We start from the raw sequence: 57,276 nt of genomic DNA on the forward strand, positions 1-57,276 counted from the left end.
CCAGCCCGCCTGCACGGGTACCGTGCCAAGAGCGGGTAGTAGGCGCCGTGCACGAGCCAGTATTTCACGCAGTGTTCCTTCCGATGGGCGCGGGTCGAGGATACGCATACGTTCCATCGGGGTGGGGCGGTCGAGCGCCCATTTTCTGCATGTCTCGTGACCGGACAGCCAACCCTGCAGATCACCAGGTGAGAGAATCCGCCAGCGTTTGGCGAACATTGGCAGAAACCTCGTTGCGAACCGCAGCTGCTGGGGGGTCAGATCCACATTGGCCCGTCCCGAAACCGCCAGGGTATAGCCGCCGTCGCCGCGTCGGGTGACCGATAACTCTGCCGTGTGCAAAGCATCGGGCAGACCTTTGGCGCCTGGCATGACCGAGAGAATGGAGGAGCGGACCGATGCCTGCGGAAATCGGATGCCGAGCTGGCGGCAGAAGGACGAGGCCCAGGCACCGCCGGCCATCACGATCTGAGTAGTTTTGATCACCCCTTTCTCGGTAATCACCCCCGATACCCGTCCGGCTTCGGTCTCAATGCCGCGTGCAGCGCAGAACTGATGCACGGTGCCACCATGCTTGAGGATGCCCTTGGCAATCAGAGGCGCAGCCCGTGACGGATCGGCAATGCCGTCGGAGGGTGAAAACACCCCGCCTTTCCATGGCTTGCCGGTCGCTTGACCGCGCTCCGTTGCCTCGGCAGCACTCAACATGTGCGTCGTGACCCCCTGGGTGATCGCGAAATCGCGCCATCTGGCCCAGCCATCCAGCTCGGCTTGGTTGTCCGAGAGGTAGAGCAGTCCGCAACGGCGGAAACCGAGGTCCTCGCCGAGGTCGATGGTAATCTCTTCCCAGAGTTCGAGGCTCTTGGTCGCCAACGGCAGTTCGCGCGCGTCGCGGTTCTGCTGGCGGCACCAGCCCCAGTTTCGGCTGGATTGTTCGGCGCCTACGCGGCCCTTCTCGACCAAGGCGACGCTCAGACCCTGGCGCGCCATGAAATAGGCGGCACATACGCCGACGATGCCCCCGCCGATGACGACCGCATCGGCGCTTTTTGGCAGGTCAGGCGTAGACGGAATTGTGATCAACGGAGCCGGCATAGGGGTCTCCTGGCCTGGCTATCAATTGTTATACCGCTTCGGAGCGAAGAATACCGCCACGCTGCCAAAGCGGTTACCTGCGTCAATGCTCTATTTGTCCGTTCAGCTCAGTAGTTCGCCGAAACGGTCGAGCGTTACACCGGGGCGCAAGTGGTGCAATGACGGCATGACGAGCATGCATTGTTTCAGGCGAGATTGCCCTGGCACAGATATTTGGTCGCCATGTAATCATCGAGGCCGTAGCGCGAGCCTTCGCGTCCGTAGCCCGACTCCTTTATACCGCCGAAGGGGGCCGACTCGGCGGCGAGGGCGCCTTCGTTGATGCCGACGAGCCCGGTTTGCAGCCGCTCGGCGAGGCGCCAGAGGCGGGCGACATCGCGGGAGTAGAAGTAGGCGGCCAGACCGTAGGGCGTGTCGTTGGCCGCGTCCACGACTTCCTCCTCATCCCGGAAGCGGAACAGGGGGACCACCGGGCCGAAGGTCTCGTCCTGCGCCAGTTCCATTTCGTGGCTGGCATCGCCGAGGACGGTGGGGGCGTAGTAGTTCGGCCCATTGGTATCGCCGCCGCTCAGGCGCTGGCCGCCCGTCAGCAGACTGGCGCCGCGGGCCAGGGCGTCCTGCACGTGACGTTCGATCTTGTCGACGGCTCGGGCGTTGATCATCGGGCCGATCTGGCTGTCATCGCGATCGCCGGGACCGACGCGAAGCGATTGGACGCGGGCCACCAGCTTGTCGGCGAAGGCCTCGTAGACCGAGTCCTGGACATAGACCCGGTTCGGGCTGACGCAGGTCTGGCCGCCGTTGCGGAACTTGGCAGCCATCAGGCCCTCGACCGCTGCATCGAGGTCGGCATCCTCGAATACGATGAAGGGAGCATTGCCGCCGAGTTCGAGCGAGAGGCGCTTGAGCGTGGGCGCCGAATCCCGGGCGAGCAGCTTGCCGACCGCCGTCGAGCCGGTGAAGGTGATCTTGCGTACCCGGGCATCGTCCAGCCAGGCGCCCACGACCTCGGATACCTGTTCGCGCGAGGACGTGACGATATTCAGCACGCCAGCCGGCAGCCCGGCTTCCTCTGCCAGTGCGACCAGCGCGAGAGCGGTCAGGGGCGTATCCTCGGCCGGCTTGGCGACAACGGTACAGCCGGCGGCGAGTGCCGGTGCGATCTTGCGGGCGATCATCGCCAGCGGGAAGTTCCAGGGCGTAATCGCGGCCACCACCCCGACCGGCTCCTTGGTGACCAGCATTTTCTTGCTGCGCACCGGCGCGGGGATGATGTCCCCGTAGCCGCGTACCGCTTCTGCCGCGAACCAGTCCACGTAGGAGGCGCCGTAGGCCACTTCTCCGCGCGCTTCCGACATCGGCTTACCCTGCTCGCGGGAAATCAGTCGCGCGAGATCCTCGGTATGTTCCAGGATCAGTGCATGCCAGCGTTTGAGGAACTGCGCACGTACCGCTGCCGGCTGCTGACGCCAGGCGTCGAACGCCCGGTGTGCCGCGACAGTGGCTGCCTGTGCATCTGCTGCTGTGCTGTCGGCAACGGCCGCGATGGCTTCACCAATCGCCGGGTCGCAGACGGGGTAGCTTGCGCCACCGACACTGCTACACCATTGCCCGCCGATAAAGTTATTGGAGCGCAGGAGGTCGGGACGATCGAGATTGAGAGCCATGTCTGCTGCCTTGTAATGTCGGATGGAGTCGATGCTGGGCGGCGGAATGTCGCTGCCTCCGGTTTCAGCCCGGTCGTGAAGGCCGTGGCGTTGACACTATGGTAGGCATTTCCACTCGATCGGGGCTGTCGAAATGAAGTGTTTAAATCGCAGGATCGTGCGTTTTTCAGGGGGGATTCGGAAGCTTATGCCGTGACCGGGTCGGTGAGGGGGAGCCCGTCGTATCGCATATTCACTCATTGGTGCTGAGCAGGTTTTCGATCGGGTAGTACTTCTTGACGATGGGTGATTTGATCACGATAAAGCTGAAATATTTATCGATGCCGATGCGCTGCTCGAGCAGATCTTCCATGATGCTCTGGTAATGGACGACATTGCGGGTCAGGAACGTCAACTGATAATCGAAGCCGCCGCTTACCAGATGACACTCCATGACTTCGTCCACCTTGCGAATATAGGACTCGAACCGGGAGAAATCCTCGAGCCTGTGATCGGCCAGGGTAACCTGGGCGAAGACCCTCTGGATGCTGCCCAGCTTTTCGAGCTGTATATTGGCGCTATAGTCGGTGATGTACCCCGCCTTCTCGAGGCGTTTGACGCGGGTCAGACAGGGACTGGGGGAGAGGCCGACGGCATCGGCCAGGTCGACATTCGAAATTCGACCGTGGCGCTGTAAATGGCTCAGAATACGTATATCGAGGCGATCCAGTTTAGGTGCGCTGCTCATCGAGAACTCCGCTCGGTTCGGTCGATCAGACAGATAGTAACAGGTGGTAGTGCGACGCACCATTAACCGGGTGGGGGGCGTCGCTCACGACCGTTATCGCAGCGCGCGTGCGCTGTAGCAAGTGCAATACCGCAAGCGCTACGGCATCGATGATGGCATGACAGCCGGGCGATGCGGCAGACTCAGTAACCACGCTCGCGGTCCACCAAGCCGACCAGCGGCAACCCTTCGCGGTGACGGCGGATGTTATCGAGCACGGCCTCAGCGGACGTATCCGGCTGGGTCATGCTGGCGATATGAGGCGTCAACATGATGCGTGGGTGCTGCCAGATAGGATGATTCTGCGGCAACGGTTCGACGCGACAGACATCGAGAATCGCTGCCGAGAGCTGGTTGCTATCAAGGGCGTCCAGCAGGTCGGCCTCGACCAGGTGATCGCCTCGTCCGAGATTGATCAGAACGGCGCCTTGCGGAAGCTGCCGGAACAGCTGACGCGAAAGAATGCCACGGGTCTCGGCAGTCAGCGGGAGTAGGCATAGCAGGATATCGGTACGCGCAAGGAAGTCCTGCAGTCCGTCTTCGCCGGCGAAGCATTCGATGCCAGGCATGTCTTTCTCGGAGCGGCTCCAGCCTGCGCATTGGAAGCCGAAGCCGTGTAGTTTCTCGAGCACCGCTTTGCCCAGGACGCCCATGCCAAGCACCCCGACACGCCGCGAGCTCGCAGTGCGGACCTGCATCGGCTTCCAGACGCCCTCGCGTTGTTGGGCGGCATAGGTAATCCAGTCGCGATGAGCGGCTAGTACGGCCAGCGTCGCATATTCGACCATGCCGGCGACCAGACCGGCTTCGACCATGCGTACGATCGGTATATGGGCCGGTATACTGGAGAGGTCGAACTGATCGACACCGGCCCCAATCGAGAACACCAGTTCCAGATTGGGAAAGGTATCGGCAAGGTTTTCCGGCGGCTGCCAGGCGGCTAGATAGCGAACCTGGGTCGAGTCGCCGGTAGATGGCCATATATGAAAATCGATCTCCGGTGCCTGTGCCGCGAACAGTTCTGCCCAGCGGGCGCCGCGGACTGGCTCGGACTTGTAGAGAAAACTCATCTCTCATTGTTCCTTACTAAGGGACTCGTTAATAGCCTGATTGAGGATGTGGCACGCAGGCACCACCAACTAGGACGTTCTTGCTTGATGGCAGGGATTGGCCGCAATTCGGCAGGGACCTTCGCAGAAGAGGGTTGAAGCGCAGATGGTGTCGGTGTCATTCAGCTTTCCGGCACAAAATTCGGTGGGTGATAACGTGCAATCCTATCGCTCAAATCCGGCAGGCTGCTAGCCGAGGGTATGGCCCGCGAGTGCAAACGTGTAGACCCCGGTATCGTCCCGTGGACTTGGCTCACGGGACATCGTTGTCACCCTGTCAAACTCCGATAGGCCGCAATGGTTGAGGAAGTCCGTGAATCCGCCCATGGTCTGGGCCGTGTCGACCCGGAGAAAGCTTCCTGCATGAGCCGCCACATGGGGAGCGGTCAGGGCGATGGCGTCGGCGGCATCGCTCGCGACAACCGGACCTACGACATGGCCGCGGCCGAACTTGCGGCACAGCGCAAAGCCGGCCATGCCCCCGTCGCGCATCAACACCGTGCCGTTGGAGCGGTCGAGAAGCGCAGCAAGAATGGTGGTTCTGTCCGCTCCGAAGGCGGCTTTGTCGAGCTGGGCCATGTCAACCAGATCCGTTGCGGCAAGCGTGCGAATCTGCGCGCCGGCCGGCATTGGGACCTCGCCGGGCTCGACCGCCTCGCCCTGATGCTGGTGAACCACCGCAACAGGTTTGAACGCAAGGGATTCGTAGAGGCGATGGGCTGCCTGGGGCGCATTCAATTGGATGTAGCGGCCGCTGCACTCTCGCATCACATGTTCCATCAGCCAGCGTCCGGCTCCCAAGGCCTGGAGCCGCGGCGATGTGATGACCATTCCGATGGTGACGAAATCGTCCCCCATCGGAAACCACATCGCCGAGCCGACGATCCGGCCGATTTTGTCGCAACCGACATAGCCCTTTCCGAGTTGCAGCAGCAGGCGCCAATCGTCGGGTCGGTGCGGCCAGCCGACACCGACCGACAACTGATGCAGCTTGTCGATATCGGCTTCCTGAATGTCTCTTATCGTCAGCTCGTAGGTCTGCAGGCGCTTTGACATCTCGTTGGACACTGACATGACTTCCTCGACGAGTTCTTTTCTGGGACTGCCTGGCTGGCGTAGCAGCACCGGTGATCGGCTATGGTGTACGGCTGGCACTGATGGCGATGTGTAAAAGGTTCCACCGTGGGGATTTTAGTCTGGCATTGGAGACGCACCAATACTAGGACGTTCTTGCCGGGGTGGTGAGAGATAGCCGGGCAATCGATAGCCGCTGCTTTCTGTGCGGCAGTTTCTGCCGTGCGGCGGATCGAATACCAATGTTTCTGTGCTCGGGTGAGGTGAAATCGAGGCAAAGTCGCTCTCCAAGGGTGGTGTAATTGTTCCAAGAGCAGGCCTGTTCCGAGCAGGGTTCTGGCAGGAGGGCCTCTTCAGTATTCAGTCAATCCGGGCAAGCGGAGTTCGGATAAACACCAACCCATGGATAAGCGGAGTATACCGAGATGACCACTTTGAGGCCTAAATACATTAGCTTCGACTGCTACGGCACGCTGATCAATTTTCAGATGTCCCCTACGGCGCGCGAAATTTTCGCCAATCGCATCGCCGCGGCTGACATGGATCAGTTCACCCGCGATTTCGCGGCCTATCGGCTCGACGAAGTCCTCGGCGACTGGAAGCCCTACGACCAGGTGGTGTGCAACGCCGTGCAGCGTACCTGCAAGCGCTGGGGCATAGAATACCGCGACAACGAAGGCATGAAGTTCTATGACGCCATCCCGAGTTGGGGGCCGTGGCCGGATGTGCCGGACGCGCTGGCCAAGCTGGCCAAGGAGTATCCGCTGGTGGCGCTGACCAATGCGATGGACGAGCAGATCCCGCACAATATCGAGAAGCTGGGCGCGCCCTTCCATCGTGTCTATACCGCCCAGCAGGCGCAATCCTACAAGCCGCATATGAAAGGCTTCGAGTACATGCTGGACATGCTCGGGTGTGGGCCGGAGGACATCCTGCACGTCTCGTCGAGCCTGCGCTACGACCTGATGACGGCCCACGACATGGGAATCAAGAACAAGGTTTTTGTCGCCCGAGGCCATGAGCCGTCGACTCCCTACTACAACTATCACGAGATTAGCGATCTCGGCGGTCTGCCGGCACTGGTCGGGCTCTGATCGCGGCCTGAGACACAACCTGGCGCGGGCACTGAGGTCTTCGCTGCAACTGTGCCCGTTTCCGGTCGCACGGGAGATTCCGGTGACTTTGGTTGGAGAGTGCTGAGCATGAACGTGAATCGGAAAAGCTCACCTGCATGGCATGACTGCGACTCTGTGATCGACGGGACGGGAGCCGAGGAAGACGCGGCGCTGGCGATCGCGATGGCCAAGCAATATATCGATGAGAATTTTCGCGAGTCGATCAACCTCGACGATCTGGCGGAACGTGTAGGCATGACGCGTTTCCGCCTGGCCAAGAAATTCCGTCAACGTGTCGGGGTTTCCCCCTATCGTTATGTCAGTCAGGTACGGGTCTGGCAGGCGCAGTCGTTGATGGAGCAAGGGCAGCGACCGACGGAGGTTGCCAGCGAGGTCGGCTTTTTCGACCAAAGCCATTTGGCGAGGCACTTCAAACGCCTGTGTGGAATGACGCCGCGTCAGTACAGAACACGCTGCATGCAAGCCGCAGCTCAATAAGTTCCGTACGCGCCATTCGGCTCCACCGTATTCGGGAATCTGAAACGTCAGCAAGTAATCCCCGGCATCATACATGAGTGAAGTAAAGGTTTATCTGGTCGATCCGCAGTTCGAATGCCCGGCCGAGGAGATGTGCGCCGGCATCTTGTTTCGCTGGCTTTGCGCAATTCGGCGGAAAATAGGCCTGATCTGGACGAGTACGGCACAACTGACATCGCCGGGCAACTTACACTGATGTCAAATGAACGGCAAAGGTGCGGTGGGTGGTCTGCCGGCCTTGGTAGGTCTCTGATTAGACAAAGACATAACTGAATAAACAAAGACATGTAGGCAATCAAAAGGAACCGCGATGTCATCCGCGAGCACAGCAGTTCACATCCAGTATCGCTCCATGCTGGAAAGCGACTTCCCGGCAGCGCACGGCCTTTCCCAGGCGGTGCACTGGCGGCACCGGCCGGAAGACTGGCAGCTTCTGCACCACCTTGGTAGCGGCTTCGTGGCGGAGTGCGACGGCGACGTGATCGGTACCGCGTTGTGGTGGTCCCACGGCGACGACTATGCGTCGCTCGGCATGGTCATCGTCTCGCCGGAGGCCCAGGGGCGGGGCATCGGGGGCGAGCTGATGAATCGGCTGCTCGAGGCGATCGGCGAGCGCAACACCCTGCTCCACGCCACACCGGCCGGGCAGCCCCTCTACGAAAAGCTCGGTTTCGAGGTGTTCGGCCAGGTCCACCAGTACCAGGGCACGGTCGCTCCTCGCGTGCCCGTCGCACCGCCACAGGGCACGCGCCTGCGGGCCGCTGAAGCGGGTGATGGCGCCGCGCTGGCGGAGCTGGCCTCCCGCGCCGCCGGCATGGTGCGCACACGGGTCGTAAACGAGCTGCTGCGCACCGCTGAAGGCGTCGTCATCGAGGACGATAACAGTAATCCGGTCGGCTTCGGCATCCTGCGCAGCTTCGGACAAGGCGACATCATCGGTCCGGTGGTCGCTCCCGATGCGGAGCACGCCCGCGCACTGCTCAGCCACCTGGCTGCGAAGCGCACCGGCTCCTTCGTGCGTATCGACATGTCCGATGAGCACGGACTGGATTCCTTGCTGAGCGAGCTAGGGCTAGCGCACGTCGATACTCCGGTGGCCATGGTTTGGGGCGAGGCCCCACAGGCGGACCCCGGCATCCACCAGTTTGCCATCGCCAGCCAGGCGTTTTTCTGAGCCCGTTCCCCGGCATCTTGTTTCGCTGGCTTTGCGCAATTCGGCGAAAAATAGGCCTGATCTGGACGAGAACGGCACAACTGACACCGCCGGGCAATTTACACTGATGTCAAATGAACGGCAGAGATGCGGTGACATGTCAGAGCAAACTAACGAGACAGTGGAGGCGAGCGCGCCGGAGCTGGCACGGTTCACTTCCGCGCACCTGCAACAGGCGTTGGGGCTGTCGTCCGAGTTGGGTTGGCCCTATCGGCTGGAGGATTGGGCTTTCGCCCAGGGGCTGGGAGAGGGCTGGGTGCTCGAGCAGGCTGGCAGGCTGATCGGTACCGCCATGCGATGGCAGTACGGTCATGCCTTCGCCACGCTCGGCATGATCATCGTCGCGAACGAGGCCCAGGGGCGTGGATATGGTGCACGCCTATTCGACGCGCTTCTGGAAGACGCAGGGCCGCAGACCCTGCTGCTCAATTCCACACAGGAGGGGCTGGGGCTCTATAGTCGCCGCGGGTTCCTGCCCATTGGAGAGGTGCACCAGCATCAAGGTGTGCCTGTGCCGGGATTGCCCTCCCCGGAGTTGGGCTGGGTCCGGGCCGCCGAGGTCAGCGACCTGCCAATGATCGATGAGCTGGATAGCGAGACGGTCGGTATGCCGAGGGGCTGTCTCTTGCAGTGTCTGGCGCAGACAGGGCGGTTGAGCGTCATTGCCCGCAACGGTGTCGTGACGGGTTACGCCGCCTGCCGACGCTTCGGCCGCGGCCATGTGATCGGTCCTGTGGTTGCGGAAGATGCCACGCACGCACAGGTCCTCATAGAGGACGCCATCTCCAAACTGCCGGACACCTTTATACGGGTGGACATTCCGGCCAGCTCCGACCTCGGTTCATGGCTGGAAACAAGAGGCTTGAAGCGCGTTGATACGGTGACGGCCATGGTGCGGGGAACGCCACCGCAGCCCTCTGGGGACGCCCGGCTCTTCGCACTTTGCAGTCAATCATTAGGTTAGGAGCACTCCAAATGAACAGCGTTACGTCTCAGTCGCCTCTCGCCCAAGGGGCAGAACCCAGAGATTCGTTGGAGAACTTGCCTTCGTCAGCGTTCGTCGAGGCTGGACAATGATGGCGACCGACATGATCGACGACCTGTTGCCCGAGTTGGTCGCGCTGAGGCGCGACCTGCACACGCATCCGGAGCTGGCCTTCAAGGAAGAGCGCACTGCCGGCATCGTCGCGGCGGAGTTGCACCAGCTCGGGCTCGAGGTGCACGAAGGCATCGCGGGCACCGGTGTGGTCGGCACGCTGCGGCACGGCCAGGGCACACGCAGCATCGGTCTGCGCGCCGACATGGACGCATTGCCGATCACCGAACAGTCGCGTCTCGCCCATGCGAGCCGTAACGCCGGCGTGCATCACGGCTGCGGCCACGATGGGCACACCGCGATGCTGCTCGGCGCGGCGCGACACCTCGCGCGCACGCGTCGCTTCGATGGCACGGTGCACTTCATCTTCCAGCCCGCCGAGGAAGGGCACGGCGGTGCGCGCGTGATGGTCGAGCAGGGCCTGTTCGAGCGCTTTCCTTGCGATGCCGTGTATGCCCTGCACAACTGGCCGGACCTGCCGCTCGGCCACGCGCAGACGCGCGTTGGTCCGATAATGGCGGCGGCCGACCGCTTCGATATCGTGTTGCGTGGCCGCGGTGGCCATGCGGCGCAACCGCACCTCACGCCCGACGTGCTGCTGGCCGCAAGCCAGCTCGTCGGGCAGCTGAACACCATCGTCGCGCGGCGCATCGATCCGGCAGAGTCGGCGGTGTTGTCGGTCACGCACGTGAGCGGCGGGGCAAGCCACAACGTGCTGCCGGCCGAGGTGGCCTTGACCGGCACGGTCCGCAGCTTCGACCCTGCGGCGCAGGACCGTATCGAGGGCGCGCTGCGCGACGCCGTGGCAGGTATCGCCCTCGCGCACGGTGTCGAAGCCGATGTGAACTATCTCCGCTACTATCCGGCAACGGTGAACAGCGAGGCCGAAGCGCTGCTGGCGATCGAAGCGGCCGCATCCGTGGGGCTGCAGGCGAGCCTCGCGGCGCGGCCGGCGTTCACGTCGGAGGACTTCGCCTTCTTCCTGCGTGAGCGGCCGGGTGCTTACCTCTGGCTCGGGCAGGGGGGGGGGTGTGCGCTGCACCATCCCTGCTACGACTTCAACGACGAAGCGTTGCCGCTTGGCGTGCGCTGGTTCTGTACGGTTGCGGAACGCGCATTGGCGCCTGCCTCTTCCGAACCGACCTCAAAATGAACACTGCTACACCGTCCGCTGTGCACAGCGGTTAGACAGGCGGCCGATAGCCGCTCGGTGACGTCACAGCCTCGTTCGCAACTCCCGGCATCTTGTTTCGCCAGCTTTGCGCAATTCGGCGGGAAGTATGTCTGAGCCAAGGGAGAACGGCACAACTGGGATCGCCGGGAAACTTACACTGATATCAAATAACGGCAGCGATGCGGTGGCTGCTGAGACTGAGACCGGCGACAAAGCGAGGATCTTATGCAACTCAAGTCGTACTGGCTGGATACCGCCCCCGCATTCACCGGCGTCTCGAAGGAGCCGGTGGCGGGCAAGGCGGATGTGGTCGTCGTCGGGGGCGGGCTCACCGGCTCTTCGGCCGCGCTGGCCCTGGCGAAGAAGGGCGCGCGCGTCGTGCTTTGCGAGGCGGAGACCGTGGGCAGCGCCGCATCAGGCCGCAACGGCGGCATGTGCAACAACGGTTTCGCCCAGGACTACGCCGCCATGTCGGCGAAGCTGGGCGTGGAAACGGCCAACCGCCTCTATCGCGCCTTCGATGCGGGGGTGGACACGGTGGAGCGGCTGGTGCGGGAAGAGGGCATCGACTGCAGCTTCGCGCGCACGGGCAAACTCAAGCTGGCCGCGAAACCCGAGCACTACGACAAGCTGGCCCGCACCCAGGAGTTGCTCGCCGCCCAAGCGGATCCCGACACGCGCATGGTGTCTCGCGCGGACCTGCCGAGCGAGGTGGGCTCGCAGCGCTACTACGGCGGCATGATCTTCGAGAAGGGTGCCGGCATGCATGTCGGACGCTACGTGACGGGCCTGGCGGAGGCCGCGGCCCGTCGCGGCGCACAAATCCATCAGCACACGCCCGTCATGGGGCTGCGCGCCCTGCCCGGCGGGGGCCACGAGGTCACCACACCCCAAGGACGCATCACCGCGTCTCAGGTGCTGCTCGCCAGCGGTACTTCCCAGGTGGGCCCGCTGGGCTGGATCCGACGCCGTATCGTGCCGGTGGGGGCCTTCATTATCGTGACCGAGCCGCTGCCGGTCGAGGTGCTGGACCGGCTCCTGCCGACCCGGCGCATGACGGTGGACACCAAGAACCTGGTGAACTATTGCCGGGTGACCCCGGACAACCGCTTGCTTTATGGAGGGCGCGCCCGCTTCGCCGTCTCCAATCCGAAGTCGGATGCCGAGAGTGGCGCTATCCTGCGCAAATCCATGGTCGAGATGTTCCCGGAACTGGCCGACGTCCGGATCGACTATTGCTGGGGCGGCATGGTGGATATGACCCGCGATCGCCTGCCTCGGGCCGGTGAGCGCAACGGGATTTTCTATTCCATGGGTTACAGCGGCCACGGCACGCAGATGTCGACCTACATGGGGACGGTGATGGCCGAGGTGATGGACGGGCGCACCGAGCTTAATCCGTGGAAAGACTTCGACTGGCCGGCCATTCCCGGTCACTTCGGCCCCCCCTGGTTCTTGCCCATCGTGGGCGCCTATTTCCGTCTCAAGGATCGATTCCTATGATCTCACCCATCGCCCATCTCAGGAACGCGGACCGTCTCGATCGCATGTTCATCGACGGCGAGTGGACCTTACCCGAACTCTTGACCCGAACCGGTGTCATCGACCCCTCGACGGAGGAGTCCGTCGCCGAGATCGCCCTGGGCAGCAGCACGGATGTCGACACGGCGGTGGCCGCGGCGAAGCGCGCGTTCGCAGGCTGGGCCGCCACCTCGCCCGAGAGCCGGGCCCAGTTTCTGGATCGCATCCACGCCCTGATCCTCGAGCGCGCGGAACTGTTCGCCCATGCCCTCTCGCTGGAAATGGGTGCACCCATCGGCTACGCGCGCAGCACTCAGGTGAAGCTTGCGGCGGAGCACATCCGCGTGGCGCGGGACAATCTGGCCACCTATCCCTTCGTCACCCATCGCGGCACCACGGCCATCCGGCGCGAGCCGATTGGGGTATGCGGCCTGATCACTCCCTGGAACTGGCCGCTCTACCAGATCACCGCCAAGGTGGGCCCCGCCCTGGCGGCGGGGTGTACGGTGGTGCTCAAGCCCAGTGAGCTGTCACCCCTGAGTGCCCTGCTCTTCGCCGAGGTGGTGCAGGACGCCGGCCTTCCGGCGGGCGTCTTCAACCTCATCAACGGTGATGGTCCCGGGGTCGGCGCGGCCCTGTCGGCCCATCCCGACGTGGACATGATCTCGCTGACCGGCTCGACCCGGGCCGGTGTCCTGGTGAGCCAGGCGGCCGCCCCGACGGTGAAACGGGTGGCTCTGGAACTCGGGGGCAAGTCCCCCAACGTCATCCTGCCGGATGCGGACCTGAGCCGTGCCATCGCGCCCGGCGTGGCGGCCGCTTTCCGCAACCTCGGGCAGTCCTGCAGCGCGCCAACGCGCATGATCGTGCCCCGCCAGCACCTCCAGGAGGTGGAGCGTCTCGTGTGCGAGGCGGTATCCGGGATGGTCGTCGGCGATCCGTGCTCGGAGGCGACGACCCATGGCCCCCTGGCCAACCGCGCCCAGTTCGAGCGGGTGCGGGAGATGATCGACGTCGGAATCGCCGAAGGCGCACGGCTCGTGTGTGGCGGCCCTGGCCGACCCGAGGGTCTGACCCGGGGCTTCTACGTCCGTCCCACCGTCTTCTCCGAGGTGCGGTCCCGAATGAGGATCGCTCAGGAGGAAATTTTCGGGCCGGTCCTCTGTGTCATTCCCTATGACAGTGTCGATGAGGCCGTGGCGATCGCCAACGACACCATCTACGGCCTCGGCGCCCATGTCCAGAGCGGGGATCTCGAGACCGCACGGTCCGTGGCGGCGCGGATCCGCTCCGGTCAGGTCCACCTCAACTACCCGGCCTGGGACCCCAACGCGCCCTTCGGTGGGTACAAGCGTTCGGGAAACGGCCGCGAATACGGCATCGAGGGCATGGAAGAGTATCTGGAAACGAAAGCCGTCGTCGGCTTCCAGCAGGCCTGACGACCACGACAGCCCCGGCGCAATGCCATTCACCAACGACATCATTTTCACTTGCGATCAGGCACGGGAGCCATCATGACCACAGCCGTAATGCTACATCGCGCCGACGGCGCCCCCCTCACCACCGCATTCCGCAAGACGCCCTTCGGGGAGGCGGACCCCTTCGCGCCGCATCGTGAAATTGCCTGGGAGGGACCGGAGGCGATGGCCGCGGGCCGTGTCAGCTTCGCGGGAGAGCTCGAAGTTTCGAGCTTCCCGCACACCGAAACCATCGTGGTCGTCGAGGGCGAGCTGACGCTGACCGAAACCGGCGCGGAGCCGTTGGTCGTCGGTCCCGGCTGGGGGGTCGTGGTGGGTCGTGGAACCGACGTTCAGATCCGGGCCCAGGCCGGCACCCGCTTCGTGTTTTGCGCGGCCGCCGGGGATGCTTCACCGATGCCTGGCCTCACCTCGCTCCGTCCAGACGCCAACTTCAAACCATCCGCGACCCTGCCCGCCGAAGTCCTGCTTGGCCCGGCCCCGGAATGCCGCAGCGATAACGTCTTTACCGACGAGCAGACGCAGTGTCTCGCCGGCACGTGGGATTCCACCGGTTATCATCGGATCATTCGGCCTCAGGGCAAGAATGAGTTCATGTATCTGGTGGCGGGCAGTGTGAAGTTTGCCCTCCCCGAGGGCGGCGCGCTGACGGTGAACGCCGGCGAATCGCTCTTCGTGCCCAAGGGCGCCCCCATCGGATGGGAAAGCACCGAGCGCGTAGCCAAGTTCTACGTCGTCCAAGACGTCCAGGACTGAGACGAAACGCGCCGGAGAAGCATCGGCTTCTTCCGGCCCCCCTCCATTGCTACGCCAACTCGTTGGGATAACCCGCTTCCACCGGTTATTTCGAATCGACTGCCGCGACGGCGTCGATTTCCACCAGATAGCCGTAATGAAGTTCGGGAACGGGTACCACGGCGCGGGCTGGCTTGATGTCGCCGAGAGCGTCGGCATAGACCGAATTGAATTGTGGCCAATTCTCCACGCCGACAATATACGCGGTTACCTTCAAAAGGCGTTCCGGCGAACTGCCGGCAGCCCTTACCACCGCCAGCAGATTGTCCAGCGCCTGCCGTGCCTGATCCTGGAAAGAGACCTCGGGAGCATGGGTGCCGTCGGGACGAACCGGCAGTTGGCCCGACACATGGACCATCCCGCCACAGACCGTGGCCTGGACATAGTGGCCGGCCGGCGCGGGGGCCTGATCCGTCAGGACTGTTGCAATACTATCGCCCATCACCAGCCTCCAAATCGCGGCCATTCGGCCTCAATGACATCGGAACCGTCGCGAACCACCTGATAGCTGCCATGCTGGGCGCCGGTGGCACAGGCATGATTGGGCAGGATGCGGAGCCGGGTGCCGATCGGCAGATCGGGAAGGGTACCCGTTGAGCCGGGGCGCAGGGCGATAACGCCGTGCTCCTGGTTGGCATCCGCCACGATCAGGTCGTCATAGGGCTTGCCGTGCTCGTCGCAGACCAGGCCGTAACCCTGGTCGACCTCCTGTTTGGCGGTGCCGCGATCCCGGGACATGGCCATCCAGCCCGCATCGACGAGAATCCATCCCTTGTCCGGCTGGTGGCCGATAACCGTCGCCAGTACCGAGAGGGCGATATCATCGACCTTGCAGACGCCGATACCGGCCATGACCAGGTCAAAGAAGACGAAAACGCCGGCCCTGACTTCGGTGATCCCGCTGAGGTCCCGGCTGAAATGGGCCGTGGGCGTGGACCCGACACTGACCACCGGGCATGGCAACCCGGCTTCACGCAGGGCTTGTGCCGCCCTGACCGCGCCCGCGCGTTCCTCTTCGGCGCACTGCTCGAGCGCCGCCCGGCCCCGAGCGGAATAGCTGCCGCCGGCATGGGTGAGCACCCCGCGCAACTCAGCACCCCCCTCGTGGAGGGCGCGGCCGATCTCTACCAGTTTTTCGGTGTCGTCCGGCAGCACGCCCGAACGATGGCCGTCGCAATCGATTTCAATCAGCGCGGGAATGCGGGTGTTCGATTCGCGAGAAGCGTCGGCGACCAGGCGCGCCTGTTCGACACTGTCGAGAATGACGGCAAGGTCCACACCTGCGGCGCGCAAGGCCAGCACCCGGCCCAATTTGCCGGGCGCGATGCCGACGGCATAGGTGATGTCGCGCACACCGGCCGTAGCGAACTGCTCCGCCTCCTTCAACGTCGACACCGTTGCCGGACCCGCGTCGCTCATCATGACCCGCCTGGCCGCCTCCACCGATTTCGTTGTTTTCAGATGCGGCCGCAACCTGGGCCCTAGGGTGGCCAGGTGGGATTTCAGACGCTGGACGTTACGGTCCATGCGGTCCGCATCGAGGATCAGACACGGGGTTTCGATGGTTTGAAGCGTGGCTCTCGCCACGGCAGCCTGATTCACCATTGTATTGACTCTCCTGATTCTACATTTCGCTGCGTGACAGCCTGTTTAAGACGCAGCCCGGACGAAGCGTCGCCGGCGATAAACAGCAGTTGCCGGTTGCTATTAAATCGCGCCCACCTCCACCTTCGAGCCATCGATCAAGCGCGAGAGGTGATAGGGTTTGGGATCGACACAGGGGGTATCGTTGGCGACCAGGTCAGCCGCCAAATGGCCGATCCCCGGACCCAGGCCGAAGCCATGTCCGGAACAACCCGCCGCCAGGAAGAAGCCTGACATCCCATCCACGGCGGAGATCACCGGCACGGCATCGGGCGTGCAGTCCACATAGCCCCCCCAGGACTCGGCCACTTCGACGTTCGCCAGCGCCGGGAACCGCTTTCTGACCCGCTTCAGAATCTCGGCAATGGCCTCGGATCTGGGCGCGGGATCGAGCACACGAATGCGCTCCAACGCGGAGGGCTTATCCGAACCCCAGCCAGCCAATCCTTCCGGGCCGTGAATGAAAGACTGGCCGATGCCGAACTCCATGGCGCCCAACCGCTTGATGAACATGGGCAGGAAGGCCTTCCCATAGCGCAGGCCCTGGGGCGTGAGTTCAAGCCGTGCCTTGCCACTGATGGCCATCGTATAACTGCCATCGAGGCGGCGGGTGAGCGCGCAGTCCGGCGTGTAGAGTACATCCCCGATATTCGGCATCGGGCGCGTACGCAGCGCGGTCTGGCGCACGCTCGCCTGGGGGAAACGAAGCCCGTGCCGCCGAAGGAACGCCGATGCCCAGGCACCGGCGGCACACAGGACCGCCTGGGTGCGGATAACCCCTTTTTCGGTGATCACGCCCGTGACCGCGCCATTGGTAATATCGAGACCGTGGGCGGCGCAGTTCTGGTGGATGCTGGCGCCAAGCGCGCGCGCACCCTCGGCAATCCCCGGCGCCGCGATGGCGGGCTCCGCCTTGCCATCATCAACGGAGTGGACGCCGCCCAGCCATTGCCGCCCCACGGCCGGAATCGCGGAGGTCGCCTCTGCGGGGCTCAGTATCTTCGTATTGATATCGAACTGGTGCGCCGTCTCCAGCCAATTTTCCCATTCGGCGAGCTGCTTGGCATCATCGGTTGCGTACTTGAGGCCGCAGCGGCGAAACCCGAGATCGGTGCCAATCTCCGCCGTGAGTTCGCCCCATAGCCGCATCGCTGCACCGGAGAGCGGCAGTTCGCGGGCATCACGGTTCTGCTGTCGGCACCAGCCCCAGTTACGACTCGACTGTTCGCAGCCGACATAGCCCTTCTCGATCAGGGCGACTGACAGGCCCCGTCTGGCCAGGAAATAAGCTGCAGTGGCGCCGACGATGCCGCCACCAATGACAACGACGTCAGCAGAGGAAGGAAGACTCTCATCGCTTGGGATGTACTTTATCGATGGTGACACGGCAGGTGACCTTATGTGTTTTCAGGATTATCGAACGTCAGCCGAAGCCGAGGAGGACCCTCAATGCGATCTCTCCGATCACTGCCCGATCGCCTGTAGCAGCCCGCCCGATATTCGCTATACCGAAATCAGTATACGGTCCACGCTGTGGCATTAGTTGCTGCTTTCTTGGGGCTAACAAAGAGAAAATGTCAAAAGTGCGCGCGAAAATGGCAGGATTTCTATGACATCCAATGGGCTGTCGGAGGTCTGCGCCCGGTCCCAGGCGGGGGTATGAGGTCACCACACCGAAAGGACGCACGTCCAAGCCGTCTAGGACTGAGAAGAAACGCGCCAGAGAATCGCCTTCTTCCGGCTCGCTGAGAGGTTCTGTGAAAATGAGGGGGCCGAAGATGTCTTACCTTCGGCCCCCTCATTACTACACCAGCTCGTTGGGATAACCCGCTTCCTCGAGGACAGCAGCAATGGCTGCCGAATCGGCGGTGCCCTCGACCGTTACCTGTTGATTGTCGAGATCGATGCCTACGTTGGCGTCGGCATCCACTGTCTTGATCGCGGTCGTAACGGTTGAGGCGCAGTGGCCACAGGTCATTTTAGGTACCTTGAGCTTCAGCATGGTCATTCTCCTGGGTTGGGAATTCTCAGCGTAAAGCTTCCCACTATTGGAAGGTCAAGCGCTGAACAAAAAAGCTACCACCCCTTTAAGGCTTTGGGATGTCGCTGCAATGACTGTCATTGCTGCTGTCAGGATTGGCTGATCGAGCGGCAGTGGCGGGGATAAAACGACTTGCCGTCAAAGCACCTAGTATTGTAAAAAGTATTATGTAGACAATATGTCTCTCAAATGCACTGGTGATGCCGACCGTGTCATGGCGACGGCGCGATCAGCGCCTTCGGCCTACCCTCAAGGCTGCGCCGATACGCTGGGATAGCCGGCTGCCTCGATGGCGGTGGCCAAGGCCGCTGCCTCGGCGGTGCTCTCGATCGTCACTTGCTGCTTTTCGAGATCGATTTCCACTGTGGCGTCGGCATCTACGGACTTGATCGCGGTGGTAACGGCTGAGGTGCAATGGCCGCAGGTCATATCGGGAACGATGAGCTTCAACATGATCCATCTCCTTCAGGGCTTCAGGGGTAGAAAATCCCAGCGTAAAGCTTCCCATTATTGGAAGGTCAAGCACTGATCTCGCACTGGGGATGATTCAAGCATTCAGGGGGCGCGCCTGACAAACCCCTGACGTCAGTGCAAGGCACTCGGGACCCGGCAGTGGTTGAGTCGGTGCTAGGCCCTATAGTGGAAAAAGACATTCTTCATTGCCCAGGATACTCGCGAACTTGCAAGCTGGGGCGGCTGGGACGATAAGGGTGAGAGGGCAGGCAGGATATGGCTCAAGCAGCCAGTGGCCAACGAGCAGGGGTGAGGCAGGCGTACCCCCTATGGTTTGGAAGCGGGAGAGCAGGAGGTAACTGATGAATATCGGAGAAGCGGCAAAGGCATCCGGTATCTCTGGCAAGATGATCCGGTATTACGAAAGCGTCGGCCTCATTCCTGAAGTCAACCGGACAGAGGCAGGCTATAGAGTGTTCAGCGAAAAGGACATTCATATGCTGCGCTTCATCTCCCGTGCACGAAGCCTTGGATTCTCGGTGGAACAGATGTGTGATCTGCTGGCTCTCTGGCAGGATCGCCACCGCGCCAGCTCGGATGTGAAGGCCGTCGCGCAGGCCCATATCGAAGAATTGGACAACAAGATCGAGAAGCTGAAGGCGATGCGACAGACCCTGCAGTACTTGGCCAATCACTGCCATGGCGATCATCGCCCGGATTGCCCGATACTCGGCGATCTGGCCGGTGTGACTGACGAAATTTTGACTATCTAGAACAATGCTTTGCCGGGCCGTGGAGCGGCTCGTGGCTGAAGCGGCGACGATGTGGTAGACATTCAGCCCCCTTTCAGGATCGTCGGTTACAACAGGAACTCCCCCCTGATGGAATCACGAGGTAGAAGCATGCGTAAAACACTGTTGGCAATGGCCTTCGGAATGTTCTCCACCACCGCCATGGCCGCGGGTGAGCACGGTGGCCAGCACAAAGATCACAGCGATGCCCGGGCAGACCGGACCATCAGTTTCGAGGCCGGCGACATGTGGTTCGATCCCGAGACGCTGGATATCGCGCCGGGCGAGACGGTGGCATTCGAGATCACCAATACCGGCAACCTCGAGCACGAGTTCGTGATCGGTGATGCTCAGGCCCAGGAAGCACATCGTAAGATGATGCAGGAGATGGGGGCGGGTGGGCACGGCGGCCATAGTGGCCACGACATGACGGAAGGCGGGCATGGCGGCCAGATGCCCGCGGTGACCGTCGCGCCGGGAGAGACCACCACGCTGGTATGGACCGCACCCGAGAAGGTCGATAGCCTTGAGTTCGCCTGCAACATTCCTGGCCACTACGAGTCGGGCATGTCGGGAGTGATCGATATCCAGAGTTGATGACACATGAAGCTGTTGCTTCTCGAAGACGATGACCTGCTGGCCGAAAGCCTGGCAGAAACCCTTGAAGACGACGGCTACCGTGTCGACTCGGCCACGAGCATTCGCGTGGCCGAGTCGTTGATGGCAACCGAAGACTACGCTCTGGCCATCCTCGACCTCGGATTGCCCGATGGTTCGGGGCTCGATCTGCTGGCGCGCTGGCGTCAGCAGGGACGTGACTTGCCCATTCTCGCTCTCACGGCTCGAGATACCTGGGAGGATAAGGTCATCGGTCTACGGCGTGGCGCGGATGACTATCTGACCAAGCCGTTCCACGAAGCCGAGTTGCTGGCAAGGCTGCATGCGCTGCTCCGGCGACGCTCCGGCGTCGTGGCCCCTAGCCTGACTCTCCACGGCATCCATCTCGATGAGGACACGCAGCGCGTCAGCACCGACGGTGTGACCTGGCATACCCTTACGGCCACCGAGTTTCGGCTGCTGCGCTATCTGATGCATCATCCCGACCGGCTGCACTCCAAGTCGCAGCTCCTCGACCAGCTCTATTCGCTGCAGCAGGACGCCGCCGCACCGAACCTGGTGGAGGTCTATATCGGCCGCCTGCGGCGTCGGCTCGGCAAGGATGTCATCCAGACGCGACGTGGCCAGGGGTATATGTTTGTTTCGCATTGATCGGCGCAGCCTGCGTTTTCGCCTGCTCACCTGGCTGGGGGGCGTGGCCTTGATCGTCGTGGGAATCACCTGGTTATTGCACGGCATTCTGCTGCACGATCTCGCTCGCGATTTTCTCGGCGATCGCCTGCGGCAGGAGGCGGAGCACACACTACAGCAGCTCCGCCAGAATGGGTCATCGGTGCCATCCTCGCTCGATGCGACGAGCCAGGCCTCCGTGGTTTTCCATCACCTCTATATGCTGCGTCTGAATGGCGAGATCACCACCTCCAACCCGCATTGGCTGGATCGCCTGGCACCCCACCTTGAGGGAGAGACCGACACCCTCGTCCACGTCGAGTGGCAAGACCGACATCTATTGGTCTATCGCAAGGCGTTCTCCTTCGATGGTCGCTCGGGGGTGTTGCTGATTGGCGAAGACTTCGCCCAGGTGGAGGCCGGCCTGGCGACCCTCCATTGGTGGGTCGGGGGTATCGCCGGTTTGCTATTGATGCTGCTGATCGTACTCAACCTGATCGCCGTCAACGGAGGATTGCGGCCCCTGTCCCGGCTTCAACGCCAGCTTGATGAACTGCAGTCGGGGGGGCGGGAGCGGCTTCGGCTCGATGCCCCCTCCGAACTCGACAACCTGGTGGAGCAGCTCAATCGTTTCCTGGACGACCAGGACAAGCGGCTCAAGCGTTCGCGAGAATCCGTCGCCAATCTGTCGCATGCGCTGAAGACACCGCTGGCGGCCGTCACCCAGGTACTCAGGGGCTCACGCCCCATCGACGACGAACGCCGCTTCAAGATGCTGACTCGTCTGGAGGACATGCATTCGCAGCTTGACGCCGAGCTGCGGCGTTCGCGTATCGCGGGCCCTTATACCGGCCAGAGAACCGTGATCCGGCGCGAGGCCGAGCAGCTGATCGACATGTTTGGTGCCCTGTATCCCGACAAGCGCTTTCACCTGGAGGTGATACCGGCGGCGGAGGTCAGCGTGGGCATCGAGCGGCAGGATTTCACGGAGATGTTGGGCAACGTACTCGACAATGCCGGCAAGTGGGCCAAGCGCGAGGTGCACTGCCGCCTGGAGCTGGCGACCGTGTTGACTGTGACCGTCGAGGACGATGGCCCCGGCGTCCCCGCGGAAGACGTCGCCCGGCTGGGCCAGCGCGGGATCCGGCTCGATGAAGGCCGGCCTGGTCATGGGCTGGGTTTGTCGATTCTTCGTCAGTTGGTCGACCAGTACGCTGGCAGCCTGCGGTTCCACACGGCGGCCTCGGGGGGATTGCGAGTCGTGATCACCTTGCCCAAAGCCTGACCTTCTTGCCTCGTCCGTTCAGCCTTGTTTCAGCTTGATGGGTCACTATCGACTCCTGTTTCATCCCTGACAGGAGACACGCATGGCAAGCTCGAAAGCTGCTGCTTTCCCTCTATCGCGCCGCCAGATCCTCAAGGGCGGTGCCGCCCTGGGGTTGAGTGCCGCTGCTTTGGGCCTGCAGCCGGCCTGGGCCAATCCTTGGGGGCAGAGCACTGCCTATCCCAAGGGCATCGAGGAGGGGCCCGAGGTGGCCTTGGCCATCCGCCGGGAATCGCTGCCCATCGACGGCAGGGCTACCCGCCCGATCACTATCAATGGTACCAGCCCTGGCCCCCTGATCCGGCTCAAGGAAGGGCAGGATGCCGTCCTCAAGGTCACCAATCTGCTCGACGAGCCCACCTCCATTCACTGGCATGGCCTGATCCTGCCAGCGGGGATGGACGGCGTGCCGGGGATCAGCTTCGCCGGCATCGAACCGGGCGAGACCTTCGCCTACCGTTTCCCTGTCCGTCAGAACGGTACCTACTGGTATCACAGCCACTCGGGTATGCAAGAACAGCTCGGCCATGCCGGGCCGCTGATCATCGATGCGGCCGAGCGGGAACCCTTCCGCTATGATCGCGAGCATGTGCTGTTGCTCACCGACTGGACCTTCGAGGATCCGGCCACTGTGTTCCGTCACTTGAAGACCGGCGAGGGATACTACAACTTCCAGGAGCGCACCATCACCGACTTCCTGGCCGATGCGCGCGCGAATGGCTTCGCCGACACGGCCAGGATGCGTGCCATGTGGGCCCGGATGCGCATGAGTTCGCGGGATATCGCCGACGTCACCGGCAGCACCTATACCTATCTGCTCAACGGCCATGCTCCGGGAGAGAACTGGACGGCGCTGTTCAATCCCGGCGAGCGGGTTCGCCTGCGTGTGATCAATGGCTCTGCAATGTCCTACTTCGATGTACGTATTCCCGGGCTGAAGATGACCGTGGTGGCCGCCGATGGCCAGCCGGTGCAGCCCGTGCCCGTCGACGAGTTCCGGATCGGGGTCGCCGAAACCTACGATGTGATCGTCGCACCCGAAGCCGATACCGCCTACACCCTGTTCGCCGAGGCGATGGACCGCAGCGGCTACGCCCGCGGCACCCTGGCGCCACGCGAGGGCATGACCGCGGTCATCCCGGAGCGTAGACGGATTGCCGACCGTGGCATGGAAGCGATGGGCGCGCATGGCGGCATGGATCACGCCAGCATGCCCGGCATGGATCATTCCACCATGGCGGGTATGGACCACTCCACCATGGCGGACATGGACCACTCCACCATGGCGGGTATGGACCACTCCACCATGGCGGGTATGGACCACTCCACCATGCAGGGCATGGATCACTCCACCATGGCGGGCATGGATCACTCCAATATGGCGGACATGGGCGAAGCATCGTCTTCTGGAGCAGAAGCGGGAGCAATGCTTCCCGCCGGCGCTGCCCAGCCTGGCTCCCAATACGACCAGGCCGGTATCGGTATCGATCACGACGAGCGCCGCGTGCTGGTATATCGAGACCTCAAGGCCTTCACGCCGTGGCCTGACCGGCGTCAGCCCGAGCGCGAACTGGAGCTCCACCTGACCGGCAATATGGAACGCTACATGTGGTCCTTCGACGGCAAGAAGTTCAGCGAAGTCACCGGCCCCATCCATTTTCACAAGGACGAACGCCTGCGCCTGATCCTGATCAACGACACCATGATGGAGCACCCCATCCACCTGCACGGCATGTGGATGGAGCTGGAAAACGGGGCCGGGGAGCTGATTCCCCGCAAGCACACCTTGAACATCAAGCCGGGCGAGCGCGTATCCGCCCTGATCACCGCCGATGCCGAGGGTAGCTGGGCGTTCCACTGCCACCTTCTCTACCACATGGATGCCGGCATGTTCCGGGTCGTCAAGGTCTCGTAAGGAGTCTGTATGAAAACCAGGACTGCATTGCCCGTTATCAGCGCCGCCCTTGCCATGCTGACGATAACGAGCGTTCACGCCGAGGATGGCTATGATGCCCCGGCCGACTGGCCCGCACCGATGATGGAGCACAACACGGGCGCGGTGCTCGTCGACCGCCTCGAGTATGCCGTTCCCGACGAGGGAGACGATGCCTGGGTCTGGGACTTCCAGGCCTGGTATGGGGGCGACGTCAATCGCGTCTACCTCAAGGGCGAGGGCGAGAATGGCCAGGGCGATGGCGAGGATGCCGAATTCGAATCCCTCGACCTGCTCTACAGCCGCTTGATCGACGACTTCTGGGAGCTCCAGGGGGGGATCGGTTATCAAGGCGGCATCGCCTCGGACGATCATCCCGAGCGCTATTTCGGCGTGATCGGCCTGCAGGGCTTGGCCCCTTACCGTATCGAAACCGATCTCGCCCTCAGGGTCAGCGACGAGGGTGATGTTTCGGCGAGCCTCGAAGCCGAGCATGACGTACGCCTGACACAGCGGCTCTTTCTGCAGCCACGCACCGAGATTGTCGTGGCGGGCAGCGAGGTCGAAGCATTCGGCGTGGGAGAAGGCCTCAACTCGGTACGCGCCGGCCTGCGGCTGCGTTACGAGATCAGCCGCAAGTTCGCCCCTTACATCGGTGCATACTGGGAAAAGCGTTACGGCGATACCGCCGACCTGGCTCGCGTCCATGGCGACCCCACGGAAGACACGGGGGTCGTGGCCGGTGTCAGGCTGATGTTTTAGCTGTGACGTCTTCGGTGCGGTGGTCAAGGTGGCCTGACGCAAGCGCGGCTTACAGCCTCACCAGCGTCTTGCCGCGGTTGGTGCCCTCGAACAGCTTCAGGAAGGCATCCGGTGTGCGTTCCAGGCCGTCTTCGATGGTCTCCTCGTAGTCGATCTCGCCGTTGGCGACCCGCGGGCCGACTTCCTCCAGGAAGCGTGGATACTGCGACCAATGGTCCAGGACGATGAATCCTTGCATGCGCACCCGTTGGATCAGGATCACGTCCAGGTTGCTCGGGCCCGCACTCGGGACGTCATCATTGTAGCGGGCGATCAGCCCGCATACCGCGATTCGCGCACCGAGGCGCAGGTTGTCCAGTGCCGCTTCCAGGCACACGCCACCCACGTTCTCGTAGTAGACATCGAAGCCCTCGGGGCAGGCCGCCTTGAGGTCGGCACTCAATTGGCCGGCGTCCTTGCCACGGTAGCTGACTGCCTTGATAGCGTGGGCTTCCAGCCAGTCGAGCTTCTCTTGTGAGCCGGCGATGCCGACCACGGTACCCCCCCTGGCCTTGGCCAATTGCACCGCCAGCGAGCCCACCGCACCGCTGGCGGCACTGACCAGCACGTTGTCGCCGTCGCGCATCTCGGCAACCAGGTGGAGTCCGGTCCAGGCGGTCATGCCCGGCATGCCGAGCACGCCCAGGTATGCCTGCTCCGGTACCTCGAGCGTGGGGAGCGCTTCCAGGGTATCGCCCTTTACTTGGGCGATATCGCGCCATCCGGCCATGTGGCGTACCTTGGCCCCCATCGGGAAGCGCGCATCACGCGACTCGATGACCTGGCCTACGGCCCCGCCCTCGAGAGGCGTGTTGAGTTCGAAAGGCTCGACATAGGTCTTGACCCCGCTCATGCGGCCGCGCATGTAGGGGTCGACCGACAGCCAGGTGTTGCGAATCCGTACCTCGCCGTCTTCCAGTGCAGGCAGCTCGGTCTCGTGAAGCTCGAACAGCTCGCGCTGCGGGGTGCCTTGCGGATAATCGCCGATGGTGAAATAGCGTGACTGCATGCTCGTATTCCTTCTCCGTGGTTGGCAATTCGTCCAGGTTGGATCGCAGCGTTGGACGCCGCGAACCTGGCGTCGTTCAATGGCACCCGGAGCAAGGAAGGTTCACGGCAGCCACCCGCTGTAAGCCGGAAGCACTTGACACGCAAACATAAAAGCGCCCCAAGCGTCCTTGCCCAGGGCGGTTCTCGACACATGTCAGCCTAACAATACCCTTGGAGTCGGCCGGCGATACCTCGCCGGCGACTGATGCAGTTAGCGGCTGACAATTTCACCGTAGTGGACACATACCCTTATGTGGGTATTGGATGGTTAAGAATAGTTGGCTTCTGTATCCCGGCTGCTGGGTAGAAGAAAAGGCTACACTCTTGGCAATTGGTGTCTCGTGAAAATGGCAGGGAGATGAAAGTCAATTTGATAGGAGTCGACTGTGCCACAGCACCCAACAATGTCGGACTGGCACTTGGCTCTTACTCCGATGGCCGTACTGTTGTTGAAGCCGCATGCCTGGGGACGCCCACAGCATTGCCTGAGGACATCGTCACCGAATGGGTGCGCCGTGATCAGGACAACCCCACTCTGATTGCCCTGGATGCCCCACTTGGGTGGCCTGCTCCATTGGCTGATGCGTTGCAATGTCATCGCGCCGGTCAAAACATCAGCACGCCTGCCCACGATCTGTTTCGTCGGCGGACCGATCGGAAGGTTCGAGAAACGATTGGCAAGCAGTCTCTTGACGTGGGAGCGGATCGTATAGCGCGAACCGCGTATGCGGCACTGAAGCTCCTTGAGAATCTTCGGCAACGGCTGAACGAGACAATTCCTCTGGCATGGGACCGCGATATCAGTGGCCTGAAAGCCATCGAGGTATATCCTGCGGCAACGCTTGCGGCTCATGGAATCGATGCTACGGGATACAGAGCAAAAAACGGACGAAGTGAGCGGGAGCGCGTCATTGCCAAGGTCAGCTTGATAATGGATATTGATACGGACATTCCCGCGCTCGACACAAGATCTGACGGCCTCGATGCGGTCATTTGTCTGCTTGCCCTGCATGACTTCCTGTCGCACTCCGTCCTTCTGCCGCCAGAGGAAGCGCTTGTAGAGCGAGAAGGGTGGATATGGGTTCGCGATCCTTTTGCTGATTGAACCATGGCCGGGGCTCATCACCCTGGCGGGACACTCGCCATGGAAGCTTTCCATGACCGGCTCTTGTCCGTGATACACGATGAATTTTCGGAATTGTCGCAGAAATCCTGAGTTGCGCGACAAACTATTGGCCGCTAAAGATCTGCATGTAATGGGCCACAAAGATTGTCTCGCCAGTGTTGGGGTGTCGCGACCGGTTCTCGTGGCAGTGGCGGGGCCTCATCGCACAGGGCAGACCCGCACGCAGAGACAGGAGTCACACATGTTCGATCTCATCGGCGACGTCCATGGCTACGCCATGCCACTCACACACTTGCTCGACAGGCTCGGTTATCGCGAACGTCAAGGCGTGTGGTCACACCCCGAGCGCCGGGTGATCTTTTTAGGCGATTTCATCGATCGTGGCCCCGAGCAGGAGGAAACCGTACGCATCGCACGGGCCATGGTCGAGAGTGGCCAGGCCTTGGCGGTCATGGGCAACCATGAGTTCAATGCGGTGGCCTGGGCCAGCGAAGATCCCGATACTCCTGGCGAGCACCTGCGCCGCCACAGCGACAGGAACCGCCGTCAGCATCAGGCCTATCTGGATCAGGTGGGGGAGGGAAGCCCGTTGCATCGTGACCACATCGACTGGTTCAAGACCCTGCCGCTGTATCTCGACCTGGAGGGCTTGCGGGTGGTGCATGCCTGCTGGCACCGGCCATCCCTCGACATGCTGGTCGACTATCTCGATGATCAGCAGCGAATCCTGCCCGATGCCTGGCCGGCCCTCACTCGCGAGGGAACGCCACCCTACGACGCGCTGGAAACCTTGCTCAAGGGCCTGGAGATCCCACTACCCACCGGTATCGAGTTCTACGACAAGGACGGCAACTCCCGTGGGCACATCCGCACCCGCTGGTGGGAACTGGAAGGCATCACCTATCGTGACCTGGCGATGGTGCCGCCAGAGGCCATTGAGGAGATCCCCCACGAGCCGATCCCCGAGGATGTGCTACCCGGTTACGAGGGAGACAAGCCGTTGTTCGTCGGTCATTACTGGCTCACCGGTATCCCCGAACCCCTCACGCCGCATATCGCCTGCCTGGATTACAGCATTGCCGCCGGCCATACCCATGGCGGCGGCAATGGCAGGCTGTGTGCCTACCGCTGGGACGGTGAAACCGAGCTGGCTGCCGAGAAGTTCGTGTGGGTCGAGTGAATCAACCATCTAGGAACCGGAGTGGTTGCATTCAGCAGGGCTCACAGCCTCACGCTACACTAGGAAGGTGTCGATTCGACAAGGGCGGCGTCGCCCAATAAATTGCTGCAGCCGACACCGAAAAGCGGCCGGCTGAGTGTCTGCGTTCGGCGGGAATGGTTCGCCGAGCGTATCCCGCGAGTGTGGGGCAGGCTTAATGCATCCAAGAGATTCGACCAGGCTTCGTCAGGGGTGGATAGCGACCTGCCTTGCAACAATGCTGCTCGTGGGCCAGGCGATCGCGGCTGACCGGGAACAGGAGGCGGAAGCCGCCGAGAGCAAGGCGGCGGAGTTGGAGCAGGAAGCCGCGGCCGAGGGCCGCGAGGCGCTCTCTTCTCCACCCGAAATCATCACGAAGCCTGAAGCGCAGGCGGTCGATCCAGTTGGCGAAGCACCCTTGGATGATGCGATCACGTGTCTTGCTCGCACCATCTATTGGGAAGCCAGGGGCGAGGAGGCCGCCGATATGGAAGCGGTCGCCAATGTCGTTATGAACCGGCTAGGCCACGAAGGCTTTCCCGGCACGATCTGTGAAGTCGTCAGGCAAGGCTCCGAGCAAGGCCCCTGTCAGTTCTCATGGTGGTGCGATGGTCGTCCGGATATCGCAGAGGAAGATGATTCCTATGTGATTGCCAAGGAAATAGCGCGCAAGGCTCTCAATGGACAACTATTGGATCGAACCGGGGGCGCTCTGTATTTCCACCATAGGCAGGTAGTCCCCAGTTGGGCTGCGGAATACATCAAGACGATCGAAGCCGGCGAGTTTGTCTTCTATAGGCCTCCCGACGGCACTGCAAAATAGTCCACGCGACGATAGCCGCTTCTTTTGTCACGCCGCCTCGAGAATGGCCTGACGTAGCGCGTCGGGAGGTTGAGCGCCCGATAAGTCGATTCGGCCAGCGATGATGAACATGGGAACGCCGCTGATGCCCAGCCGGCGGGCGTTATCCAGTGCGCCGTGCACCTCGGCCCGGCCCTGTGGGCTGGCCAGAAAGGCCTGAAGGTCCACGTCTCGCAACCCCCCGACGTGGGCGGCGTCGGCCAACACCCGGGTGTCGCCGATATCCTCCCCCGCGACGAAGTAGCGCCGGAACAGCTCGTTGACCACCGACTGCTGGACCTGGTGCTGACCAGCCAGCCAGATCAGCCGATGTGCGTTGAAGGTGTTGGGCGTGCGCATGATGCGATCGTGATGAATCTCGATGCCGGCCTGTCGAGCAGCGGCTTCGACCTGCGCGTCCAGCTCTCGGGAACGCTCCCAGGAGCCGAACTTGGCGGTGCGATAATCGCGCCGCGACATACCGCCTGGCGGCATACCGGGATTGAGCTCGAACGGCTGCCAGTCAATGCTTACCGTGACGTCATCGCCAAGCGAGGCCACCGCCAGGTCCAGGTGCCGCTTGCCGATATAGCACCAGGGACAGATGGCGTCGGAGATGATGGTGACGTCTACGTGTGACATGTCCGTTCTCTTCAGTGGTCTATTCGTCCTTACGACAGCCAGGCCATTCTTCACGTTCAAGGAAGGCCTCGATGGCTATCCGTCACCCACAGTAGATTTTCTGGGACATGATGCTTCCGGGTGGGGAAATGGAACACCGACGCTACCACCCCGGTCAGGGTAAGAGGAGGCCGGTTGGGGAGTGCGGGGGACTTGCCGGAAAAATCATTGGCCACATTGACTGGAGCGATAAGATGTCGATCAGCGGAGGTTTGGGAATTCTTCTTCCCGAGGATGGACCGCCCGACTACGAGTGGTATGCGCTCGATCGGAGTTCTGCCTTTCAGAAAGGCGAACTTCCCTCGGTCAAGGTTGGGCAAGTCAAAAGCGATGGCCATCATGAACCGGCTGCGCTAACGGCTCTCGGGGCGATCGAGCGGCTGTCATCGGTGGGCGAACCCCTGGTGCGTAAAGAGGGAGCGCAGGCCGTTGTCTGGGCTTGTACCAGTGGCAGCTTCATTGGCGGGCGCGATTGGGCGATGGCTCAAGCCAGTGAGCTCGAGAAAGTTCTCGGTGTGCCGGTAACCAGTACCGCGCTTGCTTTCCAGGACGCGCTATCGACGCTCGGCTATCGACAGGTCGATGTGCTGAGCCCTTATCCGGAAGCCGTGACCGATCGCTTGGTGGGTTTCCTGCGCGAAGGCGGTGTGACGGTGGAGAATGTCAAAGCACTCGATTGCCTGTATGCGGCGGACTCTCACCAAGTCGATATCGTGGAGGAAGTGCGCGTCTTCTGCGCCGAAAACCAGGGGGCGAGCAATCCCCTGCTGGTTCCCGATACAGCGATCAATACCCTGGAGCTGGTCGAGATACTGAACCGGGAGGCCGATCGTTTGGTGCTGACGGCCAACCAGGTCAGCTTATGGGCAGGCCTGAGGCTTCTGCAATGGCCAGGACAACCGCAAAACTACCTCAACCGTCTTGCCGGTGTTACTTGACGGTCTCGACCCCCCCTCCTCTGGTGGCAGTGCAAAAGTTTGTTATGGTCTGGTTATGAGATAGTGGCCAAGTACGAGGAGGCAGCAGATGGTTTCCGATCCCTATCCGGAGAACGTTCCCGACACCATGGCGGCCATGCTGCTGACCGGGCATGGCGGCATCGACAAGCTGGAGTACCGCCAGGATGTGCCTACCCCCCGGCCCGCCAGGGGCGAGGTGCTGGTGAAGGTCACGGCGACGGCGAAGAACAATACCGACCGCAAGGCGCGAGAGGGCCTTTACCCCACCGAGGACAAAGGCGATGTGACCTCGTTCCAGATCGGCGGCTCGGCGACCCTGACCTTCCCGCGCATCCAGGGCGCCGATGTGGCCGGACGCGTGGTCGCCGTCGGCGAAGGCGTGGATGCCGAACGCATTGGGCAGCGTGGACTGCTGGATTTCAATCTCTACCCCGATGAGCGCCGCGACATCAATCTGACCCCCGATTACTACGGACACGGCGCCGACGGCGGCTTTGCCGAGTACATCGCGGTGCCGTCGAATCAGTTTCATAGCGTGGGAAATCCCGAGCTTGCCGATGCACAGCTCGCCGCAATGGGCATGTGCTCCTACCAGACGGCCCTGCACATGCTGAATTCGGCCAGTGTGAAAGCCGGTGAACGCGTGCTGGTCACTGGTGCCAGCGGGGGCGTGGGCACGGCGTTGATCCAGCTGTGCCGCATCATGGGAGCGATTCCGTATGCGCTCAGCCAGCAGGACAAGGCCCAGGCGCTGCTCGAGCTTGGCGCGGAGGCCGTGCTGGACCGCTCGAACATGCAGGATTTCACCGACAAGGTATGCGCCGTGACCCAGGATCAGCCCATCGATGCGGTGATGGACCTGGTCGGCGGCGAGATGACCAATCGCTTCATCGACACCATGATCTTCGACATGAAGCACCGTACCAGCTACCCGCGTCTGAGCATTGCCGGGGCGAGTGGCGGCAACGTCAGCGAGATCATGTGGACCCGTATCTACCTGTACCAGGTACAGATCTTCGGTGTCTCACACGGCACCCGCGACGAGGCCGAGCAACTGGTGGAGTGGATCCGTTCCGGTCAGTTGAAGCCGGTACTGCACGCGGCGTTCAAGTTATCCGACCTGCATGAGGCCGAGACCTACTTCGTCAATCGCAGCAGCAACTACCTGGGCAAGATCGTGATCGTCCCGGACTCACAGTGGCAAGAGCATGGTGCGCCCTACGCATTGGAGGCAACCGGATGACCCGCGAGCTGAGCATACAGCTGATCGACACCCATGCCGGCGGCGATGTCAGCCGCATCGTCACCGGGGGCATCGACCCGCTGCCCGGTGCTACGGTCAGGGAGCAGATGGAATACCTGCGCGACGATGCCGATGGCCTGCGCAAGCTGCTGCTGCACGAACCTTATGGCATGCCCGAGATGTCGGCGAACCTGATCGTCCCCGCTACCGACCCCGAGGCCCAGATGGGCTACATCATCATGGAGGTGATGGGCTACCCGATCTATTCCGGCTCCAACAGCATCTGCACGGCCACGGCGCTGCTGGAAAGCGGCATGATCGAGAAGCAGGAGGGACACCAGCGCTTCATACTGGAATCACCGGCGGGGTTGGTGCATATCGAGGCACTGGTGGAAAACGGCGTGGTGGAGGCCATCACCTGCGAAGGCCTGCCCACCTATATCGACACCTATCGGACCAGTATCCATGTGCCGTCGATCGGTCATGTGACCTACAGCGTTGCCTATAGCGGCGGCTTCTACGCCTTGGTGGATGCCGCCGATCTGGGCTTTTCCCTGACCCCGGACGAGGAGAGGCGCCTGGCGGCGTGTGCCCATGCGATCGTGGAAGCGATCCAGGCCCACAGCGGTTTCTCTCACTACACGCTGGGCGATGTGGGGCCGCTGCCGTTCCTGCACTTCATGGGGCCGGTCGAGCATGTGGCGGATGGCTTCTACCGCTCGCGCTCGGCCACCTATGTGCACCAGGGGGTGATCTGTCGCAGCACCACCGGGACCGGCACCTCGGCGCGGCTGGCCTTGATGCATCACGAAGGCACCATCCAACCTGGCGACAAGCTGGAGACCGTTTCCCTGCGCGACTCCGGCTTCATCGGCGAATTTATCGGCTCACGACAGGACGGCGCGCATCATGAGGTGGTAGACAACACCATTACCGGCAAGGGCCATGTGCTGGCCCGCTCGGACACGGTCATCAACTGTGATGACCCCATGGTGGAGTGTGACGGTCTGCACCATATCCTCACCAGCGGTCACCACCATTCAAGGGATTGAGCGGCACCCAACCATGGACATGGCATCCTGGCCATCTCCCGGCGACACATGTTCCATGGAGCCCCGTTCTGACCGGGAGATCTTGCCATGCCATCCATTCCCCTTGCCGCGTCGGTGGTGACCGGTTGTATCGTTGCCGCAACCGTCGCGTTCCTGCCTGTGGTGACCCAGGCCGACTCGGAAGCCCCGTTGTATGAGGAGATGGGTGAGTACAGTCGTTCCGTCACGACCGAGTCGGCGCGGGCCCAGGCCTATTTCGACCAGGGCCTGCGTCTGGCCTACGGGTTTGCGCGAGAGGAGGCCGCCCGCTCTTTCCGGGCGGCACAGGCGCACGATCCGGCCTGTGCCATGTGCTACTGGGGCGAGGCCTGGGTACTGGGCCCTTATCTGAACAATCCGCACGGTGTAGGGGACCCGGATGACGCCTATGCCGCCGCCCGGCAGGCGCTCGAGCGGGTCGAGGCTGTCGCGCCCTGGGAGCGCGCACTGATCGACGCCATGAGCGTGCGCTATCCTGCGCCCGACAGCGACGCCGACCGGGAACAGGCTACCCGACGTTATGCCGAGGCGATGGCCGAGGCGGCGGTGGAGCATCCCGACGATCCCGACGTGCGCACGCTGTATGCCGAAGCGTTGATGTTGCTGCGCCCCTGGGACCTCTACCAGGCGGACGGCGAGCCGTATCCGGAGACTCACACCTTGATCGAGGAGCTCGAGACGGTGCTTGCCGAAGACATCGGGCATGCCGGTGCCTGCCATCACTATATTCATGCCGTGGAGGCCTACCGGCCGGCACGTGCCGAGGCCTGCGCCGATATGCTGGCCGATGAGATCCCCGGCGTGAGTCATATCCAGCACATGCCCTCGCACATTTACATGAACATCGGCCGCTATGGCGATGCCGTGCGCGCCAACCAGAAGGCTCGCATGGTCGATCAGTCGGCACGCTTCGGCGAGGGCGTGAGCGTCTATGCTTCGCACAATACCCTGATGCTGCTGTTCGCCGCCTGGATGGATGGGCAGAGTGGCGTGGCACTGTCGGCCGCACGTGACATCGCCCACGAGCGGCCCAGCGAGACGTATCAGATCCATCTGCAACTCGTTCGCTTCGGCCGCTGGGACGAACTGCTCGAGCAGCGGACTTCGCCTGAAGGATCGTTCCAGACCGGGATGTGGCACTTCGCGCATGGCCTGGCCCAACTACGCACCGGGAATGCCTCGGCGGCGGAAAGGGCATTGGGCGAGCTGCGCGACAGCCACGAGGACGGTGCCGAGGACATGCCCTCCCGTCATCACGACCTGCTGGGTATCGCGGAGTATATCCTGGCCGGTGAGATCGCTGCCGGAGAGGGACGTCTCGATGCCGCTCGGGAACAACTGCGCAAGGCCATCGCACTGGAAGACGGGTTGCCCTACAGCGAGCCCGAACCCTGGCCGCTTCCCGCACGCCACTTCCTGGGAGCGATCCTGCTCGAGGCCGGCGAGGCATGGGAGGCGGAGGCCGTCTATTATGAGGCACTGGAGATCCATTCGGGTAACGGCTGGTCGCTGAAGGGCTTGGCGCAGAGCCTCGCCGCCCAAGGGCGGGACGGGGGTGCCGACCGCGTTGAGCGGGCGTTCGAACGGGCCTGGCAGCGGGCCGACGTGTGGCTGCCGGCGTCGCGTTTCTGAGCGTCCCGCGGGCGGCGAGTCAGTGCTATGACTCCGTGCGCACCAGGTTGATCAGGCTGCCGTGACGGATCATGTCGATCTGGCGTGCCGACAGGCCGTGGCGCATGGCATAGTGCCGGTCCTTGGTCCGGTTATGCAGGGTGATCGCTTCGTCGTTGCCGAGGGCGGTGGCGATATCGTCCAGCGCCAGGTCGTCACCCTGGTCGATGTCGCCGAGGTCGTCCGGGTCGTCGAAGGTTAGCGGTACGACACCGAAGTTGGCGAGATTCTGCCAGTGGATACGGCCGTAGGAGAGCGCACATACCGCGCGTAGTCCCAGGTAGCGGGGGGCGATGGCGGCGTGTTCGCGGCTCGAGCCCTGGCCGTAGTTGCGGCCGGCGACGATGAAGAAGCCGTCGCCGTCCAGTGCCTTGGCGCGCTGGCTGAACTTCTCGTCGACGGCTTTGAACACGTGCTCGGCGATGGCCGGGATGTTGCTGCGCAGCGGCAGCACCTCGGCGCCGGCGGGCATGATCTCGTCGGTGGACACGTCGTCGCCGACTTTCAACAGCACCGGGCCGGTGAACTCGGCCGGAATGGGCTCGAAGTCCGGCAGGCTCTTCACGTTAGGCCCCTTGATCAGTTCCACCAGGCCACTGTCGTCGGCGGGGGGATCGAGCATCTCGCGGTTGATCACCAGGTCTTCGGGCTCCTGGAAGCGCGGGTAGTCCATGTCCAGCTCGCGGGGATCGGTGATCTTGCCGGTGAGTGCGGCTGCCGTGGCGGTTTCCGGGCTGCACAGGAAGACCCGGTCTTCGGGCGTGCCGGAGCGCCCCGGGAAGTTGCGCGGCACGGTACGCAGGCTGTTGCGGCCGGTGGCCGGGGCCTGGCCCATGCCGATGCAGCCGTTGCAGCCGGCCTGGTGCAGGCGGGCGCCGGCGCGGATCAACCGCGACAGATAGCTCTCGTTGGAAAGGTTCTCGAGAATCTGGCGCGACGTGGGGTTGATATCGAACGACACCCCCGGTGGCACCCGGCGGCCCTCGACCATCATCGCCGGCACGGCGAAATCGCGCAGGCCGGGGTTGGCCGACGAGCCGACGTAGGCCTGGTAGATCTCCTCGCCGGCCACCTCGCGCACCGGCTTGACGTTGCCGGGGCTGCTGGGCAGGGCGATCAGCGGTTCGAGGGTGGAGAGGTCCAGCGACACGTGTTCGTCATAGTCGGCGCCGTCGTCGGCGAGCAGTTCCCGCCAGTCGCCGCCGCGCTCCTGCTGTTCCAGGAAGCGCCGCACCTCGCCGTCGGAGGGAAACACCGTGGTGGTGGCGCCCATCTCGGTGCCCATGTTGGCGATCACGTGGCGGTCCATGGCGCTTAGGGCGTCGAGGCCGGGGCCGTAATATTCGAAGACCTTGCCGACGCCACCCTTGACGTCGTAACGGCGCAGCATCTCCAGCACCACGTCCTTGGCGCTGACCCAGTCGGGCAATTGGCCGGTCAGTTCCACGCCCACCACCTGGGGCATGTTCAGGTACAGCGGCTTGCCGGCCATGGCCAGGGCCACCTCCAGGCCGCCGGCGCCGGTGGCGAACATGCCCAGCGCGCCGGCCGCCGGGGTGTGGCTGTCCGAGCCGACCAGGGTCTTGCCGGGAATGCCGAAGCGTTCCTGATGGACCGGGTGGCTGACCCCGTTGCCGGCCGGACTGAACCATACGCCGAACTTGCGGCAGGCGCTGTGCAGGAACAGGTGATCGTCGGGGTTCTTGAAATCTTCCTGGAACAGGTTGTGATCGACGTACTGGGCCGAGAGCTCGGTGCGCACGCGGTCGACCTGCATGGCCTCGAATTCCAGCATCACCAGCGTGCCGGTGGCGTCCTGGGTCAGCGTCTGGTCGATCGACAACCCGATTTCCTCACCTGGCGTCATGCGCCCGGACACCAGGTGGGACTCGATCAATTTCTGGGTCACGTTGAGTCGGCTCATGATGAACTCCTGTCTCAACTCCTGTCCGTCTCGATGTACGCTTCAGTCTAGCAGTGGCTTTCCGGGTAACCCTTGGGGTGAGCGTGTTCTCTCCAAGCGATGGTGGGAACGGCGTCAGGCGTAAAACGACGGGCACTCCTTGTCCGGGAATATCAACTAATCTTGCAGTAGAAACCCTTCAGGCCGGTACGCTCGACCGCTGCATGGCAGGCCCGTCACCGTTCACCGGGGAGGTGCCTGACCAGGGCCTGTGGCCGGAAGCAAGACAATCCCTGCCCGGTATGACAACAACGACACAAGGGGGGAGCCATGGCCACGCGGCCTCTGATCATGCTCCATGGCTGGAACGATAGCGGCGACTCCTTCGATCGCCTGGCAGGACACCTGCGCAGGATGCTGGCGTCCCCGGAAATCGAGTTGGTGTCCATTTGCAGTTATCTGTCCAAGAGCGATGACCTGCGCTTCGACGACCTCCAGGCCGCGCTGGAGCGCGCCTGGACGAAGCGTCAGTTGCCGCGTGACCCTGCCAGCGTGGACGTCATCGTGCACTCTACCGGCGGCCTGGTGATTCGTGACTGGCTGCAGCGACATTTCGCCCCCGACAGCTCACCGGTCAAGCATCTGGTGATGCTGGCGCCGGCCAATTTCGGCTCACCGCTGGCGCATGTGGGGCGCTCCGTGCTGGGCCGCGTCGCCAATGGTTTCTTCAGCCGTCAGGAAGGGCAGGCGGTCTTCGAGACCGGTACCCGGATCCTCCAGGGGCTCGAGCTGGCGAGTCCCTTTTCCTGGGAGCTGGCGATGCTCGACCGCTTCGCGGATGGCATCGGCATGTATGCGCCCGGGCGAACGCTATGCACGGTGCTGGTCGGCAACACCGGGTATTCCGGCATTCGCTCCGTTGCCAACGAGGAGGGCGGGGACGGTACGGTGCGCATTTCCACCACCAACCTGAACTGTGCCTATGTGCGTATCGATTTCAGCGAGCAAGAGCGAGAGGGGCGCCTGCGCACGGTGCCCACGCTGACGGCTCGGCGTCGCTCGGCGGGGCGCACGGCCTTCCGGATCGTCAACCGGCTGGATCACTCCGCCATCAAGTTGGATGTTCCCGCCAGCAATTTCAGCAATGCGCAGAAGGAGACGCTGGAGCTTATCGCTCGTGCCCTGACGGTCGGCGACACGGATTTCGAGGCGTTCTGCGATGAGTGCGATCGGGCCAACGACGGACTGACAAGGACCTCCGGCAGCAACCGGGGAAAGCCTGGCTATCAGAATACGCTGGTACGGGTGCGCGACCAGTTCGCCGTGCCCGTCACCGATTACATGCTCGAGTTCTACGACCCGCGCACCAATCAGCATGACGGTGGCCGGCTGGCACGGGCGATCCACGAGCAGGCCATTCGAGATGTCCATTGCTACAAGGCCGATGCCTCCTTTCGCAGCCTGTATATCGACACCCTGAAGTTGCATGCCGAGGTGACCAGAGCCGGTACCAAGCTAGGCTTTTCCATTACCGCCAACCCCATGCTGGGGGAGGGAGACACGGTGGTTGGCTTCAATACCTTTGCCGATGAGGATATCGAGGACCTGTGCCTGGACCGGGACCAACTGGCCGAGTTCTTTCAGCCTCATCGCTCCTTGCTGGTGGATATCGAGCTGCAGCGCACCCAGGCACCGAGCGTGTTCCAGCTGCGTGACCCGAAAGCGCGAGGAGAATGACAGGAGGGAGAGCTCATGTCCGTCTCATTGACTCAGGCTCTGCGCCGGGAGTACGAGCGGCTCTTCGAGAGCTGCATGATCCAACCCGAACATCAGGCCGGTGTCGATCGCATCGTCGATCGCCTGCGCGACCAGCGTTCTCGGTACCAGAACGTCGGCGAGCAGAAGGGCATTCCCTGGAGCTTCGTGGCGGTGATTCACACCATGGAAGCGAGCGGCGACTTCTCGTGCCATCTGCACAATGGCGACTCGCTGGAGCAGCGTACCGTCCAGGTTCCGGCGGGGCGGCCGAAACAGGGGCGACCGCCCTTCACTTGGGAAGAAAGTGCCGCAGATGCGCTGTCACTCAAGCGCCTGGGAGCGCAAACCGACTGGAGCCTGGCCGGTACCCTCTATCAGTTGGAGCGTTACAACGGCTGGGGCTATCGGCTCCATCACCCACATGTCCTGTCGCCCTATCTGTGGAGCTTTTCGAACCACTATCAGCGTGGCAAGTACGTCGCCGATGGCACCTGGTCCGATACCGCGGTATCCCGGCAATGCGGTGGCGCCGTGTTGCTGCGGCGCCTGGCGGAAAAAGGCGAGGTCGCTTTCAATGATCAGCCGGTACCGCGGGCGAATCGCAAACCGCTGATTGTCGGTTACGCGAAGAACAAATCGAGGAGTGCCACGGTCGTCGCGAACGTGGAGGCCCTGCAGCGCTGGCTCAATACGTTCCCGGGCGTCTTCGTCAAGGTGGATGGGATTCCCGGCGAGCGGACTTCGGAGGCTTATCGCCAGGTGACCGGTAACTATCTTCCGGGTGACCCCCGCACTTAGGGGTCGTTGACAATTATTAATGGAGGGCAATCTGATTTAGCACGGCCGGATTTGGATGAATGATGACCCGGCTAATTTCAGCACCGTGCCGACTCTGCGCTGATGGCACCGTCGGCATCAGTCACGCGCTTCCTCTGGTCGCGACGGGGGATGGCTGCTATACCATCAAGTAATAGGGTACGAGCATCAGGATATTCAGCAATTTGCCCGCTAGACCATTGATTCAATGTTTCCCTTAAAAGCGTCGCTGGGCGACGAACGGGATTATGACATCTCAGCTGACCGCCACACATGGCCACATCGTGGCGATCGGCGGTGCCGAGGATAAGACATCCGATCTCGAAATCCTGAAACAGGTTTTCGCTCTCGCCCCCGTGGGCAGTCACGAGGTCGCCGTCATCGCCACGGCCAGCAGCATTCCCGATCAGGTGCTCCCCGACTACGAAGCCGCCTTCACACGCCTGGGCGCCACCCGTATCCATGCGCTTAATATCCAGGATCGCAAGCAAGCCGCCGACGCCAGCAATGTCAGTCTGATCGAGCAAAGCGGCGTGATTTTCTTCACCGGCGGTGACCAGCTGCGCCTGACCAATGTGCTGGGCGGCTCGGCGACGCTGAATGCCATTCGCAAACGCCTGCTGGCCGGCGCCGTCGTGGCCGGTACCAGTGCCGGTGCGGCGGCCATGCCGGGGACCATGATCTACAATGGCGACGCCGCGGATGCCCTGCGCAAGGGGGCGGTCAACATGACCTCCGGTCTCGGCTTCGTCGATGGGCTCATCATCGACAGTCACTTTCTCGAACGCGGGCGTTTCACACGCCTGATGGAGGTCGGGGCGAGCAACCCGGAGCACCTGGGCGTGGGGCTTGGCGAGGATGCCGCCGTGATCATTCACCCGAACCGGATTCTCGAAGCCATCGGGCCGGGGCATGTCATCCTCATCGACAGCCGCGACCTGGCGAGCTCGAACATCACCGAGCTGTCCATGGGGGGGGCGGTGGCCATCGAGAACATGATCCTCCATGCGATGGTCAGCGGCCATGGGTTCGATGTCGATGCACGACGCTATCTCGTCACCGACGAACTCCGTGCCTTGCGGGAGGATAGCCGATGAACATTCTTGAACACCGGGCCCTGCGAGGCCCGAATTACTATAGCCGTTACCCGACCCTCATCATGCGCCTGGACATCGGCGAACTCGAGGAGCGCCCAAGCGATACTGTCAACGGCATCGTCGAGCGTCTCACCGGGCTCATCCCGACCCTGCAGGAGCATCGCTGCTCGGTCGGCCGCCCCGGCGGCTTTCTGGAGCGGCTGGCGCGTGGCACCTGGGCGGGTCACGTCGTGGAACATGTCGCGATCGAACTGCAGAACCTGATCGGCTTCTCGGTCGGCTACGGCAAGACCATCGACACCTACGAGACCGGTGTCTACAACGTGGTCTATCGCTATCGGGATGAGGCCTGTGGCCTGGCGGCCGGCGTTGAAGCCGTCGATTTCGTCACCCGGCTATTCAACGGGGATGAGATCGACATGCCGGCGATCATCGCCCGCCTCAAGGCGGTGCGCGACGCCCACATGCTGGGCCCCTCCACCGCGTCGATCATCGACGCGGCCAAGCGCCGCGACATCCCCTTCGCCCGCCTGAGTGAGGAGAGCAGCTACGTGCAACTGGGGCACGGCCACCTCCAGCAGCGTATCCAGGCGACGGTGACGTGGCGCACCAGCCTGCTCGGCCACGGCATCGCCGACGACAAGGACTGGACCAAGCAGATTCTCGGCGATGCCGGCATCCCGATACCGATCGGACAGATTTGTGGATCGCTCGATGAGGCGCTCGAGGCCGCGCGCAGCATCGGCTATCCGGTGGTGGCGAAGCCGCTGAGCGGTAATCATGGCCGCGGTGTGAGCACCAACCTCCAGGATGAGCAGGCGCTGCGCGACGCCTACGAGACCGCCTCCCGGCAGCATCGGTCGGTCATCGTCGAGCAGCACATCAAGGGCGAGGACCATCGCCTGCTGGTGATTGACGGCAAACTCGTGGCCGCGGCCCGGCGGCGCCCGGCCCATGTGGTCGGCGACGGAGAATCCACGCTGCAGAAACTGGTGGACCAGGCGAACCAGGACCCCCGTCGCGGCGTCGGCCACGAGAACCTGCTCACCCGGATTCACCTGGATGAGCAGTCGCAGCGGCTGATCGACCAGCAGAACCTGACCCTGCAGAGCGTGATCGCCAAGGACGAGATCGTATACCTGAAGTCTACGGCGAACCTGAGTTCCGGAGGCACGGCCACGGATGTGACCGACGACGTCCACCCGGAGGTGCATTATGCAGCGGAACGGATCGCGCGTCTGATCGGGCTCGACATCATCGGCATCGACCTCCTCGCCGAGACCCTGACCCGACCGCTGGAAGAACAGGCTGCGGCGGTGGTCGAGGTCAATGCCGGGCCGGGGTTTCGCATGCATCTGTCCCCGACTCATGGGCAGGGGCGTGATGTCGGCCACCACGTCGTCGACATGCTGTTCCCCGAGGGTGGCGACGGCCGTATTCCCATCACCGCGGTTACCGGCACCAACGGTAAGACGACGACGGTGCGACTGCTCTCGCACCTGCTGCGCCACGCCGGGCGGAAGGTCGGTATGGCCTGTACCGGTGCCATCGAGATCGACAACCACGTGATCATGCGCGGCGACTACAGCGGCCCGCAGGCGGCCGCCATCGTGCTTCGCGAGCCCACCGTCGAGCATGCTGTGCTCGAGGTGGCCCGGGGGGGCATCATGCGTCGCGGCCTGGGCTTCGACGAGTGCGACGTAGGCGTGTTGCTCAATATCGCCAGCGATCACTTGGGCGAATACGACCTCTATACGCTCGACGATCTGGCGCGCTGCAAGACGGTGGTCATCGACGCCGTGCGCGAAGGGGGGACCGCCGTGCTCAATGCCGACGATCCCCACGTGCTGGACGGCCAGAAATGGGCGCGCGGCAACATCATCTTCTTCACCCTGGACTCCGACTCGCGCGCCATCCGTCAACATGTTCGTGATCACGGCGTGGCCTTCACCATCCACAAGGAGCACATCGTGATGCGCCAGGGCCGCGTCGAGGCCGAGATCATTCCCGTCGACGATGTGCCCATCACCTTCGAGGGGCATGCCCGCTTCAACGTCGCCAATGCCCTGGCCGCCAGCGCCGCCGGCTACGCGCTGGGGCTCAGCATCGCCGATATCCAGACGGGGCTGCAGACCTTTCATCCCACGCCTGGCCAGAATCCCGGGCGCACCAATCTCGTGGCGGCCGACGGTGTCCAGGTGCTTATCGATTACGGCCACAATGTGCCGGCGCTCGAGGCGCTCGATGGCCTCGTCAGCAGCCTCCCGGCGCATCGCCGCATCAGCGTGGCGAGTGCCCCCGGCAATCGTCGCGACGAGGACCTTATGGCCCTGGGCGCACAACTCGCCAGGATGCACGATGTCATGTTCATCTGTGAAACCCATCTGCGCGGACGTGCCGCCGGCGAGGCCGCCGGGTTACTGCGCGGTGGCGCCGCGGCGGCGGAAGATGCCTGCGAACTCGAGATCATCCTCGACGAGCACATGGCTATCGAAAGGGCCTTCGATGAAGCCCAGGAGGGCGACTTGCTGGTATTGCTGATCGATGACATCGACAGCGCCATCGAACGCCTCAAGGGGCGCCGCTTCCCGTCCGCCACACCGGTTGACGGGGGTTGAGCGCCACTCGTATCCACGCCTCTGGCTCAACTGGTGAACGTCCATGATGGCCTGCAATGATCAAGATGCCCGGCTGATGACCCTGTTGCGGGTCGGCCGTCTTTACGCGCCGGAGTCGCGCGAGGAAGTCGACATACTGATCGCGGACGGACGCATCGCGGCGCTGGGACGCGACCTCGCCGTGCCGGAAGGTTGGCCCGTGCGCCTGGTGGAGGCTCGCGACCTCACCGCTGTACCCGCCTTCATCGATCAGCACGTGCATGTCACCGGCGGTGGCGGCGAGGGGGGCTGCGTCACACGCTGCCCGGAGATCACCGCCGCCGAGATCGCCGCCATGGGCATCGGCACGGTGGTGGGCGTGCTCGGCACCGACAGTCTCAGCCGCTCGCCGGCGGACCTGCTGGCCAAGGTGCGCAGCCTGTGCGCCGAGGGTATCGCGGCCTACATGTACACCGGCGCCTATCGCGTGCCGCCGCCGACCCTCACCGGCGATGTCCAGCGCGACCTGGCCTGGATTCCCGAGGTCATCGGCCTGGGCGAGCTGGCGATCTCGGATCACCGCTCCAGCCAGCCGCGCCAGGACGAGATCGAGCGGCTGGTCAGCGAGGTGCGCGTCGGCGCCATGCTGGCCGGCAAGCGCGGCATCTGTCACTTCCATGTCGGCGATGGCGACCGCGGCCTGGAACCGCTGCGCCGGCTGCTGTCCGAGACCGAGATTCCCGCCGACCAGGTGATCCCCACCCACGTCAATCGCCATCGCGAGTTACTCGACGAGGCGGCGGACTACGCGCGCACCTTCGGCGCCAGCATCGACCTGACCGCCTTCGAGGATCCCGGCGAGGAGGGGCTCTCCGCCTTCGACGCGGTGGCCGTGCTGCTCGAGCGCGGCGTGCCGCGGGAGCGCATCACCATCAGCTCCGACTGCAACGGCAGCCTGCCCGAGTTCGACGCCCAGGGCGGCTACGTGGGCATGCGCGTGGCACGCAACACCACCCTGATCGCCGACTGGCAGCGCCTGGTGCGCGAGGAAATTCTGCCGCTCGAGCATGCCTTGGACCTGATCGCCGGCAACGTCGCCCGGGTGCTCGGGCTGCAGTCCCACAAGGGGCGGCTGGCCGTGGGCTTTGATGCCGACGTGACCCTGCTCGACAGCGAACTTCAGCCCCGGAAGACATTCGTGGCGGGCCGCTGCGTCTACAGCGAGGAGTAGAACGGGTGCCGATCGGAGAGATATCCAGCCAAGACCGGGCCTAGCGCATATAGACAGTGTGCCAGCGACCGAAGGTGTCGGGCAGATCACACGCGCTGTCGAAGCGCGTGTGATCTGGTCGAGCGCGCCTTTCTCTTCCAGCGCCGATAGGATCACGTACTGCAATTGAGTCAGGTTGTATTCTTCGCACTTCTTGAGAAAGATCGCCACGCTGATCTGGTGGCAGCGCAGCAACAGGCTTTCGGTCAGTTCGCAGCGCCTTGTCAGCCACGAGTAGGGCGCTTCTCGGAGAAGAAGAAGGGGCGGGTGAAGTCGGCTGCGTCGCCGAGGCGGTGGGCGAGCTCTTCAAGCAGCCGGATACGCACCCCGCCATGGTACAGGGCGTAGTAACCGATCGTGGGCAGACGGGGGATGGTCTCGAGGATCTCCAGCCCCTGCTCGCGGGCGAAACGCTGGACACAGAGTTTTGGCAATACGCTGATGCCACGTCCCGCCGCCACCAGACCAACGAGTGCCAGCAAGTTATCGGCAGTCAGGTTGGCGGCGGCCATGCCCTGGTGGGAAAGCCAGCGATTGATATCCTGCGCGAATCCGGAGCGCTTGCCCTGGCTGATCAGGGTGTAGCGTTCGAGCGCCCCTATGGGGATGGGGCGGGGGCCGTCCACCAGGCCCTCTCTGGCCATGAAGGCCATCTCCACCTCCTCCAGCAGCCGGGTTTCCACACCCGGCTGGGCGAAGGCCTCGGGGACCTGCGGTATCACCACCAGGTCCAGCTCATCATCCTGAAACTGCTGGTACAGGGTACGGCTCATGTCGATGGTGATGTCCAATCGGATGTCGGGCCGCTCGGTGGTGTAATCCCGCAGAAAGCCCGGTAGCCAGGTAAGAGCGGCCAGATCGGTGAAGCCGATACGCACACGATGCAGCATGCGCTCGGGTTGCTCGTTGAGCTCGAGGATCCGCTCCGCGCCGTCGAGCGTCGCATAGGCCAGCTCCAGCAGCCGTTCGCCCTCTTCGGTCAGCCGCGCGTTGCGGCGTGAGCGGTCGAAGAGGTGCAGGCCGGTGGCCTGCTCCAGCTCGGAGATGCGCTTGGAAACGGTGGACTGCGTCGCGTTGAGACGCTGGGAGGCGCGCTCGAACGTGCCGAGCTCGACCACCTGGACGAAAGTTTCGAGCTGCTTGAGGGTCAACATGGCATCGCCGAATAATGAATTTTTCGACTCTTAATATATGCAATTAATTCGCTTTTTTGAAAGTGTAGACTGCTTTTAAGTAGTGGGTGAGTGCTCTGCAGCGTCAGGCCAGGGGCTGGCCCCTGGCGAGCGACCTGCATGGTTCTGAAACCACAACAGTAACAAGGAATAAGGCGATGAAGACTCAATCCAGGCTGGCACGAAAGGTGGTGCTGGGGGCGATGGCGACGATTCTGACAGGTGGTCTGAGTACGGCAACCCTGGCAGCGGACTACCCCAACAAGCCGATTCAAATGATCGTCGCATTCGGCGCTGGGGGCAGCACCGATACCATGGCACGGATTTTCGCCAAGTACGCCGAGGAGGAACTCGGCCAGCGGGTGGTGGTGGTCAACCGGCCTGGCGCCGGCGGCGAACTGGGCTGGGTTCACCTGGCCAACGCTGACCCCGACGGCTACACCATTGGCCTGATCAACTCACCCGCAGTGGAGGTTTACCCTTTCACCCGCGAGGAGACCGTCGGCTACTCCCTCGATGAGATCCGCCCGCTGGCCAACGTGATCACCGACCCGGGCGTGCTGGCGGTCGCTGCCGACAGCCCCTATCAGTCCCTGGATGACTTGGTCGCAGCGGTGAAAGACGATCCGGAATCGGTGGTTATCTCCCACGAGGGCGTTGGCGGTGACGACCACCTCGCCGCACTCAACTTCGCCGAGGAAGCGGACATCGACCTGAGTTTCGTGTCCTACAACGGCAATGCCGAGGCGACCGCCGCGCTGCTGGGCGGCCACATTACCGCCTTCGAGGGCAACATGTCGGAAGCGGCGGCCCAGATCCAGGAAGGCAAGGTGCGGGGGCTGGCGGTATGGGCCGACGAGCGGGTCGAGGCCATCGCCGACGTCCCCACCGGGAAGGAACAGGGCTATGACGTCCAGTCCGCCGCATCGCGCGGATTCGCCGTGCCGGCGGACGTGTCCCAGGAGATCTATGACACTCTTCTGGCCGTTACCCGCGATGTCGTCGACAACCCGGAATTCCGCGCCGAGATGGAGCAGCTCAACATGCCGGTCAACCCCATCTACGGGGAGGAGTACGTCGAATTCATCCACGACAGTCACGACCGGCTGAAGGCGCTCTGGGAGAAAGATCCCTGGGTCGAGCAGTGATAGGACGCTTGGAGAGATAATTCTATGACTCTCGACACTATCGATCGTTGCGTAGCCGTGCTGGTGGGAGCGCTCTGTGCGGCTGCGGTGGTCACGGGCCTGGGCATGCCTGGCGACGCGGGGGTCTTCCCCGTGATCACCGGTACGCTGGGGTTACTGGCCAGCGCAGGAATCGCTCTGGGTACCCTGCGCGGTCGCGCCCCCGACGATCTGCCACCTTCGTTGCCCTGGCCGCGTTTCCTCCTCTGGTGCCTGTGCGTGCTGGGGCTGCTGGGACTGATGGTGACCGCCGGTGCTTTCGTCGCGCTGCCGCTGTTCCTGCTGGTCAGCCTGCGCTGGCTGGGCCACTTGCGGTGGCCGGCGGCTCTGGTGATTGCCGTGGCGTTCTCGGCCGTGATCTACGTGGTCTTCGTGTACCTGCTGTCCGTGCCACTGCCCGCCGGCTGGCTGGTGGGCTAACGGCGGCCTGCGACCTCACTCAAGAGGCTCCCTATGGATGTATTGCTTCCTGCCCTCGGCAATGTGCTGACGCCGATGGCCCTGCTTACGCTGTTTCTCGGCACCCTGGCCGGCATGACGATCGGCTCACTGCCGGGGCTCTCCTCGACGATGGGCGTGGCGCTGTGTATCCCCATCACCTTCAGCATGCCGCCGGACCTGGCGCTTATGCTGCTCGGGGCGGTTTACGTCAGCTCGGTCTATGGCGGGTCGGTGACAGCGATCCTGTTGCGCACCCCGGGCACGGATGCCTCCATCGCCACTGCGCTCGACGGCTATCCGCTGGCCGCGGCCGGGCGCGGCGGCGAGGCGCTGGGCATGGCGACCCTCGCCTCGCTGTTCGGCGGGCTGTTCAGCGTGGTCGTGCTGATCGCCATCGCGCCGCCGCTGTCGACGGTCGCGCTGGCCTTCGGCCCCCAGGAGTACACCGTGCTGGCGATCTTCGGGCTGGTAACCATCGTCGGCGTGGCGTCGGACCGTCCGCTCAAGGGCGTGCTCTCGGCGGCGGTGGGGCTGGTGCTGGCCTGTGTAGGGTTGGACGCCTTCACCGGCATGCAGCGCTTCACCTTCGGCCACAGCGAGTTGTTCGAGGGCGTGCCGCTGCTGCCGGTGCTGATCGGGCTGTTTTCGGTTTCCCAGGCCTTCAACCTCTGTGTGCCCGAAGGCGGTGGCGTGCTGGCAGGCAAGGGACAGCAGCTCAAGGGGCGCCGCCTGCCGCTGTGGCACGACATCCGGCGCAGCTTGCGTACCCTGCTGCGCTCCTCGGTCATCGGTTCGGTAGTGGGCATTCTGCCCGGGGCCGGTACCAGCATCGCCTCCTTCATTTCCTACAGCGAGGCGCGTCGTCATTCCCCGACGCCCGAACGCTTCGGCAAGGGAGAACTGGAAGGGGTGGCGGCCTCGGAGTCGGCCAACAACGCCGTGACCGGCGGTACCCTGATTCCCACCCTGACGCTGGGCATTCCCGGCAATGCGGTCACGGCCGTATTCGTCGGCGGCTTGACCATCCACGGCATGATTCCGGGGCCGAGCCTGTTCACCCAGCACGCCGAGACGACCTACACCCTGATCCTGTCCCTCTTTCTGGCCAACATCCTGTTTGCAGTGCTGGGACTGTGGCTGTGTCGCTACCTCGTGGTGGTGACCAAGGTCCCGGGCGCGGTGCTGGGGCCGATGATCCTGGTGTTCAGCGTGATCGGTACCTATGCGCTGCGCAACGAGATCTTCGATGTCTGGCTGGCGGTGACCTTCGGCGTAGTGGGCTTTTTCATGGAACGCTGGCGCTATCCTGCCGCGCCCCTGGTGATTGCCCTGATCCTCGGGCCCATTCTCGAGGTCAACTTTCGCCGCTCGATGCAGATCTCTCACTGGGACCTGACCACCTTCTTCACTCGGCCACTGTCACTAACGCTTTGCTTGCTGGTGGTGTTGGCACTGGCATATCCGCTCTGGAACCAGTGGCGTCGACGCCGCAGCAGCGTCCAGCACTGATTCCCACTGCTTTTTCTAGGAAGGTCAGGCATTCCTGTGCCTGATCGATGGAGATATCAATCATGACGACGACTTCGGCCCATATTATGTCCACCCCCCAGACCATCCCTGCGGAGGGTATTTTCCTCCCCGAAGAACTACTGAGCCAAGTACGGGAATCCTTCCTGCACGTTGATTCCTGCCCCTTCACTGGCAAGCGAGTATTCTTCGAGAACGCAGGCGGTTCATTGACACTCAAGTCGGTAGTTGAGCGCAGCGCCGAAGTCGCCGGCATTCCCGATAATGAGCACCGCGACAATCCCGCCTCCCACGCGGTGTCGCAGATCGTTTCTGCCGGGCGCAATGATCTGGCCAGCTTCATGGGCGCCAGCAGCGGCGTTATCTTTGGTGGTGAGACTGGTACCGAATGCCTGTTCCGGGTGATCCGCGCAGCGGCGCTTTCCGCCGAGGAGGGCGGCAGCATCGTCGCAAGCTCGGTGGAGCACCCTGCAACCTATGATGCTACCGCCCAGTGGGCTCGCCGCACCGGTCGCGAGTGGATCGAGGTTCCCTTCGATGTCGAGACTGGTCAGGTGGCAGCAGCCCATTACGCCGACTGCGTGCGTCCGGACACCCGCATCGCGACCATCCTGCATACGAGCCCGATAACCGGCATGAGTATGGACATCGCCGAGATCGTGCGAACCATCCGCGCCGTGGCCCCCGAATGCGTGATCATCGTCGATGGTATCCAGCATGCGCCACACGGGGCTCTGGCCGTCGACGACTATGATGTCGATGCCTATGTCATCTCTCCCTATAAAGCCTTTTGCCGCCTCAATAACGGTTACGCTTGGGTTTCTGATCGCCTGAGTGTCGTTGACCACGACCGGCTGTTGGGCAAGCCCGCGGATGCTTGGGAATTGGGCAGCCGTGACCCCTCGGCCTTTGCCGGCTTCAGTGCGGTGATCGATTACCTCGCCTGGCTGGGCGGACACTTCACCGAGGAGCCGTCACGCCGCGCCTGTCTGGTTGCCGCTGGTCGGGCAATGCAAGCCCACGAGCGTGCCCTGGTGCATCGGTTGCTGCACGGCGGCGCGGACCTGCCGGGGCTGTGCGACACTCCCGGGCTGCATCTGATTGGGCCGGCGGATTCACCGTACCGCGAGGGGGTGGTGTCGTTCGCCGTCGCGGGGGTCGAGGCCAAGCATGTCGTCGCCAAACTCGGGGCGCGGGGCATACGCGTCCACGCGCGAAGCGACGACGTCTTCTCCGGCAACATCCTGCGCCCGCTCGGGCTGAAGGCGGTCACCCGAGTCTCGCTGGCGCATTACAACAGTGCCGATGAGGTCGACGCCTGCCTGGCGGCCCTGGCCGAGGTGCTGCCGCGGCCGTGACGCCCCGAGCCGCCCACCCTTGTCGCCATGCCTTGCCCTGAGGCATGGCGACTTGCTTCGCTGCCCTACCATCCGCAAGCCCGCGACATCCAATGGGCCGACACCCACAACGTGCTCTTCAACCCGCGCGCCTTTCGCGGCCCCATATCCCCTCGCGTCTCATCTTTTTGGCTTACGTTGACCTAGGTTTCTGGTGCAAGCCTGCCCTGGCGTATAGGCTGAAGGTATGTATTCGTTTGTAAGCCGGACGGGTGGCGATCGCCCTAGGAACTGAAGGCCATGGGCGCTGTAGGAACGCCCTTTACGTTTGGGGTTTGGTGTATGGCTGGCTTAGGTGAGGTGGAGCACAGTGTTTTGATAAAAACAGGAATTGATCCGAAGCGGCCGGTCCGGAAAATGCAGTCAGCCCGTTCATTGGTGTTATGTTTATCGCTAGGAGCCCAATAGGATGCCTGTCGTTGGTGAGTGCGCTTTATGCAATGCTCAGTCGGTGAAGTTGCAAAATTCCCACATTGTCCCTGAGCTGTGTTACAAGCCTGTCTACCCTAAAAAGCACAATAAGTATAAAGCCTTTGGATTGGACAATAACGAATCGCTGAAAGAAGAGCAAAAAGGATATCGTGAATATCTTCTATGTAAGTGCTGTGAAGTAAAGCTTTCCGTATGGGAAAATAAACTCAAGCAGTTGCTTTGGTGTCTTGCTGGAAAAAGCGGAAGTAGTGGTCTTGCCCTAGACAAAATAGGCACAACTAGCTCAGTTTCTAACTTGGCGTACGATGACATTAAAAAAGGGGTTCTATCTATTTTCTGGAGAATGAGCGTGACGCATTTACCATTCTTTTCAGATTATAGCCTAGGTCCTTATGAAGCAAAACTGAAGTCATTAATTTTCAGTCCAGTCTCAATTGCAGAAGATGAATATCCAATCCTCATGACAAAATGCCTGCTGAACGGTAGCTTTCATGATGGTATTTTGATGCCTATGAAAAAAGGTCGGCTTAGCAACCATATTACAATTCAATCTGTAATTCTGAACGGAGTGATGATTGATGCATATATCACGGATTCTAACAAACCACATAAGGCGGTGAAGTCTTTTATGCTCCGAAGTACAGGAACTATTTTGGTACCTGAGCGAGAGTATCTGGAAAGTGGCATAGAAGTATCGAAACTTAAGAAGCGATTAACAGAAAATGACGCGTTGGAGTTTTATAATGACTCCAAAACATGACCAGTGCGTTAACGGGATTGGTTTTCCGATGGAGCTCCAAACCAGCCCGTTACGCCAGCGTAATATCATCTCTCGATGAAAGACCGCTCCTGGCCGGATGGAGAAGTTTAGGCTACGCTGATGAAAAGGATCGGCAACTGCTGGCCCAGAGTAGTATGAGAGTGAATGACCTTTCTTCCCTTTTCTCATGGTCTTTCGTTAGCTAGTCAAGGAGTGGGATGCAGTATAGCACAGGTGAGCGGCCAGGTCCGATTATTCAACAATAAGAAGGGGTTGTTAACTGTTATGATGTTTATACTATCAGTCATAGAAATAGGTCGGAAGCTGTGTTATGAGTAGCTCAGGTGGTGGATCTGGCTGTCTCGTGGTTATATTGGGTGTCTTGGGAATAGTTGCAGCAATTTGGCATTTCGATTTCCGCCCTCTATCAGAAGAAACAATAGTCTAAATTAGGGAATGTGATGATAATGCTGTGGAAGGTTCAAGAAAATGCCAGAGATGGAGATACCTGGATCCAGTTACATATACGATAGATAAAGGAAGTCAGGTCGTCATAAAGAAAGTTCACGGGGAAAACAGGTTTGTAAAGCTAGAAAGCTGTGCTGTCAAAGATAGGAAAAATTGGTCATGCATGGATGGCTATAAAGAAGTTTCACTTGTTGATGGTAAATACTTCGTCGGTAGGGAGAGCATAGAATCCTCTGGGAATGTTGAGCAGGCTACAAAGCTTCAGTACTTTATTGATATGTACTTAGGAAGGGTCGATGAATCATGACGAGTCGTTCCAGAGGATAGTAGCTAGACCCAGAACTCGGCGTTATATGAGAACTCTCTGAAGGTCCACGTATAGCCGGATGCATAGCTTTAGACTACTCTAATGGATATGGTGCGGCAGCTGATGACCCTAAGCGGAGTGCGCCAGGACAAGCTGGCAAAGGATAGGAGGCCCCCACTGTCAAGCTAGCCTCTTCAAGAGCATGATGAGGTCGAAAGACGTTGTTGATGCGGAGGCGTGAGGGCAATGGGATCCAACAAAAGCATGGAGCCGACGGCCTAACGGCCGTGGCTCATGCTCGGAAGTGAAGTGTCCCCCTACAGAGCTGCACAAGCTATAGTGGTGCTGAAAGGGCACTAGATTAATTCAGTAAAGACTTATGGAAAACAACTTAGACATACTTCGACAAAAAGCTGAGCAAGGGGACCCAGGCGCACAATATCGTCTAGGTCTCATATATGAATGTGGTGAGGGGGTAGAGCCAGATTACGCGGCAGCTGCAGAGCTATATCACAGTGCTGCTCGACAAGGACATCAAACCGCTCAGTTCGATCTTGATCGGATCTACAGATGGGCTGAATCACTGCCAGATGACAATCCTGCTGTAGAACGATGGGGTCGACAGCTAGCAGAGGAGGGCAATCCGAGAGCTCAATGCAGTCTCGGCTTGAGTTACGAGGTGAAGGGGAACATCTCAGAGGCCATAAAGTGGTATCTGAGAGCTGTGGATTCTGGCGATAAGGGGGCTGGATACCACTTGGGAATGCTATATATGAATGGGGACGGAGTCGAGCAGGATGATAACGAAGCTGCCAAATGGTTCCGGATATCGGCCGAACGTGGTATTGCCGATGCCCAGTGCAGACTGGCGTTCTGTTACATGACGGGGCGGGGCGTGCCTCATCGAGAAGAAGAGGCAGCACGCTGGTACAAGTATGCAGCCCAGAAAGGAAATGCCGCCGCCCAAGTCAATCTTGGTTATTTATACGCTGAAGGCCGCGGTGTTCCTCAGGATGATGTACAAGCATATGCTTGGTATAGCGTGGCGCTTCATACAAAGAGTAATGCTGCAATAGAATCGATTAAGTCTATTATTCCAGACTTCATAACGGATGAAGATAAAGCAAGAGAGGCTGCAAAAAATTCCCGAGAAGTGCTTCATAATAGAATGGCAGTCGAACAAGTAGTCAAGGCTGAAGAACTGGCAATGGCTTGGAAAAACAAGATCAGTGGCAAGTCATAAGCCTGAGAGAGGCTCGCACGGTGGCAGGAGGGTCAGATTCTACCCCGCCGATGGCTACCGGGCAGCTATGGAGGGGTTTATGCAGCATTTCCTTTATAAGCAAGTTTTTAAAATGAATTTGAAATTGATCGAGGACCCTGTCACGTGGCTTACGCATGCAAGTCACGTGACAGAGCCGCTTGGCCGTTTAACTTGGCACTCGCTCTCATGACTGTGAAGACTGAAACAATCCATTGCAGCCGGTGTCTGAGGCGCACAAAGCACATGGTGTTGATTGAAAGAAATACTGAGCTTCGTGTCGACTTAGATGATGAAGGCCACGCCATTGGGTCATCTGGGGCCGTGTGGGTTCTTTATGAATGCCAAGGGTGCGAGAATGTAGTACTAAGGCGTCGCTTCTGGCATACGGATATGGAGCGGGGAGAAAGCGAAGAGGAAAGCTGTTACAATACTTGGTATCCGCCACTCATCAGCAGGCAAATTCCCGAATGGCACAAAGAACTGCCGGATGCCGAGCGCAGGCTAATTTCCGAGGTTTATGTGGCGTTACACGCTAAGGCGCTTTCCCTTACCACGATGGGTCTTCGAGCTTTGCTCGATATGTACATCGTCCGAAAGATTGGTGACGTAGGTACATTCAATGAGAAGCTCGAAAAACTCCAGCAAGGTGGCTTCTTGTCTGCAGCGCAGCTAAAACAGCTTGATACAGCGCTGGATGCAGGGAATGCTGCAGCCCATCGGGGTTTTTGTCCTCCTGAGGAAACCGTTGCATTTGCGCTAGACGTCGTTGAGGTCTTGCTACATCAAGATCATCTTGGCCACAAATCAAAGAAAGTTAGTTCAGGTATACCGAAGAGAGAGAAGCGCTAACAAGGCTAGGAAAGCGACGCTAAAAAGCGGCACGCCTGCTGGCCGTCGTTATATCAGATATATCAGATTTCGCCGGAAGTCCGCTCCTGGCCGAGTTCTTCCTGTTATATTTTTCTTTATTAGTCTATGTTTATCTATTGCGCATGCCGGAGGAGATTTTCCACCCGAATAGCCGATCCCAGCTTGTTAATCGCGGCTGAAGCCGTTCCTTCGGGGGGCTTCGTTCTTGCTTGTATGGCTGGGCATGGCCGAATCCTGCCCACCATAGCGACTGCTACACTGCCCCGGTAGTGTCGATATCCTGCTGATGGGGAGACGCCGACATGAGCGAACACGTCGACAAAGCCTCCGTGCCGCTGGAGAGGGTGCGCCGCTATCTGGAGCCGGGGCCCATCGTGCTGGTTTCGTCGGCCTGGGAGGGGCAGCGCAATATCATGACCATGGGCTGGTATACCGTGATGGCGTTCTCGCCTTCGCTGGTGGGCTGCATCATCTCGGCCGGCAACCATAGCTTCGAGATGATTCGCCGCGGTGGCGAGTGCGTCATCAACCTGCCGACGACGGCCCTGACCGATCAGGTGGTGGGTATCGGCAACAATAGCGGCGCCGAGGTCGACAAGTTCGAACGCTTCGGGCTGAGCGCACAGCCGGCGGAACGGGTGGGCGCTCCGCTGATTGGCGAGTGCCACGCGCACTTCGAATGCCGGCTGTTCGACGACTCCCTGGTGGAGCGCTACAACTTCTTCATCTGGGAGGTGGTGTCGGCCCGGGCGGCGGTGTCACCGGAGTACCCAGAGACGCTCCACTACACCGGCGACGGTGTCTTCATGGTGGCCGGCGAGATCATCGAGCGGCGCGACCAGATCCAGCCTCTGCCCCTCGGCGTAGTCGCTCAGCACCAATTGTCGGGATGACGCATAGCACCGGTGGCGCAGCCCGTAGGCCTGTGTCGTGGTCAGTTCGTTCATGACTGAAAGGACGAATCTTGATGCGCTGTCGATTTCACATGCACCCGCTCGACTAAATCAGGAGCCAAGCGAAATAGCGGTGTCTGCCAATCGACGGAGCTGGAAATGATGAAACTATACGGCAAGCCCCCGACCCGCGCCCTGCGCGCCATCTGGTTGCTCAACGAACTGGGCCTGGAGTACGAGATGCTCCCGGTGGATCTCCTGCAAGGTGAGAACCGGCAGCACGATTTCCTCTCTCTCAACCCCGCCGGCAAGGTGCCTGTGTTGGTCGACGGAAGCCTCGTGGTAACCGAATCGGCCGCGATACAACTCTACCTGGCCGAAAAATACCCACAGGCGGGATTCATCCCAGAAACGGTAGAGAATAGAGCCCAAATGTATCGTTGGATTTTCTTCCTGGTGACCGAGATCGAGCAGCCTCTGTGGCGCATCGCGCGTCACACCTTCATTTACCCGGAAGAGAAGCGATTGCCTCAGGATGTCGACCTGGCGAGGCAGGAGTGTGTGGAGATGGTGGCAGTGCTCGAGCGACACATGCAAGAACGCGAGTTCATGGTTGGCGACCGACTCAGCGTGGCCGACTTCAACGCCGCGTATACCCTGGACTGGGCGAATGAAGAGAAGATGCTCGACGGCGCACCGAGGTTGAGAGAGTACCTGACGTCGATGTACGCCCGCCCCACGGCCCCACCCACCATCGCCGAGGCGTTCGCGTCATTATTGTGATCAATTCGACGAAGGTGTAATTCAGCGATATCGCATGGGGGCAGGGGGAGGTTATCTAGCCGGGTCGATCAACCCGCCCAACGAGGTATTGCGGCGGAACCAGCCGGCGATGCTGGCGCGTGGCAGGCGAGTGGGCAGCACTTCGTGGGGCACGCTGTCGGAGAGGAAGCAGGCGAAGGTACCGGTCTCGGGGCGGACGCGAGCCACTTCCCGCTCGGGATGGTCGGTGTCGTACAGGGCCATTTCACCGCCGCCGTCCAGCGGCCAATCGGGATTGAGATAGAGCACCGTGGAAACGACGCGGTTGGCACGGCCCCGAAAGCTGTCGAGGTGTTTCTTGTAGAAGGCGCCGGGTGGGTAGTGGGCGAAATGCGCCTCGAACTCGAATAGTCCGAGATACAGTGCCTGGTTGAGTTCGCGCTGCAGGACTTCCATGGCCGCAAGGTACTGGCGCTGGGGCAGGCTCTCGCGGTCGAGCCAGTGGATGGCGTCGCCCCGTATGTCGCGGCGCAGGCTGTGGTCTTCGCCCCGCCCGATACCGGCGGCGGCGAGGGCGTCGTGCTCGGCCCGGGTCATCAGCTCGTCGTACAAGGCGCGACACAAGTCAGTCTCGATAAAGGATTTGCCGACGAACCAGCCACGTTCCACGAGACCGTCGACGAGCTTGGGCAAGGCCTCCGTATCCCAGGGAAGCGGTGTCGCGATCATGACGGTGGCGTCCTGCGCAGCGGGCGATAGCGCAGGCGGCTGCCCTGGGGCGCGCGGGCAAGGCTGATATCGCAGCCGAAGCCCTCGGCGAGCAGCTCCACCAGCATCATCGCCGACAGCCCCCAGATGACATGCCCTTCGGCATGGTAGCTCGGCACGTAGAGCGGATGGTCGTCCACGGTGATGACGTCGGTATGGCTGCGGCAGTCGTCGAGGAACACCTGTAACGGCACTTCGAAGATGGCATCCAGTTCGCCGGGATCGGGGCGCAGTGGCAGGTCTGGCGGAATCACACCGACATAGGGCGTGACCACGATTCCGTGCAACGAGATCAAGTCGCCGAGCCGGCCGAGCAGGTCGACCTGGGCGGCGGGCAGGGCGATTTCCTCCTCGGCTTCGCGCAGGGCGGTGGCCAGCAGGTCGGGGTCACCGGGCTCGCGCTTGCCACCGGGAAATGCCACCTGGCCGCTGTGCTGCTTGAGATGGTCGGCGCGCCGGGTGAACAGTAGCGTAGGCTGGGGGCGTGCCACGATCGGCAGCAGCACGGCGGCTCGGGGCAACTGGCTGGTGATGCGGCGTGGCACGTGTGCTTGCAGGCGCTCGCGAAGATTCTCTAACATGGAATTTCCACTGGGTTTCATCTCTTGTACCCAGCCCTCCGTGGAGCGTCAAGAGCCGATGGCCGCTAGCGTGCCCGGCCAGGCCAAGTAAGGAGTCCCATGAATTTCTGCAGCCACTGTGGGCATACCGTCCACTTCGCGATTCCCGAGGGTGACGACCGTCCACGCTATATGTGCGAAGCCTGCGGCACCATCCATTACCAGAATCCGCGCATCGTCGCCGGTACCCTGC

At 61.9% G+C, this 57,276-nt stretch carries 53 protein-coding genes (2 of these 53 running past the window's edge); 37 read left to right on the forward strand and 16 right to left on the reverse strand.

Annotated features, from left to right (window positions below):
- From ACFOEV_RS01585 to ACFOEV_RS01605, 5 genes are all read right to left on the reverse strand, one after another.
- On the reverse strand, positions 1-1,095 hold the 5' portion of the coding sequence (locus ACFOEV_RS01585) for an NAD(P)/FAD-dependent oxidoreductase (RefSeq protein ID WP_386770916.1). The gene continues 231 nt to the left of window position 1, outside the view; only the first 1,095 of its 1,326 coding nucleotides appear in the window; its start codon is at positions 1,093-1,095; the stop codon falls past the left edge of the window.
- 185 nt (positions 1,096-1,280) lie between these two features.
- Positions 1,281-2,762: an NAD-dependent succinate-semialdehyde dehydrogenase gene (locus ACFOEV_RS01590; RefSeq protein WP_386770918.1), complete on the reverse strand. Its 1,482-nt coding sequence runs from the start codon at positions 2,760-2,762 to the stop codon at positions 1,281-1,283.
- 232 nt (positions 2,763-2,994) lie between these two features.
- Positions 2,995-3,489 carry an Lrp/AsnC family transcriptional regulator gene (locus ACFOEV_RS01595; RefSeq protein ID WP_386770920.1) on the reverse strand — a complete coding sequence of 165 codons (495 nt, stop codon included), beginning with the start codon at positions 3,487-3,489 and terminating at the stop codon, positions 2,995-2,997.
- A gap of 182 nt (positions 3,490-3,671) precedes the next feature.
- Positions 3,672-4,598, reverse strand: a complete 927-nt coding sequence (locus tag ACFOEV_RS01600; RefSeq protein ID WP_386770922.1) for a 2-hydroxyacid dehydrogenase — start codon at positions 4,596-4,598, stop codon at positions 3,672-3,674.
- Positions 4,599-4,826: 228 nt separating this feature from the next.
- Positions 4,827-5,711, reverse strand: coding sequence for a GNAT family N-acetyltransferase (locus tag ACFOEV_RS01605; RefSeq protein WP_386770924.1), 885 nt, complete (start codon positions 5,709-5,711; stop codon positions 4,827-4,829).
- A gap of 425 nt (positions 5,712-6,136) precedes the next feature.
- Here ACFOEV_RS01605 and ACFOEV_RS01610 point away from each other — a divergent pair, with 425 nt between their 5' ends.
- From ACFOEV_RS01610 to ACFOEV_RS01645, 8 genes are all read left to right on the forward strand, one after another.
- Positions 6,137-6,805, forward strand: coding sequence for a haloacid dehalogenase type II (locus ACFOEV_RS01610; RefSeq protein WP_386770927.1), 669 nt, complete (start codon positions 6,137-6,139; stop codon positions 6,803-6,805).
- 108 nt (positions 6,806-6,913) lie between these two features.
- Positions 6,914-7,324: a helix-turn-helix domain-containing protein gene (locus tag ACFOEV_RS01615; protein ID WP_386770929.1), complete on the forward strand. Its 411-nt coding sequence runs from the start codon at positions 6,914-6,916 to the stop codon at positions 7,322-7,324.
- Positions 7,325-7,673: 349 nt separating this feature from the next.
- Positions 7,674-8,537, forward strand: coding sequence for a GNAT family N-acetyltransferase (locus ACFOEV_RS01620; RefSeq protein ID WP_386770931.1), 864 nt, complete (start codon positions 7,674-7,676; stop codon positions 8,535-8,537).
- Between the two features lie 136 nt (positions 8,538-8,673).
- The gene (locus ACFOEV_RS01625) at positions 8,674-9,540 is read left to right on the forward strand and encodes a GNAT family N-acetyltransferase (protein WP_386770933.1); all 867 of its coding nucleotides are present in this window, start codon (positions 8,674-8,676) and stop codon (positions 9,538-9,540) included.
- A gap of 109 nt (positions 9,541-9,649) precedes the next feature.
- Positions 9,650-10,825: a M20 aminoacylase family protein gene (locus ACFOEV_RS01630; RefSeq protein WP_386770935.1), complete on the forward strand. Its 1,176-nt coding sequence runs from the start codon at positions 9,650-9,652 to the stop codon at positions 10,823-10,825.
- 246 nt (positions 10,826-11,071) lie between these two features.
- Positions 11,072-12,349, forward strand: a complete 1,278-nt coding sequence (locus ACFOEV_RS01635) for an NAD(P)/FAD-dependent oxidoreductase (RefSeq protein ID WP_386770937.1) — start codon at positions 11,072-11,074, stop codon at positions 12,347-12,349.
- Positions 12,247-13,806, forward strand: a complete 1,560-nt coding sequence (locus ACFOEV_RS01640; protein WP_386770939.1) for an aldehyde dehydrogenase family protein — start codon at positions 12,247-12,249, stop codon at positions 13,804-13,806. Before ACFOEV_RS01635 ends, ACFOEV_RS01640 begins: the two co-directional genes overlap by 103 nt.
- A gap of 75 nt (positions 13,807-13,881) precedes the next feature.
- Entirely contained in the window at positions 13,882-14,601 is a 720-nt protein-coding gene (locus ACFOEV_RS01645; RefSeq protein WP_386770941.1) for a cupin domain-containing protein, read from the forward strand.
- A gap of 85 nt (positions 14,602-14,686) precedes the next feature.
- On the opposite strand, the gene ACFOEV_RS01650 is transcribed toward ACFOEV_RS01645, so the two are convergent.
- From ACFOEV_RS01650 to ACFOEV_RS01670, 5 genes are all read right to left on the reverse strand, one after another.
- Positions 14,687-15,082, reverse strand: coding sequence for a RidA family protein (locus tag ACFOEV_RS01650; RefSeq protein ID WP_386770943.1), 396 nt, complete (start codon positions 15,080-15,082; stop codon positions 14,687-14,689).
- Positions 15,082-16,245, reverse strand: coding sequence for a DSD1 family PLP-dependent enzyme (locus tag ACFOEV_RS01655; RefSeq protein WP_386770945.1), 1,164 nt, complete (start codon positions 16,243-16,245; stop codon positions 15,082-15,084). The genes ACFOEV_RS01650 and ACFOEV_RS01655 overlap by 1 nt, the downstream gene beginning before the upstream one ends.
- A gap of 102 nt (positions 16,246-16,347) precedes the next feature.
- Positions 16,348-17,670 (reverse strand): NAD(P)/FAD-dependent oxidoreductase, encoded by a 1,323-nt coding sequence (locus ACFOEV_RS01660; protein WP_386770947.1) that lies wholly within the window; start codon positions 17,668-17,670, stop codon positions 16,348-16,350.
- Between the two features lie 418 nt (positions 17,671-18,088).
- Positions 18,089-18,286 carry a heavy-metal-associated domain-containing protein gene (locus ACFOEV_RS01665; protein ID WP_386770949.1) on the reverse strand — a complete coding sequence of 66 codons (198 nt, stop codon included), beginning with the start codon at positions 18,284-18,286 and terminating at the stop codon, positions 18,089-18,091.
- Between the two features lie 288 nt (positions 18,287-18,574).
- The gene (locus ACFOEV_RS01670) at positions 18,575-18,778 is read right to left on the reverse strand and encodes a heavy-metal-associated domain-containing protein (protein ID WP_386770951.1); all 204 of its coding nucleotides are present in this window, start codon (positions 18,776-18,778) and stop codon (positions 18,575-18,577) included.
- A gap of 362 nt (positions 18,779-19,140) precedes the next feature.
- Between ACFOEV_RS01670 and cueR the strand changes: the two genes are divergently transcribed.
- The 6 genes from cueR (at position 19,141) to ACFOEV_RS01700 (ending at position 24,875) form a co-directional block, all read left to right on the forward strand.
- Entirely contained in the window at positions 19,141-19,551 is a 411-nt protein-coding gene (gene cueR / locus ACFOEV_RS01675) for a Cu(I)-responsive transcriptional regulator (protein WP_386770953.1), read from the forward strand.
- Between the two features lie 129 nt (positions 19,552-19,680).
- The gene (locus ACFOEV_RS01680; RefSeq protein ID WP_386770955.1) at positions 19,681-20,166 is read left to right on the forward strand and encodes a cupredoxin domain-containing protein; all 486 of its coding nucleotides are present in this window, start codon (positions 19,681-19,683) and stop codon (positions 20,164-20,166) included.
- Positions 20,167-20,172: 6 nt separating this feature from the next.
- On the forward strand, positions 20,173-20,838 hold the full coding sequence (locus ACFOEV_RS01685; RefSeq protein ID WP_386770957.1) for a response regulator transcription factor: 666 nt from the start codon (positions 20,173-20,175) through the stop codon (positions 20,836-20,838).
- Positions 20,825-22,141, forward strand: coding sequence for an ATP-binding protein (locus tag ACFOEV_RS01690; protein WP_386770959.1), 1,317 nt, complete (start codon positions 20,825-20,827; stop codon positions 22,139-22,141). The genes ACFOEV_RS01685 and ACFOEV_RS01690 overlap by 14 nt, the downstream gene beginning before the upstream one ends.
- Before the next feature lie 82 nt (positions 22,142-22,223).
- Positions 22,224-24,095, forward strand: coding sequence for a copper resistance system multicopper oxidase (locus ACFOEV_RS01695; protein WP_386770961.1), 1,872 nt, complete (start codon positions 22,224-22,226; stop codon positions 24,093-24,095).
- A gap of 9 nt (positions 24,096-24,104) precedes the next feature.
- Positions 24,105-24,875 (forward strand): copper resistance protein B, encoded by a 771-nt coding sequence (locus ACFOEV_RS01700; protein ID WP_386770963.1) that lies wholly within the window; start codon positions 24,105-24,107, stop codon positions 24,873-24,875.
- 49 nt (positions 24,876-24,924) lie between these two features.
- Here the strand turns inward: ACFOEV_RS01700 and ACFOEV_RS01705 are convergent, their stop codons facing one another.
- The gene (locus ACFOEV_RS01705) at positions 24,925-25,923 is read right to left on the reverse strand and encodes an NADP-dependent oxidoreductase (protein WP_386770965.1); all 999 of its coding nucleotides are present in this window, start codon (positions 25,921-25,923) and stop codon (positions 24,925-24,927) included.
- Between the two features lie 399 nt (positions 25,924-26,322).
- Here ACFOEV_RS01705 and ACFOEV_RS01710 point away from each other — a divergent pair, with 399 nt between their 5' ends.
- From ACFOEV_RS01710 to ACFOEV_RS01720, 3 genes are all read left to right on the forward strand, one after another.
- Positions 26,323-27,069, forward strand: a complete 747-nt coding sequence (locus tag ACFOEV_RS01710; protein ID WP_386770967.1) for a DUF429 domain-containing protein — start codon at positions 26,323-26,325, stop codon at positions 27,067-27,069.
- Between the two features lie 262 nt (positions 27,070-27,331).
- A complete protein-coding gene (locus tag ACFOEV_RS01715) occupies positions 27,332-28,270 on the forward strand; it encodes a metallophosphoesterase (RefSeq protein WP_386770969.1) in 939 nt (312 codons plus the stop codon).
- 196 nt (positions 28,271-28,466) lie between these two features.
- Complete coding sequence (locus ACFOEV_RS01720; protein ID WP_386770971.1) at positions 28,467-29,111, forward strand: cell wall hydrolase; 645 nt, start codon at positions 28,467-28,469, stop codon at positions 29,109-29,111.
- Between the two features lie 27 nt (positions 29,112-29,138).
- Here the strand turns inward: ACFOEV_RS01720 and ACFOEV_RS01725 are convergent, their stop codons facing one another.
- Positions 29,139-29,771, reverse strand: a complete 633-nt coding sequence (locus ACFOEV_RS01725) for a DsbA family oxidoreductase (RefSeq protein WP_386770973.1) — start codon at positions 29,769-29,771, stop codon at positions 29,139-29,141.
- Between the two features lie 233 nt (positions 29,772-30,004).
- On the opposite strand from ACFOEV_RS01725, the gene ACFOEV_RS01730 reads away from it, so the two are divergent.
- The 4 genes from ACFOEV_RS01730 (at position 30,005) to ACFOEV_RS01745 (ending at position 34,735) form a co-directional block, all read left to right on the forward strand.
- Positions 30,005-30,748, forward strand: a complete 744-nt coding sequence (locus ACFOEV_RS01730; RefSeq protein WP_386770975.1) for an aspartate racemase/maleate isomerase family protein — start codon at positions 30,005-30,007, stop codon at positions 30,746-30,748.
- A gap of 88 nt (positions 30,749-30,836) precedes the next feature.
- On the forward strand, positions 30,837-32,012 hold the full coding sequence (locus ACFOEV_RS01735) for a zinc-binding dehydrogenase (protein WP_386770977.1): 1,176 nt from the start codon (positions 30,837-30,839) through the stop codon (positions 32,010-32,012).
- Positions 32,009-33,064: a proline racemase family protein gene (locus tag ACFOEV_RS01740; RefSeq protein ID WP_386770979.1), complete on the forward strand. Its 1,056-nt coding sequence runs from the start codon at positions 32,009-32,011 to the stop codon at positions 33,062-33,064. Before ACFOEV_RS01735 ends, ACFOEV_RS01740 begins: the two co-directional genes overlap by 4 nt.
- An 87-nt stretch (positions 33,065-33,151) precedes the next feature.
- Entirely contained in the window at positions 33,152-34,735 is a 1,584-nt protein-coding gene (locus ACFOEV_RS01745; protein WP_386770981.1) for a hypothetical protein, read from the forward strand.
- A 25-nt stretch (positions 34,736-34,760) separates the two neighbouring features.
- On the opposite strand, the gene ACFOEV_RS01750 is transcribed toward ACFOEV_RS01745, so the two are convergent.
- Complete coding sequence (locus ACFOEV_RS01750; protein ID WP_386770983.1) at positions 34,761-36,698, reverse strand: aconitate hydratase; 1,938 nt, start codon at positions 36,696-36,698, stop codon at positions 34,761-34,763.
- Between the two features lie 309 nt (positions 36,699-37,007).
- Between ACFOEV_RS01750 and ACFOEV_RS01755 the strand changes: the two genes are divergently transcribed.
- The 5 genes from ACFOEV_RS01755 to iadA all read left to right on the forward strand — a co-directional run bounded on the left by ACFOEV_RS01755 (position 37,008) and on the right by iadA (position 44,176).
- Positions 37,008-38,414, forward strand: a complete 1,407-nt coding sequence (locus ACFOEV_RS01755) for an esterase/lipase family protein (RefSeq protein WP_386770985.1) — start codon at positions 37,008-37,010, stop codon at positions 38,412-38,414.
- 15 nt (positions 38,415-38,429) lie between these two features.
- Complete coding sequence (locus ACFOEV_RS01760) at positions 38,430-39,233, forward strand: hypothetical protein (RefSeq protein ID WP_386770987.1); 804 nt, start codon at positions 38,430-38,432, stop codon at positions 39,231-39,233.
- A 266-nt stretch (positions 39,234-39,499) separates the two neighbouring features.
- Positions 39,500-40,348, forward strand: coding sequence for a cyanophycinase (locus tag ACFOEV_RS01765; protein ID WP_386770989.1), 849 nt, complete (start codon positions 39,500-39,502; stop codon positions 40,346-40,348).
- On the forward strand, positions 40,345-42,966 hold the full coding sequence (cphA, locus tag ACFOEV_RS01770; RefSeq protein WP_386770991.1) for a cyanophycin synthetase: 2,622 nt from the start codon (positions 40,345-40,347) through the stop codon (positions 42,964-42,966). Before ACFOEV_RS01765 ends, cphA begins: the two co-directional genes overlap by 4 nt.
- A gap of 43 nt (positions 42,967-43,009) precedes the next feature.
- Positions 43,010-44,176, forward strand: a complete 1,167-nt coding sequence (iadA, locus tag ACFOEV_RS01775; protein ID WP_386770993.1) for a beta-aspartyl-peptidase — start codon at positions 43,010-43,012, stop codon at positions 44,174-44,176.
- Between the two features lie 263 nt (positions 44,177-44,439).
- On the opposite strand, the gene ACFOEV_RS01780 is transcribed toward iadA, so the two are convergent.
- Entirely contained in the window at positions 44,440-45,369 is a 930-nt protein-coding gene (locus ACFOEV_RS01780; protein WP_386770995.1) for a LysR family transcriptional regulator, read from the reverse strand.
- 176 nt (positions 45,370-45,545) lie between these two features.
- On the opposite strand from ACFOEV_RS01780, the gene ACFOEV_RS01785 reads away from it, so the two are divergent.
- From ACFOEV_RS01785 to ACFOEV_RS01830, 10 genes are all read left to right on the forward strand, one after another.
- Positions 45,546-46,535 carry a Bug family tripartite tricarboxylate transporter substrate binding protein gene (locus ACFOEV_RS01785; RefSeq protein WP_386770996.1) on the forward strand — a complete coding sequence of 330 codons (990 nt, stop codon included), beginning with the start codon at positions 45,546-45,548 and terminating at the stop codon, positions 46,533-46,535.
- 24 nt (positions 46,536-46,559) lie between these two features.
- The gene (locus tag ACFOEV_RS01790; RefSeq protein ID WP_386770998.1) at positions 46,560-46,994 is read left to right on the forward strand and encodes a tripartite tricarboxylate transporter TctB family protein; all 435 of its coding nucleotides are present in this window, start codon (positions 46,560-46,562) and stop codon (positions 46,992-46,994) included.
- Between the two features lie 33 nt (positions 46,995-47,027).
- Positions 47,028-48,524, forward strand: a complete 1,497-nt coding sequence (locus ACFOEV_RS01795) for a tripartite tricarboxylate transporter permease (RefSeq protein WP_386771000.1) — start codon at positions 47,028-47,030, stop codon at positions 48,522-48,524.
- Between the two features lie 62 nt (positions 48,525-48,586).
- Positions 48,587-49,900 carry an aminotransferase class V-fold PLP-dependent enzyme gene (locus tag ACFOEV_RS01800; RefSeq protein ID WP_386771002.1) on the forward strand — a complete coding sequence of 438 codons (1,314 nt, stop codon included), beginning with the start codon at positions 48,587-48,589 and terminating at the stop codon, positions 49,898-49,900.
- A gap of 448 nt (positions 49,901-50,348) precedes the next feature.
- The gene (locus ACFOEV_RS01805; RefSeq protein ID WP_386771004.1) at positions 50,349-51,131 is read left to right on the forward strand and encodes a hypothetical protein; all 783 of its coding nucleotides are present in this window, start codon (positions 50,349-50,351) and stop codon (positions 51,129-51,131) included.
- A 472-nt stretch (positions 51,132-51,603) separates the two neighbouring features.
- On the forward strand, positions 51,604-51,906 hold the full coding sequence (locus ACFOEV_RS01810; RefSeq protein WP_386771006.1) for a hypothetical protein: 303 nt from the start codon (positions 51,604-51,606) through the stop codon (positions 51,904-51,906).
- A 379-nt stretch (positions 51,907-52,285) separates the two neighbouring features.
- Positions 52,286-53,149 (forward strand): tetratricopeptide repeat protein, encoded by an 864-nt coding sequence (locus tag ACFOEV_RS01815; RefSeq protein ID WP_386771008.1) that lies wholly within the window; start codon positions 52,286-52,288, stop codon positions 53,147-53,149.
- Positions 53,150-53,413: 264 nt separating this feature from the next.
- Positions 53,414-54,019, forward strand: a complete 606-nt coding sequence (locus ACFOEV_RS01820; RefSeq protein WP_386771010.1) for a DUF4145 domain-containing protein — start codon at positions 53,414-53,416, stop codon at positions 54,017-54,019.
- 323 nt (positions 54,020-54,342) lie between these two features.
- Complete coding sequence (locus ACFOEV_RS01825; protein WP_386771012.1) at positions 54,343-54,933, forward strand: flavin reductase family protein; 591 nt, start codon at positions 54,343-54,345, stop codon at positions 54,931-54,933.
- Positions 54,934-55,092: 159 nt separating this feature from the next.
- Positions 55,093-55,716 (forward strand): glutathione S-transferase family protein, encoded by a 624-nt coding sequence (locus ACFOEV_RS01830; RefSeq protein WP_386771014.1) that lies wholly within the window; start codon positions 55,093-55,095, stop codon positions 55,714-55,716.
- Positions 55,717-55,767: 51 nt separating this feature from the next.
- On the opposite strand, the gene ACFOEV_RS01835 is transcribed toward ACFOEV_RS01830, so the two are convergent.
- Both ACFOEV_RS01835 and ACFOEV_RS01840 read right to left on the reverse strand, forming a co-directional pair.
- The gene (locus tag ACFOEV_RS01835) at positions 55,768-56,424 is read right to left on the reverse strand and encodes a 2OG-Fe(II) oxygenase (RefSeq protein ID WP_386771016.1); all 657 of its coding nucleotides are present in this window, start codon (positions 56,422-56,424) and stop codon (positions 55,768-55,770) included.
- On the reverse strand, positions 56,421-57,044 hold the full coding sequence (locus tag ACFOEV_RS01840; protein WP_386771017.1) for a CoA pyrophosphatase: 624 nt from the start codon (positions 57,042-57,044) through the stop codon (positions 56,421-56,423). Before ACFOEV_RS01840 ends, ACFOEV_RS01835 begins: the two co-directional genes overlap by 4 nt.
- Positions 57,045-57,143: 99 nt before the next feature.
- Here ACFOEV_RS01840 and ACFOEV_RS01845 point away from each other — a divergent pair, with 99 nt between their 5' ends.
- Positions 57,144-57,276 carry the beginning of an NUDIX hydrolase gene (locus ACFOEV_RS01845; protein WP_386771019.1) on the forward strand. The gene runs 425 nt beyond the window's last position, so only the first 133 of its 558 coding nucleotides appear in the window; its start codon is at positions 57,144-57,146; its stop codon lies off the right edge, out of view.

It is taken from the genome of Litchfieldella rifensis, assembly GCF_042646605.1.
Classification (GTDB): Bacteria; Pseudomonadota; Gammaproteobacteria; order Pseudomonadales; family Halomonadaceae; genus Litchfieldella; species Litchfieldella rifensis.

Coding starts and splice junctions, on each gene's coding strand:
- ACFOEV_RS01715 (WP_386770969.1), top strand. CDS start 27,332: ATGTTCGATCTCATCGGCGACGTCCATGGCTACGCCATGCCACTCACA.
- ACFOEV_RS01815 (WP_386771008.1), top strand. CDS start 52,286: ATGGAAAACAACTTAGACATACTTCGACAAAAAGCTGAGCAAGGGGAC.
- ACFOEV_RS01665 (WP_386770949.1), bottom strand. CDS start 18,286: ATGCTGAAGCTCAAGGTACCTAAAATGACCTGTGGCCACTGCGCCTCA.
- ACFOEV_RS01805 (WP_386771004.1), top strand. CDS start 50,349: ATGCCTGTCGTTGGTGAGTGCGCTTTATGCAATGCTCAGTCGGTGAAG.
- ACFOEV_RS01750 (WP_386770983.1), bottom strand. CDS start 36,698: ATGAGCCGACTCAACGTGACCCAGAAATTGATCGAGTCCCACCTGGTG.
- ACFOEV_RS01730 (WP_386770975.1), top strand. CDS start 30,005: ATGTCGATCAGCGGAGGTTTGGGAATTCTTCTTCCCGAGGATGGACCG.
- iadA (WP_386770993.1), top strand. CDS start 43,010: ATGATGGCCTGCAATGATCAAGATGCCCGGCTGATGACCCTGTTGCGG.
- ACFOEV_RS01710 (WP_386770967.1), top strand. CDS start 26,323: ATGAAAGTCAATTTGATAGGAGTCGACTGTGCCACAGCACCCAACAAT.
- ACFOEV_RS01635 (WP_386770937.1), top strand. CDS start 11,072: ATGCAACTCAAGTCGTACTGGCTGGATACCGCCCCCGCATTCACCGGC.
- ACFOEV_RS01765 (WP_386770989.1), top strand. CDS start 39,500: ATGACATCTCAGCTGACCGCCACACATGGCCACATCGTGGCGATCGGC.
- ACFOEV_RS01780 (WP_386770995.1), bottom strand. CDS start 45,369: ATGTTGACCCTCAAGCAGCTCGAAACTTTCGTCCAGGTGGTCGAGCTC.
- ACFOEV_RS01645 (WP_386770941.1), top strand. CDS start 13,882: ATGACCACAGCCGTAATGCTACATCGCGCCGACGGCGCCCCCCTCACC.
- ACFOEV_RS01595 (WP_386770920.1), bottom strand. CDS start 3,489: ATGAGCAGCGCACCTAAACTGGATCGCCTCGATATACGTATTCTGAGC.
- ACFOEV_RS01705 (WP_386770965.1), bottom strand. CDS start 25,923: ATGCAGTCACGCTATTTCACCATCGGCGATTATCCGCAAGGCACCCCG.
- ACFOEV_RS01650 (WP_386770943.1), bottom strand. CDS start 15,082: ATGGGCGATAGTATTGCAACAGTCCTGACGGATCAGGCCCCCGCGCCG.
- ACFOEV_RS01840 (WP_386771017.1), bottom strand. CDS start 57,044: ATGTTAGAGAATCTTCGCGAGCGCCTGCAAGCACACGTGCCACGCCGC.
- ACFOEV_RS01590 (WP_386770918.1), bottom strand. CDS start 2,762: ATGGCTCTCAATCTCGATCGTCCCGACCTCCTGCGCTCCAATAACTTT.
- ACFOEV_RS01790 (WP_386770998.1), top strand. CDS start 46,560: ATGACTCTCGACACTATCGATCGTTGCGTAGCCGTGCTGGTGGGAGCG.
- ACFOEV_RS01835 (WP_386771016.1), bottom strand. CDS start 56,424: ATGATCGCGACACCGCTTCCCTGGGATACGGAGGCCTTGCCCAAGCTC.
- ACFOEV_RS01655 (WP_386770945.1), bottom strand. CDS start 16,245: ATGGTGAATCAGGCTGCCGTGGCGAGAGCCACGCTTCAAACCATCGAA.
- ACFOEV_RS01745 (WP_386770981.1), top strand. CDS start 33,152: ATGCCATCCATTCCCCTTGCCGCGTCGGTGGTGACCGGTTGTATCGTT.
- ACFOEV_RS01600 (WP_386770922.1), bottom strand. CDS start 4,598: ATGAGTTTTCTCTACAAGTCCGAGCCAGTCCGCGGCGCCCGCTGGGCA.
- ACFOEV_RS01685 (WP_386770957.1), top strand. CDS start 20,173: ATGAAGCTGTTGCTTCTCGAAGACGATGACCTGCTGGCCGAAAGCCTG.
- ACFOEV_RS01795 (WP_386771000.1), top strand. CDS start 47,028: ATGGATGTATTGCTTCCTGCCCTCGGCAATGTGCTGACGCCGATGGCC.
- ACFOEV_RS01695 (WP_386770961.1), top strand. CDS start 22,224: ATGGCAAGCTCGAAAGCTGCTGCTTTCCCTCTATCGCGCCGCCAGATC.
- ACFOEV_RS01800 (WP_386771002.1), top strand. CDS start 48,587: ATGACGACGACTTCGGCCCATATTATGTCCACCCCCCAGACCATCCCT.
- ACFOEV_RS01825 (WP_386771012.1), top strand. CDS start 54,343: ATGAGCGAACACGTCGACAAAGCCTCCGTGCCGCTGGAGAGGGTGCGC.
- ACFOEV_RS01755 (WP_386770985.1), top strand. CDS start 37,008: ATGGCCACGCGGCCTCTGATCATGCTCCATGGCTGGAACGATAGCGGC.
- ACFOEV_RS01740 (WP_386770979.1), top strand. CDS start 32,009: ATGACCCGCGAGCTGAGCATACAGCTGATCGACACCCATGCCGGCGGC.
- ACFOEV_RS01630 (WP_386770935.1), top strand. CDS start 9,650: ATGATGGCGACCGACATGATCGACGACCTGTTGCCCGAGTTGGTCGCG.
- ACFOEV_RS01785 (WP_386770996.1), top strand. CDS start 45,546: ATGAAGACTCAATCCAGGCTGGCACGAAAGGTGGTGCTGGGGGCGATG.
- ACFOEV_RS01670 (WP_386770951.1), bottom strand. CDS start 18,778: ATGTTGAAGCTCATCGTTCCCGATATGACCTGCGGCCATTGCACCTCA.
- ACFOEV_RS01735 (WP_386770977.1), top strand. CDS start 30,837: ATGGTTTCCGATCCCTATCCGGAGAACGTTCCCGACACCATGGCGGCC.
- ACFOEV_RS01620 (WP_386770931.1), top strand. CDS start 7,674: ATGTCATCCGCGAGCACAGCAGTTCACATCCAGTATCGCTCCATGCTG.
- cueR (WP_386770953.1), top strand. CDS start 19,141: ATGAATATCGGAGAAGCGGCAAAGGCATCCGGTATCTCTGGCAAGATG.
- cphA (WP_386770991.1), top strand. CDS start 40,345: ATGAACATTCTTGAACACCGGGCCCTGCGAGGCCCGAATTACTATAGC.
- ACFOEV_RS01820 (WP_386771010.1), top strand. CDS start 53,414: ATGGTGTTGATTGAAAGAAATACTGAGCTTCGTGTCGACTTAGATGAT.
- ACFOEV_RS01725 (WP_386770973.1), bottom strand. CDS start 29,771: ATGTCACACGTAGACGTCACCATCATCTCCGACGCCATCTGTCCCTGG.
- ACFOEV_RS01680 (WP_386770955.1), top strand. CDS start 19,681: ATGCGTAAAACACTGTTGGCAATGGCCTTCGGAATGTTCTCCACCACC.
- ACFOEV_RS01625 (WP_386770933.1), top strand. CDS start 8,674: ATGTCAGAGCAAACTAACGAGACAGTGGAGGCGAGCGCGCCGGAGCTG.
- ACFOEV_RS01605 (WP_386770924.1), bottom strand. CDS start 5,711: ATGTCAGTGTCCAACGAGATGTCAAAGCGCCTGCAGACCTACGAGCTG.
- ACFOEV_RS01610 (WP_386770927.1), top strand. CDS start 6,137: ATGACCACTTTGAGGCCTAAATACATTAGCTTCGACTGCTACGGCACG.
- ACFOEV_RS01720 (WP_386770971.1), top strand. CDS start 28,467: ATGCATCCAAGAGATTCGACCAGGCTTCGTCAGGGGTGGATAGCGACC.
- ACFOEV_RS01700 (WP_386770963.1), top strand. CDS start 24,105: ATGAAAACCAGGACTGCATTGCCCGTTATCAGCGCCGCCCTTGCCATG.
- ACFOEV_RS01830 (WP_386771014.1), top strand. CDS start 55,093: ATGATGAAACTATACGGCAAGCCCCCGACCCGCGCCCTGCGCGCCATC.
- ACFOEV_RS01615 (WP_386770929.1), top strand. CDS start 6,914: ATGAACGTGAATCGGAAAAGCTCACCTGCATGGCATGACTGCGACTCT.
- ACFOEV_RS01760 (WP_386770987.1), top strand. CDS start 38,430: ATGTCCGTCTCATTGACTCAGGCTCTGCGCCGGGAGTACGAGCGGCTC.